This is a genomic window from Bradyrhizobium sp. Leo78 (genome assembly GCF_059512425.1).
Genome location: NZ_JCAMOT010000020.1, coordinates 56,929 through 112,739, shown reverse-complemented (window position 1 = coordinate 112,739; position 55,811 = coordinate 56,929). Strand labels below are relative to the sequence as shown.

Sequence of the window (55,811 nt, the reverse complement as noted above, 5' to 3'; positions counted from 1 at the left end):
GCACGAACTCGACCACCCGTGCCGGATGGCGCGACAGCAGCAGTACATGGTCGGAGAGATATACGGCCTCTTCGAGGTCGTGCGACACCAGGACCGTCGTCGTCTTGGTCTCCATGAACACGCGCTGCAACTGCTCGCGCATGAACAGCGTCATCTCGTAATCGAGCGCGGAGAACGGTTCGTCGAGGAACAGGACCTCCGGCTCGACGATCAGCGCGCGCATGATCGAGACGAGTTGCTGCTGTCCGCCGGAGAGGTAGTAGGGATAGAGCGCAAGGTCGATCTTGACGCCGAGATGCGCCACCAGCCGCTCCACGCGCAGCTTGCGTTCCGCCTTCGGCACGCCCATCAGCTTCAGCGGATAGGCGATGTTGTCGAACGCTGGCAGCCACGGAAACAGGGCCTCGCGATAGTTCTGGAACACATAGCCGAACTTGACGCGACTGAGCGGCCGCCCGTCGAACAGCACCTCGCCGGCGTCAGCGGGCACGAGCCCTGCGATCATGTTGATCAGCGTGCTCTTGCCGCAGCCGTTTGGTCCGAACACGGAAATGAGCTTGCCGCGCGGAATATCGAAATCGAAGGCGTCGTAGATGACAGCGTCGGGATAACGCTTGGAAAGCCCGCGGATCGTGACATGCGGCGCCGTCCGGCGCGACTCGTCGAAGCCGCCGGACAGCCCGCTCGCCACGCTTGCGGCTGCGCTCGTCATGCGCGCCTCAGAACCTGTGCAGGAACTTGGTGACGTCGATCTTTTCGGGCACGACGCCGATCGAGTTGCCGAAATCCGACAATGCCTGCAGATCGGCAAGCTGCTCCTTTGTCATATCGCCGACCATCACATAGCCAAGCATCGGCACCATATCGACCACGTTATCCGGCGTGAACGTGTTCTTGGCGAGGTGTTTTCGCGCTTCATCCGGATTGGCGTTGATGAAGGCAATCGCCTTGGCCCAGGAGGCCGCGAAGCGTTTTGCCACATCCGGCCGCTTCTGGATGAAATCGGCTGTCATCGCGCAGCCGGCGGCGTACGCGTTGGCATTCTCATTGCCGAGGATGTATTTCGAGATCACCCCGGCCTCGATCGGGTGCGCGACGCCTGCCTTGATCATCATCGATGCATTCGGCTCGAGCGTGTAGCCGCCGTCGAAGGTGCCGGCCGTCATGGCGTTGACGTGCTGGCCCATGTCGAGCTGGTCGATCGTGTAGTCGCCTGCCTTCAGGCCGTTCTTGGCGAGGATCGCCTTTGCGGTGTTGATGTTGGCCGGTCCCGGCGCCGACATCAGTTTGGCGCCCTTGAGATCGGCGATCGTTTTCGCCGCAAAGCCATTGCGGACGACGAACTGTTCCATCTTCCAGACCTTGGTCTGGCTGTTGAGGCTGATATAGGTGGCGACTCCCGGCTTCTTGACGTTGGCGTTGAGGCCTTCGAGCGTGACCAGAACCGCCGAGACCTCGATCTGGTTGGTCATCAGCGCCGCGACGTTGGCGGGGCCACCCAAAAGCTTCGTCATCTCGGGCTCGATGTTCCGTTCCTTGAAGAACCCGCGTTCCAGCGCGACGAAATAAGGCAGCGACGACGACAGCGGGAATACGCCGACGGCGACCTTGTCCTGCGCCTGCGAGGGGGCGGGCAGCGCCGCAATGGCTGCGAGCAGGGCAAGGATCGCGGTCACTCTGGTCATCAACTGCATGGAAATTTCCCCTGGGAAGTCCCGGGAGTAGCAAGAAGCGTGCCGCGATAGACTATCATGGCGATCTCCGCGTAAGCTCGGCTTGGACGCCTGACGACAGCAATGTGAACGTCGACCGGCTCGGCCGCGCCGTCGACAGAGCGCTGACCGGCATCGGCAACTGATCGAGAGTAGAACAACGACAATGCGCATCGCCCTTATTCACGCCCTGAAGCATTCGATTCAGCCGATTGAAGCATCGTTCGCCAAGCTGTGGCCGGAGGCGCGGCTGATGAACCTGCTCGACGACAGCCTGTCGGCCGATCTCGCGCGCGACGGCCGGCTCACCGACGCCATGACCGAGCGTTTCCTCGCGCTCGGCCGCTATGTCGTGAGCACGGGCGCCGATGCGATCCTGTTCACCTGCTCCGCCTTCGGACCCTGCATCGAGGCGGTGGCGCGGGCGCATGCGCCGATGCCGGTCTTGAAGCCCAATGAGGCGATGATCGAGCAGGCTGCGCGAAGCGGCCGGAAGGTCGGCCTGCTCTCGACATTTCCGCCGACCTTGGCCTCCATGCCTCGCGAGTTTCCTGCCTCGATTGAGCTCGTACCGAGGCTGGCGGAAGGCGCGCTGGCGGCGCTCGATCGCGGCGACCGCGCCGAGCATGATCGGCTTGTGATCGAAACGTCGAAAGACTTGCGCAACTGCGACGTCATCGCGCTCGCGCAATACAGCATGGCGCCGGCGGCATCGGCGGTTGAGCAAGCGTCGGGACGACCGGTGCTCACGACGCCGGATAGCGCCGTGTTGAAGTTGAAGGAGATGCTCTGCTGACGGTATCCTTTGCGGATGAGTGCGCTACCGAATTTCCTGACCAACCGTCTTCTGGACGAAGAGATACATCAGGGAGTTGTGCGAACTGAGCGTTCGCGCCTCGGCATATGAAGCATGCTTTTTCTGCAAGCAATCATCACTCGCTCTCGGGTTGTTTCATCGCTTTCGCTGCCGTCGTTTAACGTTACTTAAACAGCCCCAGCAATAAGTTTGCCCGGCTGACGAGGTTGGGCCAAAGGCCAGACTGCAACGGGGTGGGCATGATCAAAGGTATTCAAAACTTGCGGATCGGAGCCAAGCTTGGCATCGCATCCGCGCTCGGCGTGATCTTCGTCGCGCTGATGATCATCAATCAATTGACGGCGAATGCCTCAGTCAGCCGCACCAATGAGAGCGTGCTCCTGCAGTCCAACATCGCGCGCGCGGCAATCGACGCCAAGGCGGCAGCGCGCGGCCTGCAGGTCGGCGCGGCTAACATCCGCGTTGCAACCATCGATGAAGAGTTGCAGAAGGCCACCGAGTATCTGGCGGCACGCTACAAAGGATTCCTCGGGTTCATCGATGAGATCTCCCGTCTGTCGACCGCCGATACGCGCTCGCAGTTGGAGAAGCTGAAGAGCACGGCGACTGCCTATGAGTCCGCCGCCGAGAAACTCGCGAAGATGAAAACCGAGCTTCTGGAAATTGCCTCTGTCGAAGCTTCCGGGCTCACGATCTCGAGCGAGGCTCAGGCGCGCGCCGAGCTCATCAACACCATTGCAGGCCAGACCAACCTGCTGGCGCTCAACGCCACTATCGAGGCTGCGCGCGCCGGCGACGCAGGCCGCGGGTTTGCGGTCGTCGCGTCCGAGGTGAAGGCGCTGGCCGAGCAGACGGCGAAGGCGACCGGCGAAATCGGTCAGCAGATCGCCGCGATCCAGACCGCGACCGATCAATCGGTCGGCGCCATCGGCCAGATCAGCAACACGATCGAAACGCTGGCGGAGATCGCCTCGACGGTCGCCGCTGCGGTCGAAGAGCAGGGCGCGGCGACGCAGGAGATCGCGCGCAACGTGCAACAGGCCGCGCAAGGCACTGAGGAAGTTTCTTCGCGGATTACCGATGTCCAGCGCGGCGCCACCGCGACAGGCTCGGCGTCCACGCAGGTGCTCTCGTCCGCGCAATCGCTGTCCCGCGACAGCAGCCGGCTCCAGACGGAAGTCAGCCGGTTCCTGCAGACCGTGCGGGCGGCCTGAATGGTGCCGGTGGCGGCGCTGCCACCATTGTAGATGCCTGCCCGGCCGCCCAGCGACAAAAACCGGCGCCCGCTCGTCGACTGCAATATTCGCGAACCTATGCGTCCGCGCATCGTTAGCCCTGCGTCTTGCAAACGAAGGGTGATCCCCATGAGTGCGACAGGTCTCGAGGTATTCGACAGAACCATCCACCTCACCAATTCATGGCTGGATGAGATCATGGAAACCTTGCCACGCGACCGGCAGCTGGCGTGGCATGCGCTGGGCGCGGTGTTGCGGACCATACGCGATCGGGTTCCGATCGAACTCGCGGCGCATCTCGGCGCACAGCTTCCGCTAATCGTGCGCGGCACGTATTATGATCGATTCCGCCCGAGCGATGCTCCGCAAAACTGGCGGTCAGCGGAACAGTTCCTGTCGATCATCACGGCCGAGCTAAGCTCGACACGGCCGGTCAGCGCGCCTGACGCGGCGCATGCTGTGTTCCAGGTGCTAAACCACTATGTCGATCCTGGTCAGGTCGAGAAGATCCGCCACGCATTGCCGGAGGAAGTCCGCGCGATGTGGCCGGAATCAAAGAGGACGCCGCGGCGCGCGGAGCCGGTTTCCTGATCGTTACGTCGTCGGGTTTTCGATGACAGTGAAGTGAACCCATGCATTTCGCGTGCGTTATCCTATGTCACTTTGGATGGAACAGGAGTCCATCATGACCAAGCCACCACCGGTGCCGCCGGAGAACCAGAGCCGCAAGGGTACGGGTGATCCGAAGTCCGGCAATGCCCATCAGGCGCGCACGACGCGCGGGCACGTGGAAAATCCCGACGAGCAGGGGCAGTCGGCGAACACCAAGCAGAACACCACCCATCAGGGCTATCAGCAGGATCGCTGAAGGAGCGCATCATGTCCACTTCAACCAAGACGCCGGCGAGCATTCGCCAGGGCGGCCCCGGTGCTGCGCACGAAAACGTTCAGGCGCCGCTTGAGGTCAAGAAGCCGGCCGCCGACGATCCCAGGCGACGTCACAGCCGGATTTCCGGCGGCGGTGGCGAGCGCGACAGCCACCACACGCACGAACCGGAACACAAGGGCGGGGGTACGCATCCGGCATCGAAGGGGTGATCATGACGAAACACGCCAAAACGAAACGGCCGAGCGACATCGACCTCTATCGCAATCCGCTGATCGGGGGATCGAAGGGCGTCACAATGGCGCAGGCGACGCCAGACGATCTGGAGGATGTCGAAGGCGAGAACACGTTCGAGGGCGACGTCGAGAACGACACCAACCCGCAGGGTGGTATCGAGGCGCCGGATCGCCGGCGCGGCCGCCCGTCGCGCGATCAGACGCCAAAATCGCGTAAGACGGTGCTGCAGGGCAAGAAGACCCATGAGCAGCAGTTGCGGATGCTGGAACGCAAGCCCGATGTTCCCGATGCGCGCAATCTCGAGCAAGGAGGCGCGCGGAATGTGGAAGATGCGACCGTAAGACGTCCGAAACAGGATGCGCGCCAGTCGGAATTTCCGGTGAGCCGCGGCGGGCTGAACCAGGAAAGCCACCACAACAAGCACAACGATTCCGGTCAGAGCGGCCATAAGCCGCAGAAGCATGGCGGGTGAAGCGACTGAAATCGTGATCCGATTGAAAGGAATCGGATCACGGTTTTACCTCTCCGCTTGAGCATGCTCTTTTCGGACCGTCTCTTATGGCTTGGCGGCCGCGTCCGTGCGCAGCCATTTTCGTGGCGGCGGCTGGTAGGCCGCAAAGCGACGCAGCAGCGCCTCTACTTTGGTTTCGATGATGAGCATCTCGGCGTAGGCTCTGATCGTGAATCCTTCAGCCACCATCTGCTCCACCATCGCCATCAACGGCGCGAAGTAATCCTTCACGTTCAGCAGGCCGCACGGCTTTTGGTGAATCCCGAGCTGGGCCCAGGTCCATTCCTCGAAAAGTTCTTCGAGCGTCCCGGCGCCGCCCGGCAGCGCGATGAAGCCGTCGGATAGCTCGGCCATCATCGTCTTGCGCTCGTGCATGGTCTCGACGATGTGAAGCTGACTCAGGCCGGTGTGTCCGATTTCGCGCTCGACCAGCGCGCGCGGAATGACGCCGACCACGCGTCCGCCCGCCGCGAGCGCTGCGTCTGCCACCGCTCCCATCAGCCCAACCTTCCCGCCGCCATAGACGATGGTAATGCCGGCCTTTGCCAGCGCCTGTCCGGTGGCGACCGCGGTCTCCAGATAGATCGGATCACGGCCCGGGCTGGAGCCGCAGAAGATACAGACGGATTTCAGCGCTTTGGCGTTTTGGTTTTGCATTGGATGTGTGCGGACCTTTCGTGCTGCAAACGATTCGTCGGCGGTTCGACGTTAGCATGAGGGGCGGGGGAATCGCGGCGCCGCGCTACAACGTGAACGCACGGCAGGTCGGTAGTGTGGATGATCTGCTCACATATATTTGAAATCAAACAAGAATCTCTTCATGCACCGAGCTCGCGCCGGATCGGGTTTTGCGACCCTCGGTAACCTATGCCGTTTCGGAAAGGACTTCATCAACAAGCCTGTCATCAACCTGCGGGAGTGTCATCAATCTGTCGTATCGCCTGCGCTTAGCTGCGGAACCAGCCCGACATGCTATCATGGCCGTGGCAGAGAGGGAGTGAGGTAGTGAGCGAAACGATTGATGTCCCGGCGTTGCCGGCTGATGCATCTGCGATTGCACGTATCAAATCCGAAATCGATATTTCAGATCGTTCGCGCATCGTCACGTTCGGCGAGCGCGCCCAGCGGTCAGTGGTCGAATTCGCCGACCGCATTCTGTCCCAGACGCAAAATCGCGAGCTCGGAACGACCGGCAAGCTCCTGTCGGACATTTTGGGCAAGGCGCGCGGGCTCGATCCCGCCGATCTCAAGGACAGCGGCCTCTTGACGCGCCTGTTCTCGTCGGCGGAGGCACGGCTGCGCCGCTTTGCCGAGCAGTTCAGCGATGTCGCTTCGCAGATCGATCGCGTCTGCGTCGAGCTTGATCGCAACAAGGAGGTCCTGCGCCGCGACATCGCGCTGCTCGACGATCTCTATGAGCAGACCAGGACCGCGCTCGGCCAGCTCGACGCGCATATTAGCGCCGGCAAGGCTTTCGCTGAGGACTTTCGCCGCGGCAAGCTGATCGAGATGGAGCGGGCCGCGACCGCGCAAGGCCAAAGCAGCGACGCCCTGCTCGCGGCGCAGACCTATCAGGACGCACTCCAGGCGCTCGACCGGCTCGAGAAGCGCATCTTCTATCTGCAGCAGGCGCGCCAGATCGGCATCCAGCAACTGCCGCAGATCCGCATCGTGCAATCGGGCGACGAGACGCTGATCGAGAACCTGCAGGCCACGACCGAACTCACAATCCCGGTGTGGAAGCAGAAGATGATCCTGCTGCTCGGGCTGAATCGGCAGAAATCCGCGCTCGAGTTGCAGAAGACCGTCACCGATGCCACCAACGAGATGATGCGCCAGGCTTCCGAGATGATGAAGACCCAGGCGATCGAGATCGAGAAGCAGTCACAGCGCGGCATCGTCGACATCACGACGCTGGAAAAGACCAATCGCGACCTGATCGACACCATCTCGGGCGTGCTCGCGGTGCAGGAACAGGGTCGGACCAAGCGCGCTGAGATCGAACAGCGTATGTCGCAACTGACCGACGATTTGAAATCCGCGGTCACCAAGGCGTCTGCATGAGCCTCGCGTTGTTCCCGCGGCGCTGGTTTGCGCTGCATGTCGCGGCACCGCTGATCGCCGTGCTGCTCTCCGGCTGCAGCGGCGGGCCGGGGCCCCAATTCACCATCCTGTCAGGCTCGGAGAATGACGTGCTCGAGCCGCTGGTGCAGGAATTCTGCAAGTCGCGCAATGCCGCCTGCACGATGCGCTATCAGGGCTCGCTTGACATCGCGCTGGCGCTCAAGGGCGACGATCCGCCGGCCGACGCGGTGTGGCCGGCGGCCTCGATCTGGATCGACATGTTCGACACCAAGCGGCGGGTGAAGTCGGTCAAGTCGATCGTGCAGATGCCGGTGATCCTCGGCGTGCGCCGCTTGAAGGCACAAGAGTTGAACTGGATCGGCGCCAAGGTGACTGCGAAGGACATTCTCGCCGCTGTCGAGGCCGGCCGGTTGAAATTCCTGATGACCTCGGCGACGCAGTCGAACTCCGGCGCGGCTGCATATCTTGCGATGCTCGCGGCCGGGATCGGCAAGCCCGACCTGATCGAAGCCGGCGATCTCGACAAGCCCGAGGTGCTGGCGACGGCGCGCGGCCTCCTGAAAGGGGTCGAGCGCAGCGCGGGTTCGAGCGGCTGGCTCGCCGATCTCTATCGCGACGGGGAGCGGAATGGAGCGCACTATCAGGCGATCTGGAACTATGAGGCTGTTATCAAGGAGACCAATGACAAATTGATCGCCGATGGCCACGAGCCGCTTTACGCGATCTATCCGGAAGACGGCGTCGCGGTCGCCGATTCTCCGCTCGGCTTCGTCGATCGCGGCCGTGGCAAGGACGTCGAAACCTTCTTTGCCGATCTGCAAGCCTTTCTGCTCAAGGGCGAGGTTCAGGCGCGGATCGCGAAGACCGGACGGCGGGTGGAGGTCGGCCGCGCGGCGCCGCTTCCCGCCGACCCCAAGACCAATCTGGATCCGGCGCGCGCGCTGACGATCATCCGGCCACCCGAGCCCGCGGTCATCCAGAAGGCGCTGTCGATCTATCAGGAGGCGCTCCGACGTCCCTCGCTCACCGCTTTGTGCCTCGACGTCTCCGGCAGCATGCAAGGAGCAGGCGAGACCCAGTTGCTCGACGCGATCCGTTTCCTTTTGACGCCCGCCCGCACCCGCGAGCTGTTGGTGCAATGGACCAAGGCGGACGAAATCCTGCTGCTGCCGTTCAACGATCATGTGCTGTGGACGGCGCGCGCCACAGGCGGAGAGGCGGAGCAGGGCACGCTTCTCACCCAGGCGCTGGAGCTGCATGCCGGCGGCGGCACCGACTTCTATACCTGTGGCGAGCGGGCGCTCGTCGCCATGAAGCCGCTGCTTGCCAGCGGCGAGCATTTGCCGGCCATCGTCATCATGACCGATGGCAAGAGCCAAGGCTATTTGTCGACGTTTGAGGCCGCGTGGCGCGCGGACGGCCGGCGTGTGCCGGTGTTCGGGGTCACGTTCGGCGACCAGGTCGATCGCAGCCAGCTCGACAATCTGGCGAAGCTGACCGGCGGCAGGGTGTTCGACGGCACCAAGAGCCTGACGGACGCGTTCCGCTCGGTGCGAGGATATAATTGATGGCGACCGTGCCGTCCGGGCTCGGCTGGATTGCCGGTGGCGCGGCCGCCGCGGTCTTGCTGCCTTCGCTTGCGATCGGCGTTGGGATGCCATTCTGGATCGCTTTCCTCGTCAGCGCGCTGGCCGGCGGCGGCATCGTCGCGGTGATGGCGCCGCGCAGGCGCTTCGCCGAACTCGACGCCAGCGGCGCGGCGCGCGGCCGCATCGAATTCGCGCGCGAACTCCTCACGGAGGCAGAGCCGCTGACGGAGCGCATGGAAACCGCGGCGGCAGCGATCCGGACCCGCGTGGTGGCCGAGCGCGTCCGGCATCTCGTGAAGATCGCCCGCGATATTTTTGACGCGATCGAGCGTGACCCGCTGCGCATCGACCGTGTCAGGCGCTTCCTCACTTATTACCTGCCGCGCGCGGCCGAGATCGCCGAGGCCTATGCTTCGCTCGAGCGCAGCACTGTGCCCGACACCGCACGACTCGCCGCGACGCGTGAATTGATCGACCGGCTCGATGGCGCCTTCACACGCTACGCGGCCAATCTGCAGGATGCCGATCTCGACAAGCTCGACATCGAACTCAAGCTTTTGAAAAGCTCGCTCGACGAGGATATCGGACCGGCGCGGACCGGCATCCCGTCCGGGGAGAAGAAGGGGACAACCTGATGGCCATGTCGCGTCGTGCGTTCGGGATCGGCCTCGTCGCCGCAAGCGCCGCGGCGACCGGCGGCTATCTCTACCTTCGGGAACATCCTGAGATCGCCGGCCGCTTCGGCGAAGCGAAGAAACTGTTCGGATTCGCCGGTGGCGAGAAGGAAGGCTTCCTCGCCAATGCGCGTGTGCGCGGCGTGCTCGAGCGCCGCTTTGGGCTGGTGCTCGACGGGCGCCGCGCCGGATCGGTGGAGATGGTGCGCGAGCGTGCATTGCTCGACCAGAAGCCGCAGTTCCTGTGGCCGTCGTCCTCCGTGCTGGTGGAGGTGGCGCGCAGCTCGGGCCTGAAGATTTCGCGCGACCAGGTGATCTTCAATTCGCCAATCGTGCTCTATTCATGGGACCGCATTGCCGATGGCCTGGTGAAGGGCGGTTTCGCCGAGCCGATGGGGGGCCCGCGCTACAAGGCCGACCTTTCGAAGCTGCTCAAGGCGATCATCGCCGGCGAGACCTGGGCCGCGATCGGCGTCTCCGATCTGTTCGGCCGCGCCCGCATCGTCTGCACCGATCCGAACAAGTCCAATTCGGGATTCATGTTCGCGGGCCTCGCCGCGAGCCTGCTCTCGGGCGACGTGGTGATGCCGGATACGCTGAGCCGCATCGACGGGGACGTCGCCACCGTGTTCCGCCGTATGGGCTTCAAGCCGCCGTCCTCGGGAAAATTGTTCGACGATTATGTTGCCGGCGGCGCCGGCGCGCAGCCGCTGATCGTCGGCTACGAGAATCAATTGGTGGAGTGGGTGCTGCAGGATGCCGAGCGCTGGAAGCGGCTGGAGGCCAATGCGCCGGCCAAGCCGGTGATCCTCTATCCGCAGCCGACGGTGTTCTCCGCGCATCCGTTAATCAGCATCGAGCGCCAGGCCGACGACCTCATCGATGCGCTGATGAGCGAAAGCCTGCTCGAGATGGCCTGGGAGGATCACGGATTCCGCGGCCCGCTCGGCACCATCGGCAATGCGCGCAACGCACTCCTGCAGTCCCGCCTGATCGAGCGCATCGACGCGGTGTTGCCGATGCCGGACGCCCCGGTCATGCTCGCGCTGCTCGACCGGTTGGCGGCGTAGCGCGTAAGCGGTGCATCACACCGTTAATCGCTCGGCGACAAAATCAGAGCCGAAGCGCCAGGCTATGACGGCGATCTCAATAGTTGGACTTCGGTCCGCCGTGATACTGGCGCACGTTGGGCCAGTATGGTGCCGGCTCGAAAGCGTAAGGGTAGTACGCGGCTTGTGCAGCGTAAGCTGCCGCGGACCAATGCGTGCGCGCGTGCGTTTTGGAGCTGCCTGCAAACGCAGCGCCCGAGAATGCGATGAGGATGACGACTGATGCAGCCAGTGCGAGTTTGTTTGTCATGAATTCCTCCTTGTGCCCCCGCTAACGAATGCATCTCGCGGTAACCGCGAGCGGTGCCGCGTGTCGGAACTTGGGAGGTCAGGGTTACGCGGGCATTTCAGGCGCCCGAAAATTCGGTTACATCTGCCACATGCCGCGTGCGCCCTGGCAATTGATCAGCGTCACAGCTCCGGACCGGACAGCCTCATCTCTCGTTCCGCCCTGAACACATTGCTGTAAAGGTTTGCGATCCATTGGCGGCCGCTTGACGTGACGTTCAGGTATCGAATGGCGGTCGATATCTGCGGCGCGACGGTGTTCCAATAGAACTGCGGATATTTGTACACGACATCGGCCGGGGTATCGTAGCCGAGCTGCTTGTTCATCCCGGTCTCTTCGAATTCATAGAAGAGAGCGTTGGCCTTCCTCAGATAGTTGGGGTCGCCGAGTTGGCCGATCAGGTCCGCGGCGCGCAGCAGCAGGCCCTCTTCATTGTTCAGATCGTCGTCGTCGGACGATGACGGTGCGTAGGGAAATCGCGTGTATTCGATCGCGCGCGCCATCCGGTTGGCGTCGACGTGTTCAACACCATCGAAACGTTCCAGCGCGAACAGTTTGGACCGGTCCACGTGATAGGGTGCGAGCGCTGCATCGGACGCGCCGCGCGGAAGCCGGATGGTCGTGCCGGTGACATCGGCGACATAGACGTCGTCCCCGTCTCCTTGAAGGACGCCACGGACATAACCGATGTCGTGGATCAGGCAGGCCAGGATGAAATTTGAATAGTCCTCGGCCGTCGTCGGCCGCGACAAGGCGCGCCCCATCAGGATGTCATGACCGGCCAGGGTGACCAGCATCGAGTGCTCGATATCGTGATAGAGCGCGTCGCTGTTGCCGATGCATTCGAGCGCCAGGCGTGCCGCATATGGCAGGAGCTCGTTGAGGTAACCGTAAGACGCGCCGAACCGTCCGTTTGTCTCGGAGGCCAGAAAGGCGCCGAGCGCCTGCGCGGTGAGATGTGGTATCGTGAGCATGTTGCTGCTCGCTCGATCGAGACTGAAATTTAGCACAGTCCGTTCGAACCGTCTTTAGGCAGCGTGCCGAAAATGCTATGGATCAGACGGTGGAAACGCCGGGGGAGCGCCTGTTGATCTGGGTCAAACGCAGTGGACTTGTCGTTTCCTTCTCACTTTTCGTGTGCACCGCACACCAGGCTAAGGCCGTCCCGCTCACGCCGTTCCGCTATCAAGCACAGGCGCAACGCCATTGCCCGGGTGATTCCGTGGTTTGGCTCGATTTTCGGCGCGCGCGCTATTATTTGAAAGGGCAGAAACGTTACGGGCTGGGTCTCACCGGAAGTTTTGTGTGCAGGAGCGAAGCCCAGGCGAGCGGCTACCGCCGTTCCCTTCTCGGGCTGAGGTAGCGATAAGCTCTGACCGCACGTGATGGATGTGTGAGCTGGGTGCCATGGCGAAGCCTGCGTTAAGGTCGCCCTGCAGGGGCGGTCATGTCGTGCGAGGGCTGTACGTCCGGCGAGCGCGCCCGTGATGTTGGAACGAAGAGGAAGTGCAGATGAATATGGCCTTGAGCAGCGCTCTGTTGGTCGTGATGACATCTAGCGCCGCCGCGCAATATCTCGGCAACTATTCCGCCAACCCATATGCCTCGAATTCTACGGGAAACGCATTCGGTGCTGGCAGTCCCTACAATCCAAACAGCATCAACAATCCGTACGGGCGATATGGCAGCGTCCACAGCAACAGCTCCGCCAACAATCCGTACGCGATGGATGCACCCAAGCTGTATGACAGCCAGGGAAACTATCGTGGGCGCCTAAGTAGCAACCGGTATGATCCGGATTCGATTTCAAATCCATACGGCCGCTATGGGAGTCGTTTTTCTCCGGATAGTGTCAACAATCCCTTCGGTGCTGGAAATCCGTACGTACCGGATAGCCCGACGAACCCGTATGGCCAAGGCCTCTCGATTCAAGGAGATGATGACGACTGAAGGGCTTGCGTCGCTCGAGCCGAAGACGAAGGGGGCCGCCGCGAGCTGAGCGATTGCCGTCCTATGAGAGGCGGAGATATCACATGCGACCAGCGTCGGAAAAAAAGAGGCTGCGCCTTCAGCCACCAAGCGTTGTTATGCCGCGAGCTTTGGTGGCACAAACTGCACTGGTCAATTGCCAGCCGCAGCCACATCATGGCGGTGTGGAGTATCGGGTCTATGCCGTCGTTCTCAAATCCGAACCGGGCGAAAACAATAGTGATCTTCGCTATCGCCCGATTGCGTTGGCGCAAGGGCGTTCTCGGATTGAGGTCTGGCTTGTTGTGGGTTGCCGAGAATGACTTGGTATTCAAAGCGGCCGTGATCTCGCTCGGAATATTTTCTGGGGCAATAACCGCAGTTGCCGTGCTCTACCTGTGATCCAGGCAGCAGGGCCATGATAAGCGCATGGCAGCAGGGATTCCGACCATCGTTGTTAGCTGAGCGTCAGCGCCAGATGGATCGTCTGTGGGTCTCGCCGCATGGCCGGCTTGAAGCCGAACTTTCCGAACACTTTCAGCATCGCGGCATTTTCGGGCAAGACCTCTGCGGTCAATTCCTGTAGCCCGGCATTGCGAGCGATGCCGACGAGGTGACGCATCAGGATCGAACCGATGCCGCGTCCCTGCCAGGCATCGACGACCACGAATGCCATCTCGGCTCGCCCGGGCTCGAATACAACGTATCGACCTCCTCCGACGATCGCCCGCCGACCGGCTTCCTCGATGAGTGCGACAAGCGCGACATGATTTCTGAAATCGATGTCCATGAAGAAGGCGCGCTCCTTCTCCGAGAAGCCGCGCTTCACCGCAAAGAAACGGCGTTGCAGGGATTGCGTGCTCGCCCGCCCGACCGCAGCAAGCATGTCGGCCTCATCATCGACTCGAAGCGCTCGGATTTCGATGTGGCTGCCGTCGTTCAGACGCTCGTGCGCGGTGTAGGTTGCGGCTTCCGGCATCTGCTGCCTCTTGTTCCAATCATTCGACGGCCGGTCTCGCTGATCAGGCGGAGTGTGAGGCCCGCACCGGAGCATGGCGCTCGTTTCAGCCAAGAGTGCCGAGCGAAAGCAGGAAGTTGCGTCCTCTCCGATCAATCCAAGCTGTACGGCTGCCCAGTTGCCCAGCAACTTGTTGGCTCGGGCCATCGCTTTGAATCGCAGCTCCTCGTCATGAGCGAATTTCGCTTCCACCGCCTTTTCGCGTTCGTCGAAGGTGATTGCCGTGACATCGGCAATCAAACCTGCCACTCGGGGGACCAGGGTGCTTGATCTAGATCAAGTCGCCATTAGAGCGTTTTCGAGCGAAGCATGCCCTTGGACTTGATCCGAGGGTGGATTACCGGTTCGCGTGAAGAAAACGCGTCAAAACTAGAATCTGGAGCTTCGGTTCTGATTCTATCAGAACCGAAAATGCTCTAGTCACGGGCACTTGATAGTCGTGTGAATCTGCGCGGGCCGCGAGACGCGGCCCACTCCGGTCGGCTCCCGCGATGGACGCCGATCATCCCGATCTGGATCGTCCCCTAGTTGGGGCTGATGATGCATGCTCCGTCGCGACGGCTCCAGACGAACCACCGATAGCACGGAGGACGGGGATGAGCCCCGACCGGACACTCATTGCGCACACGCGCGCCTCTATCCCAGCCGTCGACGACGCACCCGCCGTTGCGCGCCGCATGGCAACCGGGACCGCAGCCGTCCGCGGCGTTGGCCATGCCAATGCTCGCGAATATGGCTGCGAACAGAACTGCGAATGTCACTTTCATCTCTGTTTCCTCTCGCCTCTCATGTTTTGCAGGCAAGTGCTGCGCCGAGCGCGCGGCGTTGATCTTGGATCAATGGGGCGGAAAAGCGAAGCCCCTCCCCGAGCACGAAACCGAGCGGTCGAGGGCACTGATTTCGCGAGATGGGGCAGTGGGGGTCGGTGTGCTTGATCTAAATCAAGCCGCGTCGCGCAGCGCGGTGGGTACGCTTTCGCGCAGCCTCGAACGAGGGCGCACCCTTGAGAACACTTCGCCAGCTTTTGTCCGGGGAGGACATCATCCAGCTTGCGATCCGGCTTGGATTGCTGGCTTTTCTGATCTACTGGACTTTCGTTCTTGTACGACCCTTCGTGCCAATCGTGGCCTGGAGCGTGGTGCTCGCCGTTGCGTTCCATCCGGTCTTTAACGGTCTCGCCAAGTTGCTCGGCGGACGCCCGAAGCTGGCGGCGGCGATTCTCACTATCGTCAACCTCGCGATAGTCATCGGGCCGGCGACCTGGCTCGGTCTGGGCGCGGTGGATGGCCTCCGGGAAATTGCCGCACAACTCAGCGCGGGAAGCCTCGGGGTTCCCTCGCCGCCCGCGCGCATCAAGGATTGGCCGCTGATCGGCCCGCAGCTCTACGATCTCTGGGATCAGGCATCGACCAACCTCCGCGCCGTTCTGCGCGAAATCGCTCCTTATCTGAAGCCGCTGGCCGCGACGATTCTCGGCCTTGCCGGGAATGCCGGCGTTGGAACGCTCAAATTCCTGCTGTCGGTTGCTTTGGCCGGCTTTCTCTTCCCCTATGGACCGCAATTAGTGGCGGCGAGCCGGGGGTTCCTGTCCCGCGTCGTTCCCGAGCAGAGCGAACACTTCCTGGAATTGGCGGGCGCAACGATACGTGGCGTATCTCAAGGCGTTATCGGCGTCGCGATCATCCAGTCGCTGCTCGCCGGCATTGGTCTCAAGTTGGCGGGAATTCCGAATGCGGGCCTGTTGGCTTTCGCGATCCTGCTGCTGAGCATCGTGCAGATCGGTGCGGCGGTCGTCCTGCTTCCCGTGATCATCTGGCTCTGGACAGCGAAAGACTTCACGACGGCACTCCCACTGACCGTGTTTCTGGTGATTGTTGGCTTGCTTGACAACATCTTGAAGCCGCTGGTGATGGGGCGCGGCCTTACTACACCCGCCCTCGTGATCCTTATCGGGGTGGTCGGAGGCACGCTTGCACACGGAATTCTTGGCCTCTTTATCGGCCCGGTCATCCTGTCAGTCGCTTGGGAGTTGACAGTGGCCTGGATCAATCAGGATCGCAGCCGCCTTGCGCAATCGGCGGAACAATAGCTCGCAAGCCGAAGCCGCTCAAATCGGACCATTCTGTTCCGCTTCACGACGTTGACCTAAATCAAAGTCCGGGGTGGCGCGGCGCATTCAATCGATGCGCGACACGGAGGTCTGAACATGTCGATCGACAAAACACCGCTTGCGCGCGTTCCCATGTCAGGCCTCGTTGCTTCGGCCGTGGAATACATGATTGATGCCGGGCAGCGCACTGTGCTGTTCCTGGATATCCTGCGCCGGCGTGGTGACCAGTATCGGCAGCACATTGCCCAGACGGCACCGCATGTTCTGCACTACGCCGCCGAACTGGTCATGGACGGGCGCAAGCTCTCCGAACCGGTGAACTATGCGCTGGTGCGCATCATTCCGCCTGAGGGTATCGAGCTCGATCTCGAGCGGCGACCGTTCATCGTGGTCGATCCGCGCGCCGGACACGGGCCGGGAATCGGCGGGTTCAAGGCGGACAGCGAGATCGGCGTCGCCATGAAGGCCGGTCATCCCTGCTACTTCATCGGCTTCCTGCCGGAGCCGATGCCGCACCAGACCATCGAGCGCATCGCGCGCGCGGAAGCCTTGTTCATCGAGGAAGTCATCAGGCGCCATCCTGATGGCGACGGCAAGCCCTGCGTGATCGGCAACTGCCAGGCCGGCTGGGCCGTGATGATGCTCGCATCGCTGCGCCCGGAACTGTTCGGGCCCATCATCGTCGCCGGCGCGCCGCTGGCCTATTGGGCTGGCGTGCACGGCAAATATCCGATGCGCTACTCGGGCGGCCTGCTCGGCGGGAGCTGGTTGACCGCGCTCACCAGCGACCTCGGCGCCGGCAAGTTTGACGGCGCCTGGCTGGTGCAGAATTTCGAGAACCAGAACCCGTCGAACACGCTGTGGACCAAACAATATAATGTGTATTCGAAGGTCGACACCGAGGCGGACCGCTATCTCGAATTCGAGCGCTGGTGGGGCGGGCATGTCAACCTGAACGCGGAAGAAATCCAGTTCATTGTCGATGAGCTCTTCATCGGCAACAATCTCGCCGCCGGCCGCATCAAGACGTCCGATGGCAAGGCAGTCGACCTGCGCAACATCAAGTCACCCATCGTGGTGTTCTGCTCCAAGGGAGACAATATCACTCCGCCACAGCAGGCGTTGGGCTGGGTCCTCGATCTCTACGCCGACGTCGACGAGATCAGGGCCTACGGCCAGACCATCGTCTACACGGTTCACGAGAGCGTCGGCCATCTCGGAATCTTCGTGTCCGGCGGCATCGCCAAGAAGGAACACGCGGAATTTTCCAGCAACATCGATCTGATCGACGTGCTGCCGCCGGGCCTCTATGAAGCGACCTTCGAGGCAAAGGACGCCGATACTGCGAATGCGGATCTTGCGGTCGGGCAGTGGGTGATGCGCTGCGAGGCGCGCACGCTCGATGATATTCGCGCCATGGGCGGCAACTCGTCGGAAGACGAACGGCGCTTCGCGACCGCCAAGCGCGTCTCGGAGATCAATCTCGCCGCCTATAAAAAGTTCGTCCAGCCCTGGATCAAATGCATGGTGACGCCGCAGCTGGCGGAGTGGACGCGCAACATCCACCCGCTGCGCTTGCAATATGAGTTTTTCAGCAGCCGAAATCCGTTGATGACTGCCGTGGGGACGACGGCGGAAAGAATTCGGAATGATCGGAAACCGGCAGCCGAGGAGAATCCGTTCATCGCCCTTCAGGAAGGAATCTCAAGGCAAATCGTCAGTGCGCTCGACGGTTGGCGGGACTACCAGGAAGCACTCAGCGAAACCATCTTTCTCGCCGTGTATGGTTCGCCCGCGCTTCAGGCGGCGGTCGGTGTTGATCCGCGCTGGGAGCCGTCGCGACAAGGGATGCCGGCCGAGCACCGCGAAATGCTCCAGCGGCGGATCAGCGAGCTGAAATCCAGGATCGACGAAGGCGGCCTTCGCGAGGCAGCTATCAGAGGCTTGCTTTACGTCGGGTCGGCGCGGGGCATGGTGGACGAGCGCAGCCTCGAAGCGCTGCGGCGAATCCGCCGCGAGAGGGGTGAGCGATTGACGTTGGCACAATTCAAAATGCTGGTGCGCGAGCAGTTCTTCATGCTGTTGCTGGACCAGAGGAGAGCGCTGGCGGCAATTCCGAAAATGCTGCCCGACAATGCCAACGAACGCCGCGCGGCCTTCGCAGCGATCGGCGAGGTGTTGTCGGCCAGTGCCGAAATCTCAGGCGAGGTCGCCAAGCGATTGCAGCACGTCGCCGAGTTGTTCTGTCTGGATGCGAGCGAAATGTCGGAAAGGGATAAGGTTACCCCTTTCGATCCAAAAGCGAAGGCGTCGTAACGCTGGTTGGAAGAATCCGGAGCGCCACCATGAGCGTCATGCCCGCAGATTCAGGCGAAGTGCGACCCCACACCAAATATGATCGGTTGATCGCGGCCACCAAGGCCGTGCCGCCGGTGCCGACCATTGTCGTGCATCCCTGCGACGAGACATCGCTGCGCGGTACGTTGGACAGCGCGGAAGCCGGCATCATCCGTCCGCTGCTGGTCGGACCCGAAGCCAAGATCAGGAACACCGCAAGCAAGCATGGCCTCGACATCGCCAGTGTCGAGATCATCGATGTTCCCCACAGCGACGCCGCGGCCGCCAAAGGCGTCGAGCTGATTCATGCGGCCAAGGGCGAAATGCTGATGAAGGGCAGCCTGCACACCGACGAGCTGATGCGCAGCGTCACGGCAAAGGCGACCGGCTTGCGGACCGATCGGCGCATCAGCCATGTGTTCGTGATGGATGTTCCCGCCTATGCCGATACGCTGCTGGTGACGGATGCGGCCATCAATATTTTCCCTGATCTCGAAGACAAGCGGGACATCATCCAGAATGCCATCGATCTCTTCACGCAGGCTGGTTTCGGCACATTGCCACGGGTGGCGATCCTGTCCGCGGTCGAAACGGTTACGTCCAAGATCCCGTCCACCATCGAGGCCGCGGCGCTATGCAAGATGGCGGATCGCGGGCAGATCATCGGCGGCTTGCTCGACGGACCGCTCGCCTTCGACAACGCGATCGATGTGGAGGCGGCCAGGATCAAGGGAATAAAGTCCGAGGTCGCGGGCCGCTCGCAGATCCTGGTCGTTCCCGATCTCGAGGCCGGCAACATGCTGGCAAAGAATCTGGCCTATTTCGCGAACGCCGACAGCGCCGGCATCGTGCTCGGGGCCCGGGTGCCAATCGTTCTGACCTCCCGTGCGGATTCACCGCGGGCGCGCATGGCCTCCTGCGCGGTCGCGGCGCTCTATGCCGACGCGCGGCGCCGGCTTGCTCCAATTGCGGCTGCGTGATCGCCATGGATACGATCCTCGTTGTCAATGCGGGCTCCTCCAGCGTCAAGTTCCAGATCTTTGCGATTGAAGGGGAAGGGAGGCTGCGGCGGCAGATCAAGGGCCAGATGGATGGCATCGGCAGCCGTCCGCGCCTGCGCGCAGTCGATGCAAACGGCGATCCGCTGGCGGAGCGGGCCTACCAGATCGAAAGCGTCTCAGACATCCCGGCCGCGATGGCTGTTGCGGGAGCGTGGCTGCGGGACGAGCTTCGCATCTCCCCGATGGCCGTCGGGCATCGCGTTGTCCATGGCGGTCCGGACTATGAGCGGCCGGTGCTGATCGACCATGGCGTGGTGTCGCGCCTGGAGCGCTATGTCGCGCTGGCGCCGCTGCATCAGCCCCACAATCTGGCGCCGATCCGTTCGCTGCTCGCCAATTTTCCTGCCCTTCCGCAGGTGGCGTGTTTCGACACTGCCTTTCACCGCACCCACGGTCCGGTAGCGGATCACTACGCGATCCCTTATCAGCTCCACGCCGAGGGCGTGCGGCGCTACGGATTCCACGGCCTGTCCTATGAATATATCGCGAGAACCTTGCCGCAGATCGCGCCAGATGTCGCGAAGGGGCGGGTGATCGTCGCCCATCTCGGCAGCGGTGCGTCGATGTGCGCCCTGAACGGTGGACGCAGCGTGGAGAGCACAATGGGGTTCACCGCGCTTGATGGCTTGCCAATGGGGACACGTCCGGGGCAGATCGATCCCGGCGTCGTGCTTTATCTCATATCTGAAAAGGGAATGTCGGCCTCGAACGTCCAGGATTTCCTCTACCGCAGTTGTGGACTGAAGGGCCTCTCCGGCATCAGCAATGACATGCGGCAATTGGAGGCAAGCAACGATCCGCACGCGATACTGGCGATCGAGTATTTCGTCCATCGGACATGCCTCAACGTCGGCATGCTGGCGGCGGCGCTGCAGGGTCTGGACGCGTTCGTCTTTACGGCCGGCATCGGCGAGAACTCGGCAGGAATTCGCTCACGCATCGTCGAGCAGTTGGCCTGGCTTGGCGTCGTGTTCGATCCGGCTGCGAATGCCGGCCACGCGCGGCTGATATCGCGGTCCGACAGCCGCATTCCGGTGTACGTCATACCGACGGATGAGGAACTGATGATCGCGCAGCACACCCTGTCGGTCCTGTTGAACAATCAATCGCCTAACGCGAACCGTCAGAGGGTGTCATGAATATTCCCGTGTTTCCGGAGACCAAGGTTGCCCTCAAAGGGAGGAAAGGCCTGATTGTCGGCATCGCCAACGATCAATCGATCGCATGGGGCTGCGCCAAGGCGTTTCGCGCGCTCGGCGCCGATCTGGCCGTCACCTACCTGAACGACCGGGCGAAAAAGCATGTCGAGCCGCTGGCGCAGGCGCTGGAAGCGCCGATCTTCATGCCGCTCGATGTCAACAGCGAAGGCCAGATCGAGCAGGTGTTCGAGCGCATCGAGAAGGATTGGGGCCGGCTTGATTTCGTGCTGCACTCGATCGCGTTCTCGCCAAAGGAAGCGCTGCACGGCCGCGTCGTGGATGTCGGACGGGATGGCTTCTTGAAGACGATGGAGGTCTCATGCTGGTCGTTCATGCGCATGGCTCACCTGGCTGAGCCGTTGATGAAGAACGGCGGAACGCTGTTCACCATGACTTATTACGGCAGCCAGATGGTGGTCGAGAACTACAATGTCATGGGCGTCGCGAAGGCAGCGCTTGAGGCCGCCGTGCGTTACATCGCGGCGGAGTTGGGGCCGAAGGGTATCCGGGTTCACGCGATTTCACCTGGTCCGCTCGCCACGCGCGCCGCCTCGGGTATTCCTGATTTCGACGCGCTGATGGACAAGGCGCAGTCGAAGGCGCCGACCCGCAGCCTCGTCAGCATCGATGACGTTGGCAACGCGACGGCATTCCTGGCGCTTGACGGTGCAAAACTCATTACCGGCACCGTCATGTATATCGATGGTGGTTATCACATCATCGATTGAGGGCATTTGCTCCCCTCGCCGCGACCGGGGCCTCACCGATAATGCAACGCGATCAGCTCCGCGACGCAGGCAGGCCGTGCGCCGCCTTCGATCTCGATCACAAGGTGATAGTGCACGCGCAAGCCGTCCGGCGGCACATCCTCGGCTTCGGCGATGGTGACGCGGCCGCGCAGCCGCGAGCCCGCCGGCACCGGCGCAAGGTAGCGGATGCGATCCGCTCCGTAGTTGAGAGTATTCCTCAATCCCTTCAACCCGATCACCGATCGTATGAACAGCGGGGCAAGCCCGAGCGACAGCAGCCCGTGGGCGATGGTGGTGCCGCCGGGCAACTCTTTTTTGGCGCGCTCCCGATCGACGTGGATCCACTGCTCGTCGCAAGTCGCTTCGGCGAACAGGTTGATGCGGTCCTGGGTGACCTCGATCCAGTCGCTGACGCCGATCTCGGTGCCAACTGCGGACTTGATCTCGTTGAAGTCGCTGAATACCCGCATGTTCGTTACCCCGTCAGATCGTCATTTCCGGAACCGTGTCGGGAATGACGAGTTCGGCTTCCGTCACCGCCATGACCTCAGCGACCGTGAGCCCGGGAGCGGTCTCCATCAACGTCGCCTTGCCGTCCGGAAAGCCGATCACGGCGATGTCGGTGACGACGAGGTCGATTGTTCGCGACGACGTCAGGGGCAGGGTGCATTTTCTGACGATCTTCGATTTCCCCCTCGCGGCATGCTGCATCGCCACGATGACGCGTTTGGCGCCGCTGACGAGGTCCATCGCGCCACCCATGCCTGGCACCATCTTGCCTGGGATCATCCAGTTGGCGAGGTGCCCTTCGGCGTCGACCTGAAGGCCGCCGAGCACGGTCACGTCGACATGGCCGCCGCGGATCAATCCGAACGACATCGCACTGTCGAAGGTGCAGGCCCCCGGAAGCGCGCTGATCGGTCGTCCACCTGCATTGGTCAGAAGGGGATGGGCCAACCCTTGCTCCGGGATCGGACCGGTGCCGATCAGTCCGTTCTCGGACTGGAAGAACACCTTGATGTCTGATGGTACGTAGTTGGCCACCAGCGTTGGAATGCCGATCCCGAGGTTCACCAGGTGGCCGGTGCGAAGCTCGCGTGCCACGCGGCGGCCGATGATCTCTTGTGCATCCATGGTTCACTCGTTCGCTATGAGATAGTCGACAAGCGGCGCCGGTGTGACCACATGGTCGGGCGCGATGACGCCGACCGGAACGATGTGCTCGGCAGTCACGATCACGGTATCGGCGGCCATCGCCATGACGGGATTGAAGTTGCGCGCGGTCAGCGCATAAGAAAGGTTGCCGAGGTAATCGGCGAGGAAGGCGTGGACCAGCGCGAATTGGGCTCGCAATGCGATCTCGAGCAGGAACGCTTTTCCGTCGATCTCGATCTGGCGTTTTCCTTCGGCAACCGTCGTTCCGACGCCGGTCGGCGTGAGCACGCCGCCAAGGCCGCAGCCTCCGGCGCGGATGCGCTCCACCAACGTCCCCTGCGGAATCAGGTCGACGGCAATCTGGTTGGCCAGCATCTGCTGCTGCGCTTTGGGATTGAGGCCGATGTGGCTTGCGGTCAGGCTTGAGACCAGGCCGGCATCGAACAGTTTGCCGATGCCCTTTCCGGGTATCGCCGCGTCATTGGAGATCAAGGCAAGGCCCGTCTTGTGCTGGCGTACGACTTCGTCGAGCAGGCGTTCCGGCGTCCCGACGCCCATGAAGCCGCCGACCATGATGCTCGCGCCGGCCGGGATCTTCGCAACGGCTTCTTCGACGGAAATAGCCTTCATGATTGGCACTCCGGCCGGCACGCGATTGATCGGGGCGGTACCCGCGCGATGCTGGTCCCCGCTCATCGCGTCGCTTTGATCTGTATCAAGGGTATTCGCCGGAGCGATGGATACCGGTTATCCGGCATCCGCGTCTTGCGCTCTTGGGTGAGCAGGACGGCTGGATTGCGCTTGCCGACCTCGAGACAATGGGGAAAGCTGTGAGGGACCGTCGACTGGCCATCGTGCCCGGCACCGGCATGGATCTCGAATTGGCTGCGCTCTATGACGGCTGGTTCGGCGGCCTCGCGAAATAGACGGAACCTTTAGTAGATTTCATCAAGAGAGGAGGATGCAATGTCGGACCCCCAAGTGGCAGCGGACAATGTTCGGGCGATGCTCACCGAGAATCTCAGTCGTGTTCGCAAGGCCAATTCGGATTATTTTGACATGCTTGAGAAGGGGATGAGCTCCTCGCAGCTTCCGATTGCCGGGCAGGCCAAGCAGTTTTGCGATCATATGCGGCGCCAGACTTCGGCGACCTTCGACCTCTGCGACCGGCTGATCCAGGCCAAGGACGTGCCTGATGTAGTCAGAATTCAGTCCGAGTTCTTCCAGGACCAGATGCGAGCGCTGATGGAACAGGGGAGGAGCATGGGCGAATCGGCCATGAAAGCCGCAACCGGCGTGTTTACTCCCAAGAGCTGATTTGCCTTGCGGGCCCGGTGCTGGCTGTGGCCCTTCAATTCGTGGTCGTCGCAACCATCAGCGGATCCAACATCATGATCCACGCGATGGTGACCGTCGCTGTGGTCGCCATCGCCCGTATTGCAGAGCGACGACACCGGGAGGGCCGTTCAGTTCTGCAGATCGAGGCCAGCCAACTGGGGCCGGTCCAACAGCACGATCTGGCGCTGGTTGTTGCCGATGAATCCGAGGATACCGAGCTCGTGTAGCCGCGACAGGGCGCGAGAGACCGTCTCCAGCGTCAGGCCGAGATAATCAGCGATGTCGCGGCGGCACATCGGCAGCGCCAAGACGCCGGCCGCGGTCAGGCGCTTGTCCATTTCGAGCAGGAAGGCGACAACGCGCTCGAGCGACGTCTTGCGGCCGAGCAGCAGCATGTGATCCTCGGCATGCTGCAGGTTGTTCGTGGTCATGTTCAGCAGGTTGCGGGCGACCATGGCGTCGCTCTCGGCTACTAGTTCAAGGCTGCGACGCTTCACCAGGCGCACCGCGGTGTCGACGATCGCTTCGGCCGTGAAGCGATGCTCGCTGCCGTTCTCCAGCCCGAAGATATCGCCGACCAGGTGAAACGAGCCAATCTGGCGGCGGCCGTCTGAAAGCAGCTTGTAGCTTCGCACCGCGCCAGACTTGACCTGGTAGACGTAATCGGCAGGCTCTTTCTCGCCGTAGATCTCTGTCCCTTTCTTGTACGTAAATTCGTTGAGGGTCATCATCGGGCTGGAAGCGCTCGCCATGCCGAACGCGCCGAGCATATTAGGTAGGGACGCTGCCGGATCGATGTTAACATAGGAAAACATGGCCCAACTCCTCACCTGAACGTCACGAATTCTATCAGTCTTTAGAACTATTGCGCTGCAAGAATTCGGTATCGGGTCCGGTCTCGCCAAGGTTGATCTGCGACGAAGGCAGCATTCCTAATCATTGTCCCACGGACCATTGTACTATGGGACAAGTAGGCAATGGTGTCGGACTGGCGGCGAGATTGCCGGTCACGGTGCGGCTCCATGCCTCCTCGGAGGGAAAATTGCCTGGCCTCGTTCACGTGGTTGATGACGATGCGTCGTTTCGGACGGCCATTGAGCGGCGGCTGAAGCTCGCCGGTTATGAGGTCGCAACCTATCCGTCCGCTCAGCAGCTACTGGATCGTCTGTCGGACAATGAGCGGCTGGGATGCATCCTGCTCGATGTGCGGATACCCGGCCTGAGCGGTCCCGAACTGCAGGATCGTCTCAGCGAACTCGGTTCGACGCTGCCGATCGTGTTCCTCACCGGGTACGCCGACACGGCGACGACCGTGCGGGCAATCAAGGCCGGCGCTGAGGATTTCCTGACCAAACCAGTGTCTTCGGCACAGTTGATCGATGCAATCGAGCGCGCGATTGCCCGTCACGAGGCAACGCGCAGCCAGCGCATCAGGCTCGATTCCCATCGCTCGCTGCTTGCGAGATTGACCCCGCGCGAGCGACAGGTGTTCGAGTTGATCGTGCGCGGCAAGATCAACAAGCAGATCGCGCATCAATTGGGAACAACCGAGCGCACGGTGAAAGCACATCGCCACCAGGTGATGGAAAAGATGCAAGTGCACTCGCTCGCCGAATTGGTGTCGATCGCGGAACGGCTCGGCGTGCTCGACTCAAGCAACGATGCAGCCCGTTAGCGTTCGAAATCGAAGTATCCAATCTCGCAGGAAAGATGCGCAAACGCTCCCGGTTCCCTCAGGACACCTGTACGAACGGACAATATCACATCTTAATGACAGCGCGTATCAGGCGCGTGTGAAATCAGCATGGTTTCTCGGCTCGCGGTCAGGTCGCCTTCTGCAGAAGATAGCCGAAAACATCCTCGAAAAGCTGAAGCCATCACCTTGTCGAATCGAAGATCTGTTCTTGTCGTAGATGACGACCGATCCATGCTCAGGAGCCTTAAGCGTCTGCTGGGGCAGCACGGTTTTGACACGACGCTGTTCGATTCCGCCAGCGCGCTGCTTGGCCACGGCGATTTCGGCCGCGCCTTCTGCATCATCCTGGATATCAATCTGAATGGTCAATCCGGCATCGATCTGCGTCGCCGGCTCCTGGACAAGGGCATCACCCTGCCGGTCATCTATATCACTGGCAATGATAGCCACGCGAACCGCACGGCGGCGACGGAGTCGGGATGTGTCGCTTACCTGACCAAGCCGTTCTCGGCAAAATCGCTGATCGAGCCGATCGAAAAAATGGCAGCCGCTATCGCCTAGCGGAGCTTGCCGATATTCACTCATCAATATCCTGTTCGAAAAGGCGTGCCGGTGCGCCTCTGCGCACGGCCGCAAATTGATCGAGCGGGAGTAGCGTCCTCACCGAAAGCAAGTTCGTGTCGACCACTTGCAGAAGGAGTTTCTTGCCGGAGTCCATGTCGTGAAGCAGGTTTAGGTCGGCGAGGTCACCCGCAATGCAGGTGTTGGTGAGACACCACGTGAACGGAAGTCGATAGGTCGTACCCTGATCGACGGTGAGCGTGGCGCCGGCTGGCAGATAGAGGCCGACCGGCAGGAAAAGCTGTAGCCGCGCGCCGCTATTGTCCTCGCGCTCGGTCAGATAGACACGAACCGCGGTCTGGCCGGTATTGAAACTGCCGCTGATGGTGGTGCGGCAGACCATCTTGGCGCCGCCGGGCTTGAAGCAGACCTTCTCCCAGTCGCCGAACCTGATGTCGCGCGCTTCACGTTGGCCGCGAAGCGCGATTTCGGGCTCCCCGGCTTGCGCACCAGTCGGCACCTTTTGTCCATTCGCCGGCCCGGCCGCGATCATCGCTGATAATATCAGGGCGGCGAACAGGATCGAAAACGGTTCGGGAGGCTGCATCGTCATGGCTGTGCTCCTCAGCGCCGATCACCGTCGCTACTTGTGCCCGTCCAGGAACGCACCGACGAGCGGCGCCCAGATCGGAATGGAGTCGGCTGAGCCGACCAGGAAATGTCCATCGTCGCCGAACGGCGGAAGAAGGTGGTATTCGGCGTTGCCGCCTGCGGCGGTGAACGCCTCGTGCATCCGTTTCGACAGCGTCGGGCCGAAGAACGTGTCGTTTGCAATGTAGATCCAGAGCATCGGCACCCGCGAGGTACGGCCGAATTCACTGATAGCCTCGACCAGTCTGTCCGGGGCGCAATTGTTGTTCGGCTTGCCATCGACGCGGCCGCCGCGTCCGGCAGCAAAGGTGATGATGGCTTTCACCTGCGGCGGGTTCACGCTTGAAAGCGCGATCGACGCCCAGCCGCCGGCCGATTGGCCGATCACGATGACATCCTTCGGCACGATCTTCTTCTCGGCAGCCATATAGTCGATGATCCAGAGGTCGAGCTGCGCAACAGCCATGCCGGCGTCGCGGAAATTGGGATTGGTGCAATTGCCGATCTTGGAGAAGAACGGTCCGTAGAGCCCGCGCTCGGGTATGTCGATGGCCGAGGCGCCGTAGCCCGACCCGACCGGTGCCACCACGAGGTAGCCGCGTCGCGCGAACCACATGGCGGCGTCGCGGAATTCGACCAGCGGAAAGAAGCTGCGCTGCACCGGGTCAAGTGACACGCCGTGGTTCATGATGGCGAGCGGGAAAGGGCCGCCGCCGACCGGACGCACCACATAGGCGATGGTCGGCAAGACGAGCGGTAGCGCCCAGACTTCCTCCTGAATGTGCACGACAGCGTTCTGATCGTCAGGGCGAGCCGGCGCGATCTGGCTGAGGACAACGAACAGCATTATCAGGAATCGTGAGCAAGCCTGACCCATATCAGAGCTCCGCTGTTACGAGGCGAGTTGACGGATCGAATCCGAAGCGACGCTTGATCCAGATCAATCCCGCTTGGCCGCAGGCCGTCGTTCATCGGAGCATTTCGGCGACCGCTATAGCGCCTCGTGACAGGCCAATTCACATGAAGTCATCGTCATCTCAGCAACCGGGATGGACGCGGCTCTTTCCGCCGGTGGAGTGGCTTACAAACTATCGGCTTTCCTTTCTGCCTTCGGACGCCGTCGCGGGAATTACGCTCGCCGCCTACGCGATACCGGTTTCGCTCGCTTATGCGGCGCTCGCCGGACTGCCGCCGCATGTCGGAATCTACGGCTATCTGCTTGGCGGCGTCGGCTATGCGCTCCTCGGCTCCTCGCGTCAGCTTGCGATTGGTCCGACATCCGCGATCTCGCTCATGATCGCCGGCTCGGTCGGGGCTTTGGCCGCGGGCGATCCGGCGCGATACGCCGGCATCGCGAGCCTGGTGGCCTGCGCAGTGGCGTTGCTCTGCCTGATCGCCTGGCTGTTCAAGCTGAGCCTTCTGGTACGCCTGATCAGCGACAGCATCCTGGTGGGATTCAAGGCGGGCGCCGGGCTGACGATCATGATGACCCAGCTACCCAGCCTGTTCGGTGTCGCCGGCGGTGGCCACAACTTTTTTGACCGGGCTGTTCGGCTCGCCGGGCAGCTCGGCGACGTCCACTTGCTCGTTCTGACGATCGGTCTTGCTGCGCTGCTGCTGTTGTTGATCGGCGAACGCGTCCTGCCGGGCAAGCCGGTTGGACTCGCCGTCGTCGCACTGTCGATTCTGGTCGCATCGATATTTGGCCTGCCGGCGCTCGGAGTGCCGATCACCGGGGCGATCCCGCAAGGGCTGCCGGCGTTTGCAGTGCCGTCATTCGGACTGTCGGAGCCTGAAGAGTTGTTTCCGATCGCGGCCGGCTGTCTGTTGCTCGCCTATGTCGAGGGGGTTTCCGCAGCGCGGAGCTTCGCGGCCAAGCATGGCTACGGCCTCGATGTCCGGCAGGAGTTTCTGGGACTGGGTGCGGCCAACCTCGCGGCGGCGTTCGGCCACGGCTATCCGGTTGCCGGCGGCCTATCGCAATCTGCGGTGAACGACGCGGCTGGGGCCCGTACGCCTTTGGCGCTGGTGCTCTGCTCGGTCACGCTCGCGCTGTGTCTGCTGTTCTTCACGGGACTGCTGACAAATCTTCCCAAGGCGGTGCTCGCTGCCATCGTTCTTGCCGCCGTATACAGGCTGGTCGATATCCCGGCGCTGCTGCGCATGTGGAAAATCAGCCGGATCGATTTCTATGCTGCGGCGATCGCGCTCGCCTCGGTGCTGCTGCTTGGAATCCTGCAAGGCGTGCTGCTTGCGGCACTCGCATCCATCTTCCTGCTGCTCGTCCACGCGTCGCAACCGAATGTGGCGTTTCTCGGACGGCTCCCTGGAACCGGCCGTTATTCGGACAGCGCCAGGCATCATGGGGTGGAGCCGCTGGCCGGCGTCATCGCATTCCGTCCTGAAGCATCGCTGCTCTACGTCAACGCCGAGACGATCCTCGACGCCGTCCTGGCTGCGCTCCGAAAATCGTCGGGTATCAAGCTGGTGGTCTGCGATCTCTCGGCATCGCCCTTCATCGATCTGGCCGGGGCGCGCATGTTGCATGATCTGCATGACGAACTGGCAGATCGTGAAGTGACGTTCTGCATCGTCGGCGCTCATGGCCAACTGCGCGACCTGTTGCAGGCAGATGGGCTGGCGGAAAAGACCGATAGCCGCAACTGGATGCGGACGCTCGACAGCGTGCTTGGCGAGAGCAACGCCGTCGGATGATCGATCGCCTGAGGACCTCGCCACGAGTTACGCGGCATTGACTTGGATCAAAGGGGCAGCGGAGGGAGCCAGCACGATCAAACGTCGGCGTTCACGACGATCGGAGAGATCCGCCGTCGAGCGCGTCTGACGCGAGAAGTAGTGTTGGAAAAATTTCTCTAAATCGCTCTTGGAGGTAAATCATGAGACAAGTTGGGGTGATCGCGCTGATGGCAATGCTGGCCTTGGCAGGACTGAGTACGCCGTCGCGGGCGGAGACCGGCCAGGTTGCAGTCGTCTTCACCAAAGGCGGCTTTGTCATCGGCGTCGGCGGCGGCGAGGGCGTGCTGATACTCCGCGGCAAACGTTATCCATTCACTGTTTCCGGCATGAGCGTTGGCTTTACGATCGGAGCCTCGACCACCAAGTTTGTTGGGCGTGCGCTGAATTTGCGGGGGCCTGAGTCCATCGAAGGCAGCTACGCCGTGGTCGGCGCCGGTGGCGCCGTTGCCGCCGGCGCCGGAGGCGTTCAGTTGCAGAATGCCAATGGCGTGATCTTGCAGCTCAGCGGTCCGAGGATTGGCGCCGAAGTGTCAGCAGCCGTCGGTGGCGTCACCATACGATTGAAATAATCGCGGGGCGGGCCAGGGCTGCGTTGCCCTGGTCCGCTTCTCGGGGGGCGAGGAGCTCTTGTGCAATGCGCGAGAGTCAATCCGCCCAAGGAGCGTCCTCCTGCCAGTCTGGACGGTGGATGGAAGCGGACATTCCGGCTTTCAGAGTTGTCAGCGAGGTTGGGGCTGCGCTCCCGGAGCGCCACTCTGCCCTCCTCCTGGCTGCATGGAGCGCGCCCGCTCAAGGAGCGTCAGAGTGGTGTCAACGCATGCCTTCATGGAGTCTTGTGGATCGCAGCGCACTGCCACTATCGAGTCGCCATTCCGCAGGAAGAACGAGGCGCCGCCTCGGCGCGCTCCCCCGCGACCAGATTCGCCGATCGCTCGCAGAACATCGTCCAGATCACGATCCATTCGGGAGCGTGATGAGTCTCGCTGATCTGAGCTGGGAGCGTTCTGACTGAAGGCGGGCGGAGAGATAAGCAAAAGCGTGACGGTGAGGGCAAAGGCTTTATTCATCGTGCGTCTCCTCATTGTGAGCGAGTTGAGACGCCGGAGCGGAACGATCCTGGTCGTGATCCGCTCCGGCTCACCCCTGAGATGCTCAGTCGCGGCACACGCGCCTACGAATGATAAGGATAAAGTCGCGGTCCTCATCGCTCAAGCTGCGGGTAAGGAAATAGCACCCTCCTCCCTCACCTCCACCGCGTCGTTCGGCCAACCTCTCGGCGAGCCGCCCCCGTAGACCGCCGTGCCAGCCCCCATCGTCCTCATCCTCCTCGCGATCACGCCACTGGCCCATCCGCTCGCGCAGGCGGCCCCGCATCTCCTGTCGATCTCGCAGAAGGTCGATAATGAGATCCCGCAAGTCTTCGCGCGTTTGAATCCGGTCTCTCAGAAGGTCTCTCAAATCGCTGCCCACATCGCCGTCCCTGCCGTGCCATCCTTGGGCTGATGCGGGGCTCGTTGTCGTGCAGACAAGTGGGGCAGATGCAGCAATCGCTAGAACTGCTGCGGCAATCAATGGCAGCCGTGTCATTGCGCTCTCCTCTTGTTGCGGACAAGATTCGAAGATCGAATGATTGCTTATGCCGCCGTTGGCAAATCGCGACGGATGGCGAGATGACCCTCGAACCTATCCCTGCTCGGCCGAAATGGTCGGCCATTATTAACGCTATTCGTGCGCGGTGGTCGCTCCCTTGACATAAATCAAGCTGGCGTTGCGAGTCCGGATGGCGGACGGTTGAGAAAAGCTCGGAATTTGGAACTTGGCCGCATCCGGTCAGTACCGCTCAGCAACAAACGCCATCCCGCGCAGCCCGGTCTGATCGTTGTAGCGTCCTTTGCTGGAGCGCTTGGGCAGCCTGACCTTGTTCCGGCGAACGCGCTTGTACGGGATCATGTCCAAGATATGCGAGATGCAGTTCAGCCGTGCCCGCCGTTTGTCGTCGGAGCGGATGATGTGCCATGGCGCATGTTTCGAGTTGGTGGCCTTGAACATCAGGTCGCGTGCCCGCGAGTAGGCGTACCAGCGTCGATAAGATTCCGTATCCATCGGGCTCAGCTTCCATTGTCGCAGCGGATCGTTGATCCTTGCCCTGAATCGTCGCTCCTGTTCCTCCATCCCCACTTCGAGCCACAGCTTGATTAGGACGATGCCGGCCTCAACGACGTAGTGCTCCACGGTAGGGCACAGCTCGAGGAAGCGCTTGTGCTCGGCGGGGCTGCAGAAGCCCATCACATATTCGACCCCGGCCCGGTTGTACCAGCTCCGGTCGAAAATGACGATTTCGCCCCCGGCAGGGAAATGCTGCATGTAACGCTGGATGAACATCTGCGTCTTTTCGCGATCCGAAGGCGCAGGGAGGGCGACGACGCGAAACACGCGCGGGCTGACCTTTTCCGTGATCGCCTTGATCGTGCCTCCCTTGCCCGCCGCGTCCCTGCCCTCGAACAGGATGATGACGCGGGCCTGGTTCGCTTTCACCCATTCCTGGAGATGGCATAGCTCGACCTGGAGCTTCTCCAGTTCCTTCTCATAGATCTTTCGCTTCATCCGTGCGGCGGGCGCATCTGCCATATCCGGGCTTCCACTGCTTCAGATCGTCTCGAATCGGCTGGCCGCTTAATCGCCCCAGGCGATGGTGACGCCGATGTCGCCGGGCACCCCGCCGGGAAAATCGATGACCTGATAGCGGATGCGATAGCCGCGCGGCTTCAGGTAGTCGGTCCAAAGCTGGTAGATCTCCTTGGGAATCCCGGTCAGCGTGGCTTCCCAGCCCGCTTCCATCTGGTTGATGGCGCGGCCCCTGTCGGTGCACAGCGTATTCGGGAAGCGATACACCAGGACCTCGGTCAATCCGTTCCGCACGGCACGCTGGATGATGGTCGATGCCAACTGGATCTTTTCCTCCTCGGACTTGCCCGAGGGCCGGCTGAGCCGCTCGATCAGTGCTTTCTTCTCGGCCTCGGCGGCGGCCGCGCGGCGGACATACTCATCCGCCTTTTCCGCCTCGCGGAGGGCGGCCTCCTTCTGGATCTGGCTGGCGCTGGGGATCAGGTCATCAATGTTCGCGGGCATGGCTGACATCTCCTGAGTGGCCGTTTCCAATGGTCGTTCGCAAAAGGCTAGGGCCGGGTAGGGGCGCACCTTTGATCCAGATCAAGCGACCTCCCGGGCGGCGGTATCCAGATTGAACGGTCAAACCCAATTCCTGACCGGGAGAAGCAGTTGAGCGACCAGCTTCATCCAATGGCACCCCACCATCTGCCTTTTTTCATCACCCCGCCGAACGAGGTCGACGTGCTGATGGTTGTCATGGGGATCTTCCTGGTGGCCGTCCTGCTCTGGGTCGGCACGCTCTATTGGCGCCTGCACAGCCTGCCCGAGCGGATGGCGCACAAATCGCAAAAGCTGCAGTTCGAGATCGTCGCGGTCCTCGGCTTACTGGCGCTTTTCACGCACATCCACCTGTTCTGGGTCGCGGCGCTGTTGCTCGCCATGATCGATCTTCCCGACTTCAGCACGCCGCTGCGCAGCATTGCCGGCTCGGTGGAGAAGATAGCGAGTGTCGCAGCGGATGAAGGCGGCGCGGCAAAGCCTGAAACCAAACCGGATCCGGCAGTTCCGGCAGCCTCATCGGAGACGAAGGCAAGGGAGCCCAGCAATGCTTGAGCTCATGATCTGCTCCCTCGTGACCATCCTTCCAGACTATCTCTATCGCCGCTACGTCCAGGGCAAGCGCTTCGGCAAGGAGATCACATTCTTCTCGGTCTGGTTCGAGCTGAGGTGGGGCATCACCAGTTGCCTGATGCTCACGATAGCGCTGATCACCATGATCTTCTATTTCCACCCTGCCACCGACAGCGCCACGCTATTCTTCCGGACGATCCCTATCCTCCCGGAAACCTCCGGACGCGTCGCGGAAGTCAATTTCGGCTTCAGTGCTCCGGTGAAGAAAGGCGATGTGATCTTCAGGCTGGACAATTCGAAGCAGGAAGCGGCCGTTGAGACAGCCAAGCGCAAAGTCGCCGAGGTCGATGCTGCGCTGGTGGCGGCGGAGGCCGACGTCGTCAAGGCCGAGGCGCAGACACAGGAAGCCAGGAGCGCGCATCAGCAAGCGAAGGACGAATTGGATACCAAGAGCGACCTGCAGCGCCGCAATCCCGGCATCGTGCCGCAGCGCGATATTGAAAAACTTCAAGTCCTGGTCGATCAGCGGCAAGCCGGGATTGATGCCGCAGTGGCTACCAAGCAGTCTGCGACCCTTCGGCTCTCAACACTGCTGCCGGCGGAGAAGGCAAGCGCCGAAGCCAGCTTGGCGCAGGCCCAAGTGGATCTGGACAAGACTTTCGTTCGCGCCGGCGTCGATGGGCGTGTGGAGCAGTTCCTTCTTCGCGTCGGTGACGTCGTCAATCCGCTGATGCGGCCGGCCGGGATCCTTATCCCGGAGGGGGCGGGGCGGCGGGTCTTGCAGGCCGGGTTCGGCCAGATCGAGGCGCAGGTGATGAGGGAAGGCATGGTGGCGGAAGCGACCTGCATCTCAAGACCGTGGGTCATCATTCCGATGGTGGTCACGACGGTCCAGGATTACATTGCCGCCGGCCAGTTCCGAGGTGGCGAGCAACTGCTCGAAGCGCAAAACATCCTCCGGCCGGGGACCGTCCTGGTGTTCATGGAGCCGCTCTTTAAGGGAGGTCTCGAAGGGGTCACGCCGGGCAGCAGTTGCATCGTCAACGCCTACACCAGCAATCATGAGGAAATTTCCAACAAGGAAACCAGCGCGGGCCGCCGCATCGCGCTGCACGTGGTCGACGGCGTGGGACTGGTGCACGCATTGCTGCTGCGCATCCAGGCGCTGCTGTTGCCGATCAAGACCCTGGTGTTCACCGGCCATTGATGCGTGGTGAGGACGGAAAGCGCTTGAGAGTTTCGGGGTAGGGGGCATGACATGAATCGACTTCGCAGGTCCCTGGTGCTTGGGGCAACATTGGCCGCTTCCGTCTTCGGACTATCAGAGAAGGCGACCGCGTTCGATCTCACAGGCGCATGGGTCACGAGCGCCGACCAATGCAACAAGGTATTTGCGCGCAAGGGAAGGGCAAGACAGGTCACCTTCACCAGATTTCCCGGCGTCTATGGCGGTGGCTTCATCGCCGAGCCTGATCGCCTGAGAGGCAAGTTCGAGAACTGTTCGATCAAGTCCAGGAAGGACGACGGCCAGAACATCAACATCGTCGTGAGCTGCGCCAATGGCATCATGCTCTCAAACGTGCAATTCTTCCTGAAAGTGGTCGATGACAACAGCGTCACGCGGCTGTTTCCCGGCATCGAAGGCATGGAGGTCACGTACCATCGGTGCCAGCTTTAGGCCGGACTGTTGAGGCCGTAGGCTGCGGTGCAATTTTGGCGCTAGAAATGGGATAGGGTGCAGCCGTCAAACGGTGAGGTTGGCGGGGAGAAAGATGAGCAGACGCATCCTCGTTGATGCGGTCAGCATAGGCCGGGCAGTTGTTGCCCTGCGCCTCTGTATCTGTCTGCTGGCGTGGGTTGCCATCCTGCCCCGGCCGGCAAGCGCCGTTCCACGCGGCGAACCGAAACGCATGCTGCTGCTCCATTCGTTCGGGCGAGACTTCCGACCATGGAGCGAATTTGCCCGGGCCATCCGGGCGGAGCTCGAGCGCCAATCGCCGTGGCCGCTGAACCTCCAGGAACAGACGCTACTGGCGGCGCGATTCAACAATTCGGGCTCGGAAGCGCCCTTCGTCGATTATCTGCGCGCGCTCTATCAGGGTGCGGCGCCCGACATTGTGATCAGCATCGGGGCACCTGCGGCCGGGTTCGTCCAGAAATACCGCGCGGAGCTCTTCCCAGGGACGCCCATGGTCCTGACGGCGGTCGAACAGCGATTGGTGAACCGCGCCGGACTCACAGACAACGACACGGTCATTTCGGTCCACAATGATTTCTCAACCTTTTTCGCCAGCATTCTTAAGCTCCTGCCGGAGACGCAGACGATTGCCGTCGTGATCGGCGCCTCGCCCCTGGAGAAGTTCTGGCTCGAGGAAGCAAAAAGGGAAGCGAAGCCGTTCGAAAGTCGGGTCGCATTCGTGTGGTACGCGGACCTGTCATTCCAGGAAATCCTGCAGCGGGCGAGCGCACTTCCGCCGCACACCGTCCTATTCTGGGGCCTGATGTCGATCGACGCGGCGGGTGTCGCCCATGAGGGCGATCTTGCACTGCGCAGTCTTCATGCGGTCGCGAATGCCCCGATCTTTTCCTTCCAGGAAGCCTTTTTCGGTCAGGACACGGTCGGCGGCCCGATGCATTCCATCAGCGCATCGAGCGAGAAAACCGTCAACGCCGTGATCCGGATTCTCGGTGGCGAGAAGCCGGCCGACATCAAGATCGAGCCGATTGGATTTGCAGCTCCGAAATACGACTGGCGCGAGCTGCAACGCTGGGGCATCAGCGAGAGCAACCTGCCCGCGGGAAGCGAAATCCTGTTTCGCGAGCCGACATTCTGGGAAAGATATCGATGGCAGGTCGCGCTCATCGCGAGCGTGATTCTGGTGCAGGCTGGCCTGATCAGTGGATTGCTCCATGAACGTCGTCGCCGTCGCCTCGCTGAGGTCGAAGCGCGGCAACGGCTGGCGGAGCTTGCGCGGGTCAACCGCTATTCGGCTGCCGGAGAGATGGCGACCTCGCTCGCACATGAGCTGAACCAGCCGCTCGGCTCCATTCTCACCAATACTGAAACGGCGGAGCTGATGCTGAAATCGGTGTCGCCAGATCTCGACGAAATACGAGAAATCCTGGCCGACATCAGGCGTGATGATCAGCGGGCGAGCGAAGTGATCCGCCGTCTTCGCAACATGCTGAAAAGGGCGCCAATTGAAGTTAGCGAGATTGATCTCAACGAGACCGTGAAGGAAGCCGTCGGCGTCATTTCAGCTTCGGCCGAAGGCCGCGATGTGATGCTGAAATATGTTCCGGCTCCAATGACGCTGCGCGTCAAGGGCGATTCCATCCAACTTCAGCAGGTTGTCCTCAATCTCATCATGAACGCGATCGACGTTATATCGGAATCGCAAAGCGAGAAGCGGGAGGTGATCGTCGCGATGGGCATCTCGGATGAACAGGCCGAGATCCTGGTCGGTGATACCGGCCCGGGCGTCGCCGACGATCATCTGAAGGATGTCTTTGAGCCGTTCTTCACCACCAAGACGCACGGCATGGGCATGGGACTCGCGATCGCCCGCACGATCGTGGAAGCGCACCACGGCCGGATCACCGTGGAAAACCGGAGCGGTAGCGGGGCGCTGTTCCGCATCAAACTGCCACTTGCTCGCTGACCTTCGGCGCGACCGGTCTGCCCCGGGAGTTGGTCCCAATCCTGGTGTCCGCGCGAACATGTCGCGTCGCAGCAATCTCGTTATCCAGATGAACGGCGCTTGGTTTCTTTGATCTCGATCAAGAGACGCGCATGCCCTGGACTGATGCTTGCGGCATGTGAGGCTCATGGAGGTTGTGATGTCTCGTTGCGGCAGGATCTTGCTCGCGCTCGCACTGTTTCTGTTGGCTCCCGTCGCAGCCTTTGCGCAGGCGACCAGTTCTCCGCCCGATCAGGGCGGTCAGCCGCAGGGGGCGTCACAGGCTGCGCCGAGCGAACAATTGTTGAAGCCTGAACAGCTCGAGGCGCTGGTCGCGCCGATTGCACTCTATCCCGACGACCTCCTGGCGAACGTGCTCGCGGCGTCGAGCTATCCGCTGGAGATCGTGCAGGCCGACCGTTGGGTGACCTCGCACAAGAACCTGAAGGGCGATGCACTGAAGAACGAGGTCGACAAGCAGTCCTGGGACGACAGCGTGAAGGCATTGGTCAGCACCGCAGCGGTTCTTTCGATGATGAGCGACAAGATCGACTGGACCAAGAATCTTGGCGATGCCGTGCTCGCGCAGCAGCCAGATGTCATGGACGCGATCCAGCGGCTCCGCGCCAAGGCCCAGGCCAACAACAAGCTGGTGACGACCAAGCAGCAGAAGGTCAGCGTGCAGACCCAGGACAACAAGCAGGTGATCGTCATCGATTCGGCTGACCCAAATACGATGTACGTTCCCTATTACGATCCGGCCACCGTCTACGGCACGTGGCCATATGCGGACTATCCGCCCTATTACTTCGGCTACCCATCTTATATTGGCGCGGGCGTGATCGCGGCGGGCCTTGCCTTCGGTACTGCCTGGGCGATCGGCCGCTGGGGTAATTATTGGGGCGGCGGCTTCAATTGGGGCAACCGCAACCTCTACGTCAACCACTACAACAGGGTCACCAACGTCGGAAACAATTGGCAGCACAACCCGGCGCATCGGCAAGGCGTCCGATACAACAACGCCAATGTTCAGCAGCGTTTCGGCAACAACAACCTGAAGGCAGGAAGTGCCAACCGGATGGATTTCCGCGGCCGCGGCGGCGAGCAGGTGCTGCGTCCCGGACAGGATCGACCCGGCGGCGATGATCGCGCTGGTGATCGCGGCCGCGAGGGCGTCGCCTCTCGTGATCGTCCCGGCGGAGATCGCGCCAATCGCCCAGCCGCGGCCGATCGCGCCAAAGCAGGTGGCGCTCGTGCGGGGGCTGCTGACCGCGGTCGCAATGCGGCGCGTGGCGGCGGCGGCCGCGACACCGCCTTCAAAAATGTGTCATCCGGCAGGGCTGCCAATCTGCAGGCCGCTCGAGGCCAGGCAAGCTTTGCCGGACGGGCGGGAGGCGCTGTTGCCTTAGCCGGCCGCGGGGGCGGTGGTTTCCAGGGCGCCGCGATTCGCGGGGGCGGTGGAGGTTTCCGTGGCGGAGGCGGCGGGGGCTTCCGTGGCGGAGGCGGACGGCGCTCCGATATCGCGCTGAAGCATGACGTCGTGCTGCTCGGCCACCTCGCCAACGGTCTTGGCTACTACCGCTTCAGCTATCTCGGCAGCAACAAGTCCTACGTCGGTGTGATGGCGCAGGAAGTGCAGGGCATCATGCCGGAAGCTGTCACGCGCGGTAGCGACGGCTATCTCAGGGTCTACTACGACAAGCTCGGATTGAAATTCCGGACCTACGGCGACTGGCTTGCCGCCGGCGCGCGGATTCCCACAGCATCGGAGCCAACACCATGACGATCGTTCAGTCGCTCCGGTTGGCGCGCCCCGCGGCCGCTGTCGCCACCCTCATCATGCTGGCGTTCCCGATCACATCGGCTCACGCACAACAGGCCTATCCTTCGCCGGAGGACGCCGCGGCCGCGCTTGCTGCCGCCGTCAAGACCGGCGAAAAGAGAGCCGTGCTGAAGGTTCTCGGCAAGGACGCCGAGGACATCATCGCGTCAGGCGATGATGTCGCCGACGCCGAGACGCGTGAACGCTTCGTGTCCGCGTATGAAGCCAAGCATTCGATCAAGGCGGAAGGAAACAAGAAGGCAACGCTCATCCTGGGCGCGGATGACTTCCCGTTCCCGATCCCTCTGGTTAACAACAGGGATGGCTGGGAGTTTGATTCCGCCGCGGGTCGCCTCGAGATCCTGTATCGCCGCATCGGACGCAACGAGCTCGATGCCATTCAAACCGCGCTCGCCTTTGTCGATGCCGAGAACGAGTATGCGGACAAGGATCGCACCGGCGACGGCGCCGGGCTCTATGCGCAACGGATTGTCAGCACTCCCGGCAAGAAGGATGGCCTGTTCTGGCGCGATGATCGCGACCAAAGTCCCCTCGGTGAGCTCGCGGCTCAGGCGGCAACGGAAGGCTATAAGGCTGGCGCGGAGGGCAGCGCGCCCTACCACGGCTACTACTTCCGAATCCTGAAAGGGCAGGGGCCCAACGCGCCCGGTGGAGCCGTGAATTATGTCGTTAAAGGCAAGATGATCGGCGGCTTCGGGCTGATCGCCTATCCCGCAGAGTATGGCAATTCAGGTGTCATGACCTTCATGGTCAACCACGCGGGCACCGTTTATCAGAAGGATCTCGGCGAACGCACGGCGGTCATCGCCAAGCGTACGTATCTGTTCGATCCGGACCAGACGTGGAAGAAGGTGGACGCGACGAATCCTTGAAAAACCGGAAACAACTGCAATGGAATCATCTGCAATTCGTCTTGCGGTGATCGCGCTGCTCGCCTTCGTATTTCCGGTAACGTCATCGCAAGCGCAAGCGCCGGGCTACGTGCGGGTCAATTTCGCAAAAGCGGGCCTGCTGGTCGGCGCCGGCGGCGGCACCGGCGTCCTGACATATCGCGGCCGCAACTATCCGTTCCGGGTCTCCGGCCTCAGCCTCGGCGTCACCGCCGGCGCATCCGTCAGCCGGCTGGAAGGTTGGGCCTCCGGCATAGTTGACGTGACCGATTTTGCCGGCACCTATAGCGCGGTCGGCGCCGGCGGCGCCCTGGTTGGCGGCGCAGGCGGCGTCAACTTGAGAAATGAAAAGGGCGTCGTGCTCATCCTGAAGGGGCCGAAAGCGGGAATGGAGTTCGCCGCCAACCTCAGCGGGCTCAGGATTTCGATGAAGTGAGTTATGAGTATCGAAGAGCGGAAGTCATCGGCTCAAGCTGAGCTTCTCCACTTGTGACAAGGAACGAACATTCGTGCCGGAGATGTCGCTCGAAGCGACTCACGCGCTTAGGAACGTCGGCTAGCGTTCGGAGCCTACGCCGGATAACACTCAGGACCAGATCACCCGAAGGCGACATCGGATCAACCGCGGTATCAGAGTCGCATATGGCGGTTAGTTTAGATTTAGTCTTATTCAGGCCGCGACATGTACCGACGTGCTGGTGTCATACGGCATTTTCAGGGGCCCTTCTTTCACCTTGCGGAGAACAAGATACGACGAGATGTTATCCGGCCTGACCTCTGGCAACTTGCGCTTGAGCTTGCGATTCAGCCGCGACCAAAAATCCGTCCTGTATTCGGGCAGCTTGTTGGCCAGCGCTGGAAAGTAGGCTGTATAGTCGCGAACGATGCCATAAATGTCGTTGCCTGCGACGGGACCCTGGTAGGCGAAATCGATCACCTCATATTCGTTATGGCCCGAAAGATCGAACAGGAAGCGCGGCGTGTAGCAGAAATAGCCGTGATCGACATAGCCGGACATCGGCAAATCGTGAACGATATAGCCGCCGACTTTGGTAGCGTCGTGGATCACTCGAAAGGCGTTGAGTTGATCGAAGACATGTTCTGTAGTGCCGAAATTAAGCACCGTGTCGAACGAACTCATCAGATCGTCGGGAATTCTTTCCGTGTTTAGATCGAAGATCCTGGTGCGGTATCCGTTCGCAATGTCGAAAGAGAGATAGGTCAGGCCTGCCTGCTCAAGAACTTCGCCGATAAAGCTTTGGTTTGCTCCTCCGGCCGGTCCATAGCCCGAGCCGTTCGATATCTGGTTGATGGACGCGTCGTCGGGGCTCACCCCGTAGCAGGCGAGGAAGGATCGCAATCCATCCCGGTCTGCTGAATACAGATTGGATGATCCGATATCGAGAACGCGACAGCCAGCCGCAAACAAGCCCCGCCCACGCAGTTCCTCTAGCTTCTGTAGCGTGATCCCCAACGGCGCCTCCCGACAGTCTAGCGTATACAACCAAACCGAGCAATTCTGTGGCAGCTCGGCAATATGACCCGCCTCCCCAGCGCAATGCGGATAACTTCAGCGCGAGCCCCGCGGGGACGACGCGGCCGCTCTATCTTTCTTGTCGGGGCCGCGCAGCGCGATCTTCAGAAGCATCATCCGGCAGCGGCCGTCGCAACGCCTTCGCCTCCTCCCATGGTGGGCGCAGTCACACGTTGCGCCCACCGTCCGTCGTCAAGATCACCGGCGTCGCCTTGGAGTGGATCGGCGCGACGATCGCGTTCGGCTCGGTGGTGAGGAAGCCGTAGACGAGGTGCGGACCCGGGATCGGCTTTGACTTTGTGCCGCGGTCACCTCTGAACTCGGTCCAGATCCCCGCGAAGGCCGTCAGCGGTCTATCGTCGTTCAGCGCGAACCAGGCCACGCCCTTTTTCTTCGTCTCCGGGTTTCGGCTCGGGTGCGTATTCGGCAAAGCTGAATGTTGGCTTCGTGAACCTTGGCGACAAATGCGAGCGCCGCGAGAATACCTGATACTCGCCTAGCCAGCAGGACCGAACCAGCTATGCTGGACACCGCCGCCAAAACGCGAAGTGTCTGCGGGGTGATTAATCAGCCCCTTAAAATTAGTCTGACAACGAGAAGATTAGGGTCTGTCGTCAAGCAGCAACGTTGCGCGCTGCGTGGGATGGAGAACGAAATTAGGCAGGTATCTGATTTTGTTGGCGCACCCGACACGATTCGAACGTGTGACCTTTGCCTTCGGAGGGCAACGCTCTATCCAGCTGAGCTACGGGTGCCTGACGGTTCATTTAGCCGATTGGTCCCCCATCGGCAACGGTCTTGAGGGAACCTCCTCAGGCAAGGGTCACACGTTCGAATCGTGTCGGGTGCGCCAGGATGAAGGTGCCTGCTGTGCCGAACCTGTGGCCACAGCCACAGATTGTTCCAGGGCCTAACTACTAGCAAAAGATGCTATTTGGTCGTCTTTGGCGATTACCCTATGGTTGGGAAGGTTAGCCCGGCTCGCTACCCGATAACGAGATCCCTACCCTTTATCTCGGATCGTGAAGACATCGCTTTTTTGGAGATGCTAAGCTCTGGCATGAAGCGCCCCAATCAGTCAGCATGACCAGGATACCGCCAGGATGTCGAGCCGAGAGCCATTCCAACTCGCTCCGTCTTCATCGAACCTGCAACGCCCGTTCGAGCTGAGCTCCCAAGGATCATAACGGCGGCTCAATCGCTCACCTCAGAAACGGCTCCAGCTGATCCAGCACCTCCCGCCCAACGAAGTTGATCGTGGTTGAATGTACAATGGGCTTACGTGTAAGTCACTTTCTGAGGCGGAGCCGCAGCAAAGCGACTCAACCTTTGGTAGGACGGCCCAAAGCTTATCATCCAAAATCTTGCCAGTTCCCTTCGAGAAGCGCAATCCTGATCCAAACGACTCAACACATTCGAAATCGCGATCGAAAGACTAGGGCATGAATATTCGAGCTGACCATCTTAGGGCGAGGATTTTGGCGGCGGTTCCTCAGAACGGCTCGTCCATTAAACGTCAAACGTTGCTTACTGCACTGCGTAAGCAAACTCCGAAGCTTACGGACGATGCCTTTCTTGCTGCACTCGACAAATTGCTGTCCGGAGGTGCGTTAGTCAACGGACGCGCTAGCGGTTCAGTCTCGCGGGTCATTCTAGACGATTCAAAAAGTCTGGCCGACGAGGAGCCAGCCGACGCGATAGACGATGGGGATGCTAACGAAGACGATGAGTTCGAGCTAGAGATACAAGACGAGCCGCCTGTCCAGAAACGTCGGGTCGCCAAGAAGGTAAAGAAGCGTAACAGGGCTTCTTCAGAGCAGGCCCAGGTCCTCAGCTACCGCCACTCCGACAAGCGAGCAAACAATCCCGAGGTGGGCATGGTCCACCCGCAGAATGATCCGGATCAGCCGAAAACGGTCTGGAGATACGACCCTCATCTTGATCCTGCGATCCAGCTTGATAGCGCCAGGGCAAAAATTGAAAATCTGATCGATGATGCGTTGCGATCCAGCAGCGTCGATAAAATGCGCGAGGCCCTCGCCGAGCTGAAGCGCCTGCAGAGACCATATCTCACTTGGTCTGGCAAAGCCGAACGAACTGCATTTGAGGTCGATACTGTATCGTTATACGTGCATGAACGTATCGATCCTGCGAGTATTCTCTCCGCGATACGTAAGCGCCTAAAGGAAAAGGAAGCTGGGCGCGAAGAAGCGTTCCAGCAAGGCCTCTTCGAAGCGCCCTTCGAAAGCTTGCCGCTGCGGCAAGCACTAGATTTCTACAAGCACGAGAAGGACTGGTCCAACCGCCTAATCGCGGGCGACTCGCTGCTGGTTATGAACTCCCTGCTACAGAAGGAGAGCATGGCTGGACAGGTGCAGATGATCTACATTGATCCGCCCTACGGCATCAAATATGGCTCCAATTTCCAACCTTTCACAAACAAACGGGATGTGAAGGATGGCTCGGACGAGGACCTGACCCAGGAGCCCGAGATGATCAAGGCGTTTCGCGACACTTGGGAGCTAGGTATACATTCCTATCTGACCTATCTGCGAGACCGATTACTACTGACTAAAGAGCTGCTGCATGAGAGCGGGTCAGTGTTTGTGCAAATTTCAGACGAAAACTTGCACCACGTCACCGAAATCCTTGCCGAAGTATTCGGCAGCCAAAATCAAGTTAGCGTCATCACAATTCAAAAGACTAGTGGCGCTACGTCGGAATTAATCTCGAATACCGCCGACTATCTAATCTGGTATGCGAAGGATAGATCCAAAACAAAATATCATCAGCTGTATCAGTTCAAGGATGTAAACGGAATCGGGGGCGGTGAGTATCAGTATATACAAGAAGCGTCCGGTAAAACGCGGCGTATAACGTCCGATGAAAAACGAGACGGCGAGTTGCTTTCGGCAGCTGGAAAAGTGTTTGCTAGTCACCCGGTGACATCTCAGCGGCCTCCCGGAGATTTCCCAATCAAGTTCATGGGAAAGAGCATTACTCCGAAATCCGGATACTGGAAAACGAACGAGCTCGGCTTTGAGCGGTTGATCAAGACTGATCGTATTCTACCAGCTGGCTCAATAGTGAAATACCGACGTTTTTTCGACGATTTTCCTGTGATGCCCTACACGAACCTTTGGGATGACGTGAGTAGTGGTGCGAGCTCTAACGATCCAAAAGTCTATGCAGTTCAAACTAATCCTCGCATAATCGAACGCTGCATTCTGATGACCACTGATCCAGGTGATCTGGTGTTTGACCCAACCTGCGGTTCGGGCACGACCGCTCTCGTTGCCGAGAAAGGTGGTCGTCGTTGGATCACCTGCGATACGTCCCGCGTTGCCGTAACATTGGCAAAACAGCGGTTGATGACTGCTAGCTACGATTATTTCGTGCTTCGCTATCCGCATGAGGGATTGAAAGGGGGCTTCATCTATAAAACCATGCCTCACGTCACACTCAAGTCAATTGCGACTAATCCGGATATCGACACCATTTATGATCGGATGCATCCTGCGGTTGAAGTGGCGCTAGGTGAGCTGAATAATCATCTATCTGGATTGTCCGCGTTCGTGCCTTCACAGGGGGTTCGTAAAGATAAGAAAGTCGCGATCGGAAAGGGCGAAACCTTATTTGAATGGGAAGTTCCCTATGAATGGCAAGAGGATTGGCCGGAACAGGCGAAGCTGCCCTTCGAGGCATTTCACGCGGCCCGCCGGGCGATGCAAAAGGCAATGGACCAGCTGATCGCAGATCATGCTGAACTAGAGACACTTTACGATAGGCCGGAGCCGGATCCAAAGAGACAACGGATCAGCGGGCCGTTCACAGTGGAAGCCGTTCCTAATCCGACCGTAGTCGTCTTGGATCAGGCGCAGCCTGCAGGCGAAGCCTGCAGGCGAAGCCGATGTGGCGATCGCGCGTTCTGGCGAAACATCACGCCAGGCTCGTTGGCGCGACGAATTGATGAAAGCCGGCATTCGTGGGAAAGGAGGGCAGGTGCTTAAGCTAGCGGAGTTGGAGACCATTCCCGGACTTCGCAACCTACATGCATCCGGATCTCTTGCCGAGACGGGCGAGCGCGTAGTTGTCAGCTTCGGACCGGAATATGCGGCGCTTGATCAACGGCAGGTTGAGTTGGCGCTCGCCGAAGCCGAAAAGCTTCGGCCGGCGCCGAAGCTTATCGTCTTTTGTTCTTTCGCTTTCGATCCCGAGGCTGCAAAGGATATCGACGAAGTGCAATGGGCTGGCGTGACCCTGCTCAAAGCGCAAATGAATACGGACCTGTTAACGGAAGACCTGAAGAGAGCGAAATCAACGAACGAGAGCTTTTGGCTTATAGGGCAGCCCGATGTGGAGTTGCATGCCTTGCCAGACGGGAGGTGGCAAGTTGAAGTTCACGGGTTCGACTATTTCGACACTAAACAGGGCGAGCTAGTTTCCGGCGGGCAGAACAAGATAGCGCTGTGGTTGCTTGATACGGACTACGACCAACGTTCTCTTTTTCCTCATCAAGTTTTCTTTCCGATGGCTGGCAAGAAGGATGGCTGGCGCAGATTGAAAAGCAGCATAAAGACCGAACTCGACGAAGACATGTTGGAACGATTTCACGGCACTATATCGCTTCCATTTACGGCAGGGGAGAACCGCACCGCGGCTGTAAAGATCGTCGATGATAGAGGCATAGAATCGCTCAAGATCATTTTGCTCGATACGTGAGGGCGAACATGCACAATCGAAAATCTCTAATCATCAACACCCCTTTCGCTTGTCCCGCGCAGCATTGGGTTTCAGGCCCCGGAGGACTGGAAATCAAGGCGGAGCGGAGGCCGGCGGGTTATGAAATATTCGACATACGCAATAACACGCGCCGCACGGAAGAACTGACGCTTGTAAACACCATACGAGGTCGCGTCGATGAATGGCGAGAAGCGGGCTATCCCGGGGTAACCGCCGTAACCCGGCGGCTGCTGGAGCATTGGCGCGACGACACGGCGCGAGAGCACCCATTCTACTTTTGTCAGCTTGAAGCGATCGAAACGCTGATCTGGTGGATAGAGAGCACGCAAGAATACCGTCAGGGCGTATTCATTCCTGGGGACGGCGGGCCTTGGGAGCGTCTCTGCAATAAGATGGCCACCGGCGCTGGTAAGACGACCGTGATGGCTCTGATCATCACTTGGCAAGTCTTGAACGCACTTGCCTATCCGAAACGTAATAGAGACTTTAGCAAGACGATATTTGTCGTAGCGCCTGGCCTGACGGTCAAAGATCGCTTGCGCGTCCTTTATACAGGCGAACCCGACAATTACTACGACGAGTTCAATCTATGTCCGTCCGAGACGCTGCGTCAGAAGCTTAACCAAGCTGAGATCGTCGTCGAAAATTGGCATACCCTGATGCCCGTAAAGGAGTCGAAGCGATCCGTTGTGAAGAAAGGCGCAGAAAGTGATGAAGCCTTCACGCGCCGTGTCCTGGGCAAATTGCATTCTTCTAAAGACATTGTCGTCATTAATGATGAAGCGCATCACGCTTATCGGAAGCCGCCCGAAATAAAGATCAGCAGGAAGGCGGCCGAAGAACAGGGAATCGATCTCGATGAAGCCACTCGGTGGATCGAGGGTCTCGATCGCATTCACAAGACACGCCGTATTCTACGCTGCTTTGATTTGTCAGCGACGCCGTTCGCCCCAACCGGAAAGACGACTACTGAATCGTCCCTTTTCGATTGGATCGTCTCTGACTTTGGATTGAATGACGCCATAGAGGCTGGGTTGGTCAAAACGCCCCGCGTCGTAGTTCGTGACGATGCTCTACCGGATGCAAGCACTCTGCGCTCGAAGTTGTATCATATCTATCGCGACCCGTCAGTTTCGGAAGATTTGAATCGGAAGGCAACGCCGGAGGAGGCGCTTCCGAAGCTAGTTCAGGACGCATACACTTTGCTCGGCGCAGATTGGCGGGATATCAGGAATCAATGGAAAGAAGCAGGACATCATTCGCCGCCTGTTATGCTAACGGTTTGCAACCGCACTGAGACCGCCGCCCGTATTGAGAATTATTTCAATAAGGCTGATGCCCATTGGCCCGAAATGCATGCGCCAGCGCAGACGCTCCGAGTGGATTCCAAAGTGTTAGAGAAGGCAGAAATTGGTGAAGCGGCCACGGCCGATAAGCATTACGAACAGCGGCTTGCGCAGATCGTGGCCGCTAGCGGTCTCTCGGAGCTCGGAAAGGCCCAACTTACAGCGCTAAAGAAGGAGGAGTTGCTCCGCGAGATTGTCGACACTGTCGGCAAACGCGGCGGCGCAGGGCAAAGTCTCCAGAGCGTGATATCAGTTGCTATGTTGTCGGAAGGGTGGGACGCAAAAAACGTCACGCACATAATGGGTCTACGCGCCTTCACATCACAACTGCTATGCGAGCAGGTAATTGGGCGCGGGCTTCGACGGGTTTCTTACGACAAGGATGAGAACGGACTGTTTGAACCCGAATACGTTAACGTATTCGGAGTGCCATTGTCGATTTCCGAACAAGTCGGAGAAGGGGGCGAGGCGCCTCCTCCCCCAAAGCCCAGTATACAGGTCGAAGTGCGCCCTGAGCGGGCCCAACTTGAAATAAGATGGCCAAATGTGCTGCGAATTGAGCCCGTGGTGCGCCCGACCTTGTCCGTGGATTGGAAGAAAGTTGATGTCTTAAGGCTCGATCCTGCTAGCACCCCGATTTCAGTTGACCTAGCTCCCGCGCTCGGCGGAGCGACTGACTGGAGCAAAGTGCGGGCGATCGAACTAGAAAAACTACCTGAGGGCTTCAGGCTACAGCGGCTTCTTTTCCAAGCCTCTCGAAAAGCCTTCGGCATCCTAAAAAATAGTTTTAAAGGGACTGAAGAGTTCCTCGTCCTACAGCTTATTCAGCTGGTCGAACGCTTCCTGAAGTCCGACAAGGTAGAAATACCCTCCCTGTTTCATCAGGATCCGTTGCGTAAGCGCATCTTGTTCGCGCTCAATATTGATCTTGTAGTTCAGCATTTGTTACGACATGTCACCCAGCAGAATACCGCAAAGTTGACTCCAGTCTACGATGAGGAGAGTCCAATCGGTTCTACCGGGCAAATGCGCACTTGGTATACGACTAGGCCGAGCACTGAAACTTCAAGATCACATATAAGTCACATGGTCGGGGACTCCGCGTGGGAACAATACGCAGCAAACATTTTTGAAACGCATGAAAATGTCATCGCCTACGTCAAGAACGATCATCTTAGTTTTCAGATATACTACCTCTGGGCGGGTTCACGGCGCCGTTTCTTACCCGATTTTTTAGTGAGGCTTTCAAACGGAAAAATTCTGGCCCTTGAGATCAAGGGGGAAGACAGCCCACAAAATCAGGCCAAACGCGACAGTCTTGCAGAATGGGTGACAGCAGTGAACGAGGCCGGAGGCTTTGGGTTATGGGCCTGGGACGTGGCGTTCGAGCCCGCGGAAATCCACGACATTGTCAGCAGCCACTCGGCGACAAGGGCGGGCGGTAAGGTCTCGGCTCTACCTATCAGCTAACGCGTTCCTGAGCGTGAAGCGCGTGGCCATTCATGAAAGCTCCGGGCGCCGTTCATCGAAGCTCTCGCGGGCCTGTGCCTCTTGCCACCCAGGAATTGGATGCCGGTTGCGCGTGCTGCTGCTTCGCGGTTTGGAGCTTCAGCCAGGCTCGTTTCCGTTCTGACAAACCTAGGGGGTCGTTACGCAGCTGGGACGTCGTTACGACACCCAACGCCTGAACAGCTATTCGGAAGTCATTCCGCGCTGTTGACCAGGGAGCCCGCTTCTTGGACGGATGCCTCCGCCCAACCGCAGAGCAAAACGAGAGTGCCTGGTTGTCTTTGAGCGGCGAGCTCTACAGCCGTTTAACTGTCAGGGTGGTCCGGGCTATTCTTGAGTGCCTGGACCGGCTTTGGCTGAACGCAGCCGAGGACGGAATGCAGCAAGAGGGATGGTCTGTGGTGGCTCGTATGCCACAACGACAACGCAATGAAGCGAGCCCAAAGGTCAGGATGATGTGACCTCCGACACCGGTGTTCACGGAGTTGATCGCTCGGAATGTCAATTTCACAGTATGGCGGCGCGAGAACTGGCTGAGCTGGGATGTCCTTAATATAGGGGCGCATCATTTGCCGGGTAATGGTAGCCCCAAGGGCATTTTAGAAACACTTGGCCGCGCAGTGTCGCGGCAGCCGCTCCGATCAAGTTCAGTGATCCATTCTAGCCCGCTTGCCGGTTTAGTCGCCCTGTGCGAGCCAGACCGGAGAATCAGGAACGTGCAATCGCTCGGAGGGTGCGCTGGCCCGCAACAAATCACATCTGCCGGCCTGAGCGGCGAATATGTATTCGGGCTTGTGCAACAACGTTTTCTCGTGGTCGGCAATGGGGAGCGGAGCCGGATGTCTCTCAATAATCTGCACCTATTTTCTGACGGCATTCTCGACCGGTAACTCCGCTTATCGGCCTAAAATCTGCACCCTCACCGCCCTGCCTGACACGCGAGCGCAAAAAATTCTTGTGCGAAATTGATGGTCAGTTCGCGAATTACTGCGGAAATCGCGCGCTACGTTTCTATAAGATAAGAATGTAACAGCGTTTTTCTTGTCACTCTGCACGGTGCTTTGTGCCGAAAACTGTTCAAAGTGCACAGAACTTCTGTGCAGATGACCAGAAATTCTGTCATTTGAGCTGCGTATCTGTCTGTCTGCGGAACACTTCGGCGCGTATCGCTCCCTCCTGTCTCCTTCGGATCCCTCGCGGAAGTGACCTCGGGCGGAGTGCTGTGAGTGGGCGAATAAGGATCGACGTCGCACCTGTGATGCACAACAGGTCGATGATTTTGCTGCTTCCATATGCCGGCCGTAGGTGCGGTTACAGACATTCTTTTCCGAGACCGGAACAAATCAACCGGCACGGGCCGCCAAATGCCCACCCCCAGTCGAATGGCTCGACGGCGCCCGCGAACCTCTGCCCTCAATAGCGGTGACGATGCTCGCCCGCGCCAACAGGGACGCGCTATGCTCCAGGATCGGAATAGACTGCCGCTGGTGCGCTGAACAGGTCGCACTGGTGTGTTGGGCCGGGAAACAATCGCCGACGAATCCAACCGCTTCCCTGAGTCATTTGGTGACCATGCCTCTTTGGATGACCGGAACAGCACAGGCAAGGCGAGGGTTTCACGGCCGATCGTGAGGCGGCGCAGCCGCCGAGCGCCCGGGAGCGGACGGTTCGAATCTGTCTAAGCAGTTGGACTGCTCCAAAGAGATTCAAAAAGCGGCGGCCCCTCCGGACAAGAGAGGCGGCGCAGCCGCCGAACAGGCCGGGAGCGGGCCGCCAATGTAACGCCACGACAGGAGCTAAAGCTCCTGACTATTACTTTATTCTCTTACTACTTTACAACCTACTATATAGGAAACGTTACGCCGTCAGCGCTAAGGAAATCACCGGCAAGTTGTTGAACCTGTTGGAGTTGCGCTTTGTTTGGCGTTCGGCACTCCCGAGCAAGCGCCCCCCGAAGGCCCGGAGCGGCTGCTCGGGAATGATTACACGTCTCGAATTCTCTCGGTCGCCTGCTACGGCATTCCAGGTGGTGGGAGCGCTCCCCAGGGACCACCCTTGCCAGTCAAGTGTTCCACAATTCTTCGCAGCCGGTAAGCTTCGTTCCGATCCATGGGCTGCCTGCTCGCTTGCTGGAACAGCATCGCGACCGTCGCATTGGACACGTGCGGTCCGAGGCGGCGCTTGGCATATTCGAGGACCACATAGAAGTGTGTGATCTGGACTTCTCGACCACGTAGTCGCTCAAGGCGCTTGATCATAGCCACATCGCCCTTTGGTCGCGCAGTTCGCTTTCGGAGGGCGTTGCAAAGCTTCTGCTGTTGCGCTTTCTGAGTTTGCCGGTGCTTGCGTTGCCGCCGATTGTTCAATCCCCGGGTCACAGGATTATTCTGGTGCCTTGCCTTCTTCTCGGCCCTCCAGCGGCTGAACATCCTTTTGTAGTCAGGAATGGGTCGGGAGCTCTCGGCTTCGGAATCCGTGTCGCTGATTTCGTTTTCTATTTCCTCAGCGGCTAACGCGTCGCCGGCCTCCAATTCGGCAACTTCGTCTTTGGCCTTCAGCTCGGTCACGTCGTCTGGCTCATTAAGGGGCTCGGAAGAAGACGGTAGGTTACGCTCGACCGCAGGTTCGTCAGGTTCGCGATCTTGCGGTGTTCCTACCGTCCCATGGAGCTCATCGAGGGCAGTAAGGGCCGCACGCGTCTCTGAAGGCAACGAGTCTTCGTCGGAGATGCCGAGATCGTCGAGCTCATCCTCGGGGTGCTCCCAACTACGATTTGACTTTGGCTTGTCGGACATGAGAATTTCGCTCGCCGAATGCGCCCTCAGTTTCATACACGGGTGCTGTTGACTGCTTGCATGTGCCCCATCCCAGAACGCGTGTCGACACGTTTTTAGTCGTGGGGTCTTCTTCAATGCTCAATTCGTTCTGCTAACCTTTCAAGTCGCCACGGGCGTCTCCGCAGGACTGGCGGACGTCGTATAGGTTTCCCCGGTTAACGGCCAAGGCTAGCCGAAAAATTCTCTGCAACTCATTACGCAAGGGATTGGAATCCCGAAAACGGTTCTAGGACTTCGCGGCTCCAGAGCTCTAAGGGCAGCAGCTTGCGACGGCAAATTATTGAAACTTGTAGCCACTGATTGCACAAAAATCAGTAGCGGTATCATTCATAATGGGATTGCTTTCGGCCCCCATTTTGTAGCGATAGCCTAAAACGTTGCCATTCCGCTGCGTCACTGTGCCCAAGACGGTCTGAAAGCCAACATAGCCTCCGTAGGAATTCTTGGCGTTGACTTGAAAGCAATAGTCGCGCTCGTCGGGCTTTGATGATGAAGACATGATCAGATTGTGCCAACGATACTGCGCGGACAGCGGATCCTTTAGACGGTCTCCATAAGTGCTTGCGATGATCTTCTTCTCAGCATCCGTCAGCGGTCGCTGTTGAGCGGAGCTAGAGCCGATCGGGATGATGACCATGAGCGCTAGCACAACAGTAGTTCTAAGCATTCTCTCTTTTCCTTTTCGCTTGGGTTGGAATAAGTGGGTTGGGATTGCTATCCAAGGCGAACGACCAGATCGGCCGCACGCAAGTGCGTGTAGCGCTGCAGCATCCTTAATTCTCGATGTCCCGAGATCGCGCTAACCTCCGCGATGTTGAGTCCCTTTTCGAAGAGCCGAGAAATCGCCTCGTGGCGCAGATCGTGAAAATGCAAATCCGACATTCCGGCGCGCACTCGAAGATGCTCGAACGCCAACCGCACCGAATTCCCGGTCACGGCGAACACTCGGTCGTCTTTTAAGCCGACGCTCCGAAGCTCCTGCAGAGTTTGGACGGCGCGGCGGGACAGGGGAACGTCGCGACTATCGCCGTTTTTGGTCAACGGCAGATGGGCGACCCCTCGTTTGAGATCGACATGCTGCCACCTGAGGTCCAATAGCTCGCCTCGTCGCATTCCTGTCTCTATGGCGAGGATGATCAGCGGCTTGAGAAGCGGGGTGCGCCCGCGGTCGCAGGCGTCGAGTAGGCGCTGCTCTTCGCCGTCCTTGAGCCGCCGCGTTCGGCCGCGTGGGACTGGCGGGCGTCTGACCAGCTTGACTGGATTGCGGGGCACCCAGAGGCCCCATTCGCGGGTCGCGATCTCGATCGCATGCGATATCGTGTTGAGTTCTCGGACGACCGTCGCCGGAGCTACTGTCTTGAGCCGCTCGTCCCTATAGGTTGCGACATCAGAGCTGGTCAGCTTGGCGAGCGTGCGGTGCGAAATGGGGCAACGCACAATTGAGTTGATCCGCGCTCTCTCGGAGACGGCCCCGCGCTTCGTAGGTGTCACCTCATTGGCATAACGGGTTAGAAGCTCCCCCAGCGTCGTCTTCTCGGCCGCGCGCGTATCAGCGACCCAGCCAGACCGATCGGCTTCCGCCTCTAGGTCACGCGCCCAACGTTCTGCTGCGGTCTTTGTGTCGAACGACTTGGCCCGCGGAGGGACCCCTCGACGACGCACCTGCGCCTGCCAACGTCCTCTGAGTTTTCGAATAGTAGCCACGGTCGTTCGCTCGGATCACCTTGTTTTTTCGATACAAGGACGCCGGCGACTCGGTGCCAAGGATTATCCCGGTGCGGTGCGGGAAAACTGGGGTGTGCCGCTTCTGTGCCTACTCCAAGCCACAGTCGGAGCCAGGCCGCGGAAACGCCTATGGGATCAATGGGGACCGGGCAGAGTCAGCTGCGGTCTCGGCCGAGCCGCGTTGCCGTGATGAGGCAACGCTCTCTGTCGGATTTAAGGGGCCAATGGTCTTGTAGGGATCTGCTTTGGTTAGTCAAAAGAGGGGGTTGAACTATTTCGATTATTCAAGCAGGGGTTTAAAGCCCTGCTTTTACTGCTCTCGAATCAGCAGGTTAGCGAACCTATTGTTAGCTGAGAACCCAGAATGGTCGATCGGATCTATGACGCAATCCGTTGTGGCGAGCTCCCGAGCGAGAGGTCGCCCTTTCTCAGCTACTTATTGGAAGAGTCAGGAAAATTTATCTCACAAGAGGGACCAGTTTGGGACTTCAAGAGGGAGTGGCCGTTTTCATATTCGGACGACTTCTTTTGCGGAATCGCTAGACTGGTATGTGCATTTGCCAATTCTGATGGGGGAATCATCGTATTCGGCGTTCACGACACTGAGCGGACAGCCGGCCACAACAAAGTCGCTCCCAATACGGACCGACTTCAGCAAGCGCTAAACCAGCTTTTATCAGATAAGCCAAACCTCAAACTTCGCCGCTATGAGACTGGCACAGCCGACGCGGTGGACGTGTTGCTCGTGTCGCCCCACGATGTCTCCACAATGCCTTTGCGGTTTTTGAAAACGGTCGGGGATTACAAAAAAGGCGTGCTATGGGTGCGCCAAGGTCACGAAGTATTAGCAGCAGAGCCGCGTCACATCGCCAGTCTTTATTGCCGTATTGATCGGCAGAGGACCGGTAATCACGATGACGATAAGATTCTTGGCGGTGGACTGCCCCCGAGCCCATCCACAATCAGAAAATTTGTGGGCCGTATTCAAACCGTGGACGACGTGTTCCGCTGGTTGAAACTATCTGACGAACCTAGGAACTTTCTTTACGGCAAAGGTGGCTCCGGAAAAACGACCATCGCATATGAGGTTGCCCGAACTCTACGTCTCGCGGGCCCGCAGTTCCAAATAAATGGAGGTGAAGTTCTCGACAACGTAATATTTGTTTCCGCAAAGCAGCAGATGCTCAACGTGATGTCGCAGGCTGCGGAGAAGTTCGTCGGTCTCGACTTTTCAAACGAGCGAGAACTATACGAGGCAATCCTTGCCTTGGGGGGTTGGACCTCAGAACCTCTAAGTGAGCTAACGCTCGTTCAGTTGAGAGAAGAAATTCGTCAGTTTTTTGATCTGACGTCCAACTTTCTGGTCATCGATGATATAGATACTCTCACTACGGAAGGGATCGAGGCAGGGTTTGACTATCTCTATGGCGTGCTATGGAGGTCAAAACGCAAGTCCAGGATTCTCTATACTCTGCGAAATGCTCCGACTCACTCACTGGCTAACGCGATAGAAGTTCCGGGGCTCGAAACCGGAGACTATGAGGAGTTCGTAAAGGTCTGTGCGGCACAGTTTCGCGTTCCAGCGCCTGAGACAGGCTTCGTGCAGGACAAGCTCTCCGCCATCTCCGAGCGGCGTCCTCTTGTGATCGAAAGCATAATCGCGCTTGCCCGAACCGCAGGAAGCTACAAACGGGCCGTTGAGCTCTTCGAAGAGGGGGCGGGGGAAGACGTTCGAAGTTACGTATTTCAACGTGAGTGGAATTCTCTACCTGCCGATAATCATGGCCGGTATGTTCTGGCGGTCCTTGCCCTTCACAGCGACCCTGTCGGCTTCGCGGATATAGTCGCTCTGACTCGCTATGAGGCCGGGCGCGTGCGCGATGCACTGGCTGCTGTTCGCGAGATGTTTCTGCAAGTGACTGAGGTCGGCGAAGAAGCGACATATCAGCTTGGCTCTTTGACGCGAGCGTTCGTATTTGAGCAGTCCAAAAAACTTGACCAATATCCCGCCCTGAAAGAGAGAGTGGCGAAGTATCGCCGAAGTTTCTTCCCCGACAATCCGATCCTATCTCGTCTACGATACAGAGCGGAAACCCTGATCTCAAAAGGTCGCCGGTTCAACGACAAGGAAGCGCTAAGGCAAGCGCTCGCCCTGACAGTGGATAAAACACTTGAGCCCTCAATTACAGAGGATCCAAGGTTCAACTCACTTCAAGGGT

Annotated in this window: 52 protein-coding genes, 2 tRNA genes and 2 pseudogenes (2 of these 56 only partly in view); 34 read left to right on the top strand and 22 right to left on the bottom strand. The window is 59.9% G+C overall.

Translation table 11 applies throughout. The annotated features are described in order from the left end of the window. Positions 1-712 carry the 5' portion of an ABC transporter ATP-binding protein gene (locus tag AC5ZG1_RS24275; protein ID WP_496134278.1) on the bottom strand. The gene continues 110 nt to the left of window position 1, outside the view, so only the first 712 of its 822 coding nucleotides appear in the window; the start codon lies at positions 710-712; its stop codon lies off the left edge, out of view. Between the two features lie 7 nt (positions 713-719). Then, positions 720-1,694 carry an ABC transporter substrate-binding protein gene (locus AC5ZG1_RS24270; RefSeq protein WP_496134277.1) on the bottom strand — a complete coding sequence of 325 codons (975 nt, stop codon included), beginning with the start codon at positions 1,692-1,694 and terminating at the stop codon, positions 720-722. A gap of 184 nt (positions 1,695-1,878) precedes the next feature. Between AC5ZG1_RS24270 and AC5ZG1_RS24265 the strand changes: the two genes are divergently transcribed. From AC5ZG1_RS24265 to AC5ZG1_RS24240, 6 genes are all read left to right on the top strand, one after another. Beyond that, positions 1,879-2,508 carry an aspartate/glutamate racemase family protein gene (locus AC5ZG1_RS24265; RefSeq protein WP_496134276.1) on the top strand — a complete coding sequence of 210 codons (630 nt, stop codon included), beginning with the start codon at positions 1,879-1,881 and terminating at the stop codon, positions 2,506-2,508. Positions 2,509-2,768: 260 nt separating this feature from the next. After that, on the top strand, positions 2,769-3,743 hold the full coding sequence (locus tag AC5ZG1_RS24260; RefSeq protein ID WP_496134275.1) for a methyl-accepting chemotaxis protein: 975 nt from the start codon (positions 2,769-2,771) through the stop codon (positions 3,741-3,743). Positions 3,744-3,893: 150 nt separating this feature from the next. Next, positions 3,894-4,355 (top strand): DUF2267 domain-containing protein, encoded by a 462-nt coding sequence (locus tag AC5ZG1_RS24255; protein WP_464347176.1) that lies wholly within the window; start codon positions 3,894-3,896, stop codon positions 4,353-4,355. A 94-nt stretch (positions 4,356-4,449) separates the two neighbouring features. Next, the gene (locus AC5ZG1_RS24250) at positions 4,450-4,632 is read left to right on the top strand and encodes a hypothetical protein (RefSeq protein WP_035689448.1); all 183 of its coding nucleotides are present in this window, start codon (positions 4,450-4,452) and stop codon (positions 4,630-4,632) included. Between the two features lie 11 nt (positions 4,633-4,643). After that, complete coding sequence (locus AC5ZG1_RS24245; protein ID WP_456644278.1) at positions 4,644-4,862, top strand: hypothetical protein; 219 nt, start codon at positions 4,644-4,646, stop codon at positions 4,860-4,862. Between the two features lie 2 nt (positions 4,863-4,864). Next, positions 4,865-5,359, top strand: coding sequence for a hypothetical protein (locus AC5ZG1_RS24240; RefSeq protein WP_245474702.1), 495 nt, complete (start codon positions 4,865-4,867; stop codon positions 5,357-5,359). 84 nt (positions 5,360-5,443) lie between these two features. On the opposite strand, the gene AC5ZG1_RS24235 is transcribed toward AC5ZG1_RS24240, so the two are convergent. Beyond that, the gene (locus AC5ZG1_RS24235) at positions 5,444-6,055 is read right to left on the bottom strand and encodes an LOG family protein (protein WP_496134274.1); all 612 of its coding nucleotides are present in this window, start codon (positions 6,053-6,055) and stop codon (positions 5,444-5,446) included. Positions 6,056-6,403: 348 nt separating this feature from the next. Between AC5ZG1_RS24235 and AC5ZG1_RS24230 the strand changes: the two genes are divergently transcribed. Genes AC5ZG1_RS24230 through AC5ZG1_RS24215 form a run of 4 tightly spaced genes read left to right on the top strand, consistent with a single transcriptional unit; the run spans position 6,404 to position 10,816 of the window. Then, positions 6,404-7,462, top strand: a complete 1,059-nt coding sequence (locus AC5ZG1_RS24230) for a toxic anion resistance protein (RefSeq protein ID WP_496134273.1) — start codon at positions 6,404-6,406, stop codon at positions 7,460-7,462. After that, on the top strand, positions 7,459-9,051 hold the full coding sequence (locus tag AC5ZG1_RS24225) for a vWA domain-containing protein (protein WP_496134272.1): 1,593 nt from the start codon (positions 7,459-7,461) through the stop codon (positions 9,049-9,051). The genes AC5ZG1_RS24230 and AC5ZG1_RS24225 overlap by 4 nt, the downstream gene beginning before the upstream one ends. Continuing rightward, entirely contained in the window at positions 9,051-9,707 is a 657-nt protein-coding gene (locus AC5ZG1_RS24220; protein ID WP_496134271.1) for a 5-bromo-4-chloroindolyl phosphate hydrolysis family protein, read from the top strand. Before AC5ZG1_RS24225 ends, AC5ZG1_RS24220 begins: the two co-directional genes overlap by 1 nt. Further along, on the top strand, positions 9,707-10,816 hold the full coding sequence (locus AC5ZG1_RS24215) for a hypothetical protein (protein ID WP_496134270.1): 1,110 nt from the start codon (positions 9,707-9,709) through the stop codon (positions 10,814-10,816). The genes AC5ZG1_RS24220 and AC5ZG1_RS24215 overlap by 1 nt, the downstream gene beginning before the upstream one ends. 76 nt (positions 10,817-10,892) lie before the next feature. Here AC5ZG1_RS24215 and AC5ZG1_RS24210 read toward each other — a convergent pair whose 3' ends face one another. Together AC5ZG1_RS24210 and AC5ZG1_RS24205 are read right to left on the bottom strand one after the other, a co-directional pair. Next, the gene (locus AC5ZG1_RS24210) at positions 10,893-11,105 is read right to left on the bottom strand and encodes a hypothetical protein (protein ID WP_130225805.1); all 213 of its coding nucleotides are present in this window, start codon (positions 11,103-11,105) and stop codon (positions 10,893-10,895) included. A gap of 161 nt (positions 11,106-11,266) precedes the next feature. Beyond that, positions 11,267-12,118: a metal-dependent phosphohydrolase gene (locus AC5ZG1_RS24205; protein WP_496134269.1), complete on the bottom strand. Its 852-nt coding sequence runs from the start codon at positions 12,116-12,118 to the stop codon at positions 11,267-11,269. Positions 12,119-12,195: 77 nt separating this feature from the next. Here AC5ZG1_RS24205 and AC5ZG1_RS24200 point away from each other — a divergent pair, with 77 nt between their 5' ends. Both AC5ZG1_RS24200 and AC5ZG1_RS24195 read left to right on the top strand, forming a co-directional pair. Continuing rightward, positions 12,196-12,507, top strand: a complete 312-nt coding sequence (locus AC5ZG1_RS24200; protein ID WP_496134268.1) for a hypothetical protein — start codon at positions 12,196-12,198, stop codon at positions 12,505-12,507. A gap of 149 nt (positions 12,508-12,656) precedes the next feature. Continuing rightward, positions 12,657-13,094, top strand: a complete 438-nt coding sequence (locus AC5ZG1_RS24195) for a hypothetical protein (protein WP_456644286.1) — start codon at positions 12,657-12,659, stop codon at positions 13,092-13,094. A 475-nt stretch (positions 13,095-13,569) separates the two neighbouring features. Here the strand turns inward: AC5ZG1_RS24195 and AC5ZG1_RS24190 are convergent, their stop codons facing one another. The 3 genes and pseudogenes from AC5ZG1_RS24190 to AC5ZG1_RS24180 form a co-directional block, all read right to left on the bottom strand. Then, positions 13,570-14,091, bottom strand: coding sequence for a GNAT family N-acetyltransferase (locus AC5ZG1_RS24190; RefSeq protein ID WP_496134310.1), 522 nt, complete (start codon positions 14,089-14,091; stop codon positions 13,570-13,572). A gap of 171 nt (positions 14,092-14,262) precedes the next feature. Further along, positions 14,263-14,322 (bottom strand): annotated as a pseudogene (locus tag AC5ZG1_RS24185) (ATPase inhibitor subunit zeta); the annotation flags it as partial. A 332-nt stretch (positions 14,323-14,654) separates the two neighbouring features. Then, positions 14,655-14,846: a GCG_CRPN prefix-to-repeats domain-containing protein gene (locus AC5ZG1_RS24180; RefSeq protein WP_433994492.1), complete on the bottom strand. Its 192-nt coding sequence runs from the start codon at positions 14,844-14,846 to the stop codon at positions 14,655-14,657. Positions 14,847-15,133: 287 nt separating this feature from the next. Between AC5ZG1_RS24180 and AC5ZG1_RS24175 the strand changes: the two genes are divergently transcribed. The 5 genes from AC5ZG1_RS24175 to fabI all read left to right on the top strand — a co-directional run bounded on the left by AC5ZG1_RS24175 (position 15,134) and on the right by fabI (position 21,565). Next, positions 15,134-16,219, top strand: a complete 1,086-nt coding sequence (locus AC5ZG1_RS24175) for an AI-2E family transporter (protein WP_463327103.1) — start codon at positions 15,134-15,136, stop codon at positions 16,217-16,219. Positions 16,220-16,336: 117 nt separating this feature from the next. Further along, positions 16,337-18,556, top strand: a complete 2,220-nt coding sequence (locus AC5ZG1_RS24170; RefSeq protein ID WP_496134267.1) for a DUF3141 domain-containing protein — start codon at positions 16,337-16,339, stop codon at positions 18,554-18,556. Positions 18,557-18,585: 29 nt separating this feature from the next. After that, positions 18,586-19,557, top strand: a complete 972-nt coding sequence (locus AC5ZG1_RS24165) for a phosphate acetyltransferase (protein ID WP_496134266.1) — start codon at positions 18,586-18,588, stop codon at positions 19,555-19,557. A 5-nt stretch (positions 19,558-19,562) separates the two neighbouring features. Next, on the top strand, positions 19,563-20,777 hold the full coding sequence (locus tag AC5ZG1_RS24160; RefSeq protein ID WP_496134265.1) for an acetate/propionate family kinase: 1,215 nt from the start codon (positions 19,563-19,565) through the stop codon (positions 20,775-20,777). Beyond that, positions 20,774-21,565 carry an enoyl-ACP reductase FabI gene (gene fabI / locus AC5ZG1_RS24155; RefSeq protein WP_496134264.1) on the top strand — a complete coding sequence of 264 codons (792 nt, stop codon included), beginning with the start codon at positions 20,774-20,776 and terminating at the stop codon, positions 21,563-21,565. Before AC5ZG1_RS24160 ends, fabI begins: the two co-directional genes overlap by 4 nt. Before the next feature lie 32 nt (positions 21,566-21,597). Here fabI and AC5ZG1_RS24150 read toward each other — a convergent pair whose 3' ends face one another. Genes AC5ZG1_RS24150 through AC5ZG1_RS24140 form a run of 3 tightly spaced genes read right to left on the bottom strand, consistent with a single transcriptional unit; the run spans position 21,598 to position 23,371 of the window. Then, positions 21,598-22,056: a MaoC family dehydratase gene (locus AC5ZG1_RS24150; RefSeq protein ID WP_456644293.1), complete on the bottom strand. Its 459-nt coding sequence runs from the start codon at positions 22,054-22,056 to the stop codon at positions 21,598-21,600. Positions 22,057-22,069: 13 nt separating this feature from the next. After that, positions 22,070-22,720 carry a 3-oxoacid CoA-transferase subunit B gene (locus AC5ZG1_RS24145; protein ID WP_456644294.1) on the bottom strand — a complete coding sequence of 217 codons (651 nt, stop codon included), beginning with the start codon at positions 22,718-22,720 and terminating at the stop codon, positions 22,070-22,072. A 3-nt stretch (positions 22,721-22,723) separates the two neighbouring features. After that, positions 22,724-23,371 carry a CoA transferase subunit A gene (locus tag AC5ZG1_RS24140; protein WP_456644295.1) on the bottom strand — a complete coding sequence of 216 codons (648 nt, stop codon included), beginning with the start codon at positions 23,369-23,371 and terminating at the stop codon, positions 22,724-22,726. A 336-nt stretch (positions 23,372-23,707) separates the two neighbouring features. Here AC5ZG1_RS24140 and AC5ZG1_RS24135 point away from each other — a divergent pair, with 336 nt between their 5' ends. Continuing rightward, positions 23,708-24,058 (top strand): phasin, encoded by a 351-nt coding sequence (locus tag AC5ZG1_RS24135; RefSeq protein ID WP_456644296.1) that lies wholly within the window; start codon positions 23,708-23,710, stop codon positions 24,056-24,058. Between the two features lie 149 nt (positions 24,059-24,207). On the opposite strand, the gene AC5ZG1_RS24130 is transcribed toward AC5ZG1_RS24135, so the two are convergent. Continuing rightward, positions 24,208-24,894 carry a helix-turn-helix domain-containing protein gene (locus tag AC5ZG1_RS24130; protein WP_456644297.1) on the bottom strand — a complete coding sequence of 229 codons (687 nt, stop codon included), beginning with the start codon at positions 24,892-24,894 and terminating at the stop codon, positions 24,208-24,210. A 227-nt stretch (positions 24,895-25,121) separates the two neighbouring features. Here AC5ZG1_RS24130 and AC5ZG1_RS24125 point away from each other — a divergent pair, with 227 nt between their 5' ends. Continuing rightward, the gene (locus AC5ZG1_RS24125) at positions 25,122-25,754 is read left to right on the top strand and encodes a response regulator transcription factor (protein WP_456644313.1); all 633 of its coding nucleotides are present in this window, start codon (positions 25,122-25,124) and stop codon (positions 25,752-25,754) included. A gap of 129 nt (positions 25,755-25,883) precedes the next feature. Further along, positions 25,884-26,336: a response regulator gene (locus AC5ZG1_RS24120; protein WP_456644298.1), complete on the top strand. Its 453-nt coding sequence runs from the start codon at positions 25,884-25,886 to the stop codon at positions 26,334-26,336. A 16-nt stretch (positions 26,337-26,352) separates the two neighbouring features. On the opposite strand, the gene AC5ZG1_RS24115 is transcribed toward AC5ZG1_RS24120, so the two are convergent. Together AC5ZG1_RS24115 and AC5ZG1_RS24110 are read right to left on the bottom strand one after the other, a co-directional pair. Further along, the gene (locus tag AC5ZG1_RS24115; protein WP_456644299.1) at positions 26,353-26,949 is read right to left on the bottom strand and encodes an invasion associated locus B family protein; all 597 of its coding nucleotides are present in this window, start codon (positions 26,947-26,949) and stop codon (positions 26,353-26,355) included. A gap of 30 nt (positions 26,950-26,979) precedes the next feature. Next, positions 26,980-27,834: an alpha/beta hydrolase family protein gene (locus tag AC5ZG1_RS24110; protein WP_456644300.1), complete on the bottom strand. Its 855-nt coding sequence runs from the start codon at positions 27,832-27,834 to the stop codon at positions 26,980-26,982. 173 nt (positions 27,835-28,007) lie between these two features. Between AC5ZG1_RS24110 and AC5ZG1_RS24105 the strand changes: the two genes are divergently transcribed. Together AC5ZG1_RS24105 and AC5ZG1_RS24100 are read left to right on the top strand one after the other, a co-directional pair. After that, positions 28,008-29,702: a SulP family inorganic anion transporter gene (locus AC5ZG1_RS24105; RefSeq protein ID WP_456644301.1), complete on the top strand. Its 1,695-nt coding sequence runs from the start codon at positions 28,008-28,010 to the stop codon at positions 29,700-29,702. Between the two features lie 182 nt (positions 29,703-29,884). Further along, complete coding sequence (locus AC5ZG1_RS24100) at positions 29,885-30,313, top strand: hypothetical protein (protein WP_028162473.1); 429 nt, start codon at positions 29,885-29,887, stop codon at positions 30,311-30,313. Positions 30,314-31,574: 1,261 nt separating this feature from the next. Here the strand turns inward: AC5ZG1_RS24100 and ppk2 are convergent. Both ppk2 and AC5ZG1_RS24090 read right to left on the bottom strand, forming a co-directional pair. Next, entirely contained in the window at positions 31,575-32,372 is a 798-nt protein-coding gene (ppk2, locus tag AC5ZG1_RS24095; RefSeq protein WP_456644302.1) for a polyphosphate kinase 2, read from the bottom strand. A 45-nt stretch (positions 32,373-32,417) separates the two neighbouring features. Beyond that, complete coding sequence (locus tag AC5ZG1_RS24090; protein ID WP_028162470.1) at positions 32,418-32,873, bottom strand: hypothetical protein; 456 nt, start codon at positions 32,871-32,873, stop codon at positions 32,418-32,420. Positions 32,874-33,044: 171 nt separating this feature from the next. Between AC5ZG1_RS24090 and AC5ZG1_RS24085 the strand changes: the two genes are divergently transcribed. From AC5ZG1_RS24085 to AC5ZG1_RS24055, 7 genes are all read left to right on the top strand, one after another. Further along, positions 33,045-33,467 carry a hypothetical protein gene (locus AC5ZG1_RS24085; RefSeq protein ID WP_456644314.1) on the top strand — a complete coding sequence of 141 codons (423 nt, stop codon included), beginning with the start codon at positions 33,045-33,047 and terminating at the stop codon, positions 33,465-33,467. Further along, entirely contained in the window at positions 33,460-34,692 is a 1,233-nt protein-coding gene (locus tag AC5ZG1_RS24080; protein ID WP_496134263.1) for an HlyD family secretion protein, read from the top strand. Before AC5ZG1_RS24085 ends, AC5ZG1_RS24080 begins: the two co-directional genes overlap by 8 nt. Positions 34,693-34,743: 51 nt before the next feature. Further along, positions 34,744-35,163: a hypothetical protein gene (locus tag AC5ZG1_RS24075; protein ID WP_496134262.1), complete on the top strand. Its 420-nt coding sequence runs from the start codon at positions 34,744-34,746 to the stop codon at positions 35,161-35,163. Between the two features lie 94 nt (positions 35,164-35,257). Beyond that, a complete protein-coding gene (locus AC5ZG1_RS24070) occupies positions 35,258-37,147 on the top strand; it encodes a sensor histidine kinase (protein ID WP_496134261.1) in 1,890 nt (629 codons plus the stop codon). 178 nt (positions 37,148-37,325) lie between these two features. Continuing rightward, positions 37,326-38,948, top strand: coding sequence for a DUF3300 domain-containing protein (locus AC5ZG1_RS24065; protein ID WP_496134260.1), 1,623 nt, complete (start codon positions 37,326-37,328; stop codon positions 38,946-38,948). Positions 38,949-39,004: 56 nt separating this feature from the next. Next, complete coding sequence (locus tag AC5ZG1_RS24060; protein WP_496134309.1) at positions 39,005-39,880, top strand: DUF2950 domain-containing protein; 876 nt, start codon at positions 39,005-39,007, stop codon at positions 39,878-39,880. 19 nt (positions 39,881-39,899) lie between these two features. Further along, complete coding sequence (locus AC5ZG1_RS24055; RefSeq protein ID WP_130231530.1) at positions 39,900-40,334, top strand: hypothetical protein; 435 nt, start codon at positions 39,900-39,902, stop codon at positions 40,332-40,334. 234 nt (positions 40,335-40,568) lie between these two features. Here AC5ZG1_RS24055 and AC5ZG1_RS24050 read toward each other — a convergent pair whose 3' ends face one another. From AC5ZG1_RS24050 to AC5ZG1_RS24040, 3 genes and pseudogenes are all read right to left on the bottom strand, one after another. Then, entirely contained in the window at positions 40,569-41,372 is an 804-nt protein-coding gene (locus AC5ZG1_RS24050; protein ID WP_496134259.1) for a class I SAM-dependent methyltransferase, read from the bottom strand. A gap of 96 nt (positions 41,373-41,468) precedes the next feature. After that, positions 41,469-41,875, bottom strand: a pseudogene (locus AC5ZG1_RS24045) (SOS response-associated peptidase family protein); the annotation flags it as partial. 235 nt (positions 41,876-42,110) lie between these two features. Beyond that, positions 42,111-42,187, bottom strand: a tRNA-Arg gene (locus tag AC5ZG1_RS24040). A gap of 23 nt (positions 42,188-42,210) precedes the next feature. On the opposite strand from AC5ZG1_RS24040, the gene AC5ZG1_RS24035 reads away from it, so the two are divergent. The 4 genes from AC5ZG1_RS24035 (at position 42,211) to AC5ZG1_RS24020 (ending at position 48,991) form a co-directional block, all read left to right on the top strand. Continuing rightward, positions 42,211-42,285: transfer RNA gene (locus AC5ZG1_RS24035), tRNA-Leu, on the top strand. A 589-nt stretch (positions 42,286-42,874) separates the two neighbouring features. Then, a complete protein-coding gene (locus tag AC5ZG1_RS24030; protein ID WP_496134258.1) occupies positions 42,875-45,442 on the top strand; it encodes a site-specific DNA-methyltransferase in 2,568 nt (855 codons plus the stop codon). Continuing rightward, positions 45,402-46,154 carry a hypothetical protein gene (locus tag AC5ZG1_RS24025; protein ID WP_496134257.1) on the top strand — a complete coding sequence of 251 codons (753 nt, stop codon included), beginning with the start codon at positions 45,402-45,404 and terminating at the stop codon, positions 46,152-46,154. Before AC5ZG1_RS24030 ends, AC5ZG1_RS24025 begins: the two co-directional genes overlap by 41 nt. Before the next feature lie 8 nt (positions 46,155-46,162). Beyond that, complete coding sequence (locus tag AC5ZG1_RS24020; protein WP_496134256.1) at positions 46,163-48,991, top strand: BPTD_3080 family restriction endonuclease; 2,829 nt, start codon at positions 46,163-46,165, stop codon at positions 48,989-48,991. A gap of 2,051 nt (positions 48,992-51,042) precedes the next feature. Here AC5ZG1_RS24020 and AC5ZG1_RS24015 read toward each other — a convergent pair. The 3 genes from AC5ZG1_RS24015 to AC5ZG1_RS24005 all read right to left on the bottom strand — a co-directional run bounded on the left by AC5ZG1_RS24015 (position 51,043) and on the right by AC5ZG1_RS24005 (position 53,571). Next, on the bottom strand, positions 51,043-51,825 hold the full coding sequence (locus AC5ZG1_RS24015; RefSeq protein ID WP_496134255.1) for a hypothetical protein: 783 nt from the start codon (positions 51,823-51,825) through the stop codon (positions 51,043-51,045). A 319-nt stretch (positions 51,826-52,144) separates the two neighbouring features. Continuing rightward, positions 52,145-52,534, bottom strand: coding sequence for a hypothetical protein (locus AC5ZG1_RS24010; RefSeq protein WP_496134254.1), 390 nt, complete (start codon positions 52,532-52,534; stop codon positions 52,145-52,147). 47 nt (positions 52,535-52,581) lie between these two features. Beyond that, complete coding sequence (locus AC5ZG1_RS24005; RefSeq protein WP_496134253.1) at positions 52,582-53,571, bottom strand: site-specific integrase; 990 nt, start codon at positions 53,569-53,571, stop codon at positions 52,582-52,584. 385 nt (positions 53,572-53,956) lie between these two features. Between AC5ZG1_RS24005 and AC5ZG1_RS24000 the strand changes: the two genes are divergently transcribed. Next, a protein-coding gene (locus AC5ZG1_RS24000) for an RNA-binding domain-containing protein (RefSeq protein WP_496134252.1) crosses the window boundary here: on the top strand, positions 53,957-55,811 show its 5' portion. Its footprint extends 713 nt past the window's final position; 1,855 of the gene's 2,568 nt are visible here — the first part of the coding sequence; its start codon is at positions 53,957-53,959; its stop codon lies beyond the right edge, outside the window.

What these genes read in the sequence shown, in the direction of transcription:
- AC5ZG1_RS24270 (WP_496134277.1), bottom strand. Translation starts at nt 1,694, where the DNA reads ATGCAGTTGATGACCAGAGTGACCGCGATCCTTGCCCTGCTCGCAGCC.
- AC5ZG1_RS24265 (WP_496134276.1), top strand. Translation starts at nt 1,879, where the DNA reads ATGCGCATCGCCCTTATTCACGCCCTGAAGCATTCGATTCAGCCGATT.
- AC5ZG1_RS24260 (WP_496134275.1), top strand. Translation starts at nt 2,769, where the DNA reads ATGATCAAAGGTATTCAAAACTTGCGGATCGGAGCCAAGCTTGGCATC.
- AC5ZG1_RS24255 (WP_464347176.1), top strand. Translation starts at nt 3,894, where the DNA reads ATGAGTGCGACAGGTCTCGAGGTATTCGACAGAACCATCCACCTCACC.
- AC5ZG1_RS24250 (WP_035689448.1), top strand. Translation starts at nt 4,450, where the DNA reads ATGACCAAGCCACCACCGGTGCCGCCGGAGAACCAGAGCCGCAAGGGT.
- AC5ZG1_RS24245 (WP_456644278.1), top strand. Translation starts at nt 4,644, where the DNA reads ATGTCCACTTCAACCAAGACGCCGGCGAGCATTCGCCAGGGCGGCCCC.
- AC5ZG1_RS24240 (WP_245474702.1), top strand. Translation starts at nt 4,865, where the DNA reads ATGACGAAACACGCCAAAACGAAACGGCCGAGCGACATCGACCTCTAT.
- AC5ZG1_RS24235 (WP_496134274.1), bottom strand. Translation starts at nt 6,055, where the DNA reads ATGCAAAACCAAAACGCCAAAGCGCTGAAATCCGTCTGTATCTTCTGC.
- AC5ZG1_RS24225 (WP_496134272.1), top strand. Translation starts at nt 7,459, where the DNA reads ATGAGCCTCGCGTTGTTCCCGCGGCGCTGGTTTGCGCTGCATGTCGCG.
- AC5ZG1_RS24220 (WP_496134271.1), top strand. Translation starts at nt 9,051, where the DNA reads ATGGCGACCGTGCCGTCCGGGCTCGGCTGGATTGCCGGTGGCGCGGCC.
- AC5ZG1_RS24215 (WP_496134270.1), top strand. Translation starts at nt 9,707, where the DNA reads ATGGCCATGTCGCGTCGTGCGTTCGGGATCGGCCTCGTCGCCGCAAGC.
- AC5ZG1_RS24210 (WP_130225805.1), bottom strand. Translation starts at nt 11,105, where the DNA reads ATGACAAACAAACTCGCACTGGCTGCATCAGTCGTCATCCTCATCGCA.
- AC5ZG1_RS24205 (WP_496134269.1), bottom strand. Translation starts at nt 12,118, where the DNA reads ATGCTCACGATACCACATCTCACCGCGCAGGCGCTCGGCGCCTTTCTG.
- AC5ZG1_RS24200 (WP_496134268.1), top strand. Translation starts at nt 12,196, where the DNA reads ATGGATCAGACGGTGGAAACGCCGGGGGAGCGCCTGTTGATCTGGGTC.
- AC5ZG1_RS24195 (WP_456644286.1), top strand. Translation starts at nt 12,657, where the DNA reads ATGAATATGGCCTTGAGCAGCGCTCTGTTGGTCGTGATGACATCTAGC.
- AC5ZG1_RS24190 (WP_496134310.1), bottom strand. Translation starts at nt 14,091, where the DNA reads ATGCCGGAAGCCGCAACCTACACCGCGCACGAGCGTCTGAACGACGGC.
- AC5ZG1_RS24180 (WP_433994492.1), bottom strand. Translation starts at nt 14,846, where the DNA reads ATGGCCAACGCCGCGGACGGCTGCGGTCCCGGTTGCCATGCGGCGCGC.
- AC5ZG1_RS24170 (WP_496134267.1), top strand. Translation starts at nt 16,337, where the DNA reads ATGTCGATCGACAAAACACCGCTTGCGCGCGTTCCCATGTCAGGCCTC.
- AC5ZG1_RS24165 (WP_496134266.1), top strand. Translation starts at nt 18,586, where the DNA reads ATGAGCGTCATGCCCGCAGATTCAGGCGAAGTGCGACCCCACACCAAA.
- AC5ZG1_RS24160 (WP_496134265.1), top strand. Translation starts at nt 19,563, where the DNA reads ATGGATACGATCCTCGTTGTCAATGCGGGCTCCTCCAGCGTCAAGTTC.
- fabI (WP_496134264.1), top strand. Translation starts at nt 20,774, where the DNA reads ATGAATATTCCCGTGTTTCCGGAGACCAAGGTTGCCCTCAAAGGGAGG.
- AC5ZG1_RS24150 (WP_456644293.1), bottom strand. Translation starts at nt 22,056, where the DNA reads ATGCGGGTATTCAGCGACTTCAACGAGATCAAGTCCGCAGTTGGCACC.
- AC5ZG1_RS24145 (WP_456644294.1), bottom strand. Translation starts at nt 22,720, where the DNA reads ATGGATGCACAAGAGATCATCGGCCGCCGCGTGGCACGCGAGCTTCGC.
- AC5ZG1_RS24140 (WP_456644295.1), bottom strand. Translation starts at nt 23,371, where the DNA reads ATGAAGGCTATTTCCGTCGAAGAAGCCGTTGCGAAGATCCCGGCCGGC.
- AC5ZG1_RS24135 (WP_456644296.1), top strand. Translation starts at nt 23,708, where the DNA reads ATGTCGGACCCCCAAGTGGCAGCGGACAATGTTCGGGCGATGCTCACC.
- AC5ZG1_RS24130 (WP_456644297.1), bottom strand. Translation starts at nt 24,894, where the DNA reads ATGTTTTCCTATGTTAACATCGATCCGGCAGCGTCCCTACCTAATATG.
- AC5ZG1_RS24120 (WP_456644298.1), top strand. Translation starts at nt 25,884, where the DNA reads ATGGTTTCTCGGCTCGCGGTCAGGTCGCCTTCTGCAGAAGATAGCCGA.
- AC5ZG1_RS24115 (WP_456644299.1), bottom strand. Translation starts at nt 26,949, where the DNA reads ATGACGATGCAGCCTCCCGAACCGTTTTCGATCCTGTTCGCCGCCCTG.
- AC5ZG1_RS24110 (WP_456644300.1), bottom strand. Translation starts at nt 27,834, where the DNA reads ATGCTGTTCGTTGTCCTCAGCCAGATCGCGCCGGCTCGCCCTGACGAT.
- AC5ZG1_RS24105 (WP_456644301.1), top strand. Translation starts at nt 28,008, where the DNA reads ATGAAGTCATCGTCATCTCAGCAACCGGGATGGACGCGGCTCTTTCCG.
- AC5ZG1_RS24100 (WP_028162473.1), top strand. Translation starts at nt 29,885, where the DNA reads ATGAGACAAGTTGGGGTGATCGCGCTGATGGCAATGCTGGCCTTGGCA.
- ppk2 (WP_456644302.1), bottom strand. Translation starts at nt 32,372, where the DNA reads ATGGCAGATGCGCCCGCCGCACGGATGAAGCGAAAGATCTATGAGAAG.
- AC5ZG1_RS24090 (WP_028162470.1), bottom strand. Translation starts at nt 32,873, where the DNA reads ATGCCCGCGAACATTGATGACCTGATCCCCAGCGCCAGCCAGATCCAG.
- AC5ZG1_RS24085 (WP_456644314.1), top strand. Translation starts at nt 33,045, where the DNA reads ATGGCACCCCACCATCTGCCTTTTTTCATCACCCCGCCGAACGAGGTC.
- AC5ZG1_RS24080 (WP_496134263.1), top strand. Translation starts at nt 33,460, where the DNA reads ATGCTTGAGCTCATGATCTGCTCCCTCGTGACCATCCTTCCAGACTAT.
- AC5ZG1_RS24075 (WP_496134262.1), top strand. Translation starts at nt 34,744, where the DNA reads ATGAATCGACTTCGCAGGTCCCTGGTGCTTGGGGCAACATTGGCCGCT.
- AC5ZG1_RS24070 (WP_496134261.1), top strand. Translation starts at nt 35,258, where the DNA reads ATGAGCAGACGCATCCTCGTTGATGCGGTCAGCATAGGCCGGGCAGTT.
- AC5ZG1_RS24065 (WP_496134260.1), top strand. Translation starts at nt 37,326, where the DNA reads ATGTCTCGTTGCGGCAGGATCTTGCTCGCGCTCGCACTGTTTCTGTTG.
- AC5ZG1_RS24060 (WP_496134309.1), top strand. Translation starts at nt 39,005, where the DNA reads ATGCTGGCGTTCCCGATCACATCGGCTCACGCACAACAGGCCTATCCT.
- AC5ZG1_RS24055 (WP_130231530.1), top strand. Translation starts at nt 39,900, where the DNA reads ATGGAATCATCTGCAATTCGTCTTGCGGTGATCGCGCTGCTCGCCTTC.
- AC5ZG1_RS24030 (WP_496134258.1), top strand. Translation starts at nt 42,875, where the DNA reads ATGAATATTCGAGCTGACCATCTTAGGGCGAGGATTTTGGCGGCGGTT.
- AC5ZG1_RS24025 (WP_496134257.1), top strand. Translation starts at nt 45,402, where the DNA reads ATGAAAGCCGGCATTCGTGGGAAAGGAGGGCAGGTGCTTAAGCTAGCG.
- AC5ZG1_RS24020 (WP_496134256.1), top strand. Translation starts at nt 46,163, where the DNA reads ATGCACAATCGAAAATCTCTAATCATCAACACCCCTTTCGCTTGTCCC.
- AC5ZG1_RS24015 (WP_496134255.1), bottom strand. Translation starts at nt 51,825, where the DNA reads ATGTCCGACAAGCCAAAGTCAAATCGTAGTTGGGAGCACCCCGAGGAT.
- AC5ZG1_RS24010 (WP_496134254.1), bottom strand. Translation starts at nt 52,534, where the DNA reads ATGCTTAGAACTACTGTTGTGCTAGCGCTCATGGTCATCATCCCGATC.